General features: G+C 62.8%; 53 protein-coding genes and 3 tRNA genes (2 of these 56 cut by a window edge). 37 read left to right on the top strand and 19 right to left on the bottom strand.

Annotated elements, in window-relative coordinates; all coding sequences use genetic code 11:
• Positions 1-64, bottom strand: a tRNA-Asn gene (locus tag M729_RS0100580) (it extends 11 nt beyond the left edge of the window).
• A gap of 223 nt (positions 65-287) precedes the next feature.
• Between M729_RS0100580 and M729_RS0100575 the strand changes: the two genes are divergently transcribed.
• From M729_RS0100575 to M729_RS0100535, 9 genes are all read left to right on the top strand, one after another.
• The gene (locus M729_RS0100575; RefSeq protein WP_024503836.1) at positions 288-545 is read left to right on the top strand and encodes a hypothetical protein; all 258 of its coding nucleotides are present in this window, start codon (positions 288-290) and stop codon (positions 543-545) included.
• Positions 546-833: 288 nt separating this feature from the next.
• A tRNA-Cys gene (locus tag M729_RS0100570) sits at positions 834-907 on the top strand.
• Between the two features lie 90 nt (positions 908-997).
• Positions 998-1,666, top strand: coding sequence for a protein-L-isoaspartate O-methyltransferase (locus M729_RS0100565; RefSeq protein WP_027160438.1), 669 nt, complete (start codon positions 998-1,000; stop codon positions 1,664-1,666).
• A 181-nt stretch (positions 1,667-1,847) separates the two neighbouring features.
• Positions 1,848-3,239, top strand: a complete 1,392-nt coding sequence (locus tag M729_RS0100560) for a TolC family outer membrane protein (protein WP_013531279.1) — start codon at positions 1,848-1,850, stop codon at positions 3,237-3,239.
• A 215-nt stretch (positions 3,240-3,454) separates the two neighbouring features.
• The gene (locus M729_RS0100555; RefSeq protein ID WP_027160437.1) at positions 3,455-4,276 is read left to right on the top strand and encodes a PopZ family protein; all 822 of its coding nucleotides are present in this window, start codon (positions 3,455-3,457) and stop codon (positions 4,274-4,276) included.
• Positions 4,277-4,495: 219 nt separating this feature from the next.
• Positions 4,496-7,279, top strand: a complete 2,784-nt coding sequence (locus M729_RS0100550) for a valine--tRNA ligase (RefSeq protein ID WP_027160436.1) — start codon at positions 4,496-4,498, stop codon at positions 7,277-7,279.
• A gap of 357 nt (positions 7,280-7,636) precedes the next feature.
• Positions 7,637-8,863, top strand: a complete 1,227-nt coding sequence (locus tag M729_RS0100545) for an OmpP1/FadL family transporter (protein ID WP_027160435.1) — start codon at positions 7,637-7,639, stop codon at positions 8,861-8,863.
• Between the two features lie 304 nt (positions 8,864-9,167).
• Positions 9,168-10,892, top strand: a complete 1,725-nt coding sequence (gene ilvD, locus M729_RS0100540; protein WP_024503842.1) for a dihydroxy-acid dehydratase — start codon at positions 9,168-9,170, stop codon at positions 10,890-10,892.
• Positions 10,879-11,718 carry a tetratricopeptide repeat protein gene (locus M729_RS0100535; protein WP_013531284.1) on the top strand — a complete coding sequence of 280 codons (840 nt, stop codon included), beginning with the start codon at positions 10,879-10,881 and terminating at the stop codon, positions 11,716-11,718. The genes ilvD and M729_RS0100535 overlap by 14 nt, the downstream gene beginning before the upstream one ends.
• Positions 11,719-11,768: 50 nt before the next feature.
• Here M729_RS0100535 and M729_RS01000000134555 read toward each other — a convergent pair whose 3' ends face one another.
• The 4 genes from M729_RS01000000134555 to erpA form a co-directional block, all read right to left on the bottom strand.
• Positions 11,769-12,023 carry a hypothetical protein gene (locus tag M729_RS01000000134555; RefSeq protein WP_244506831.1) on the bottom strand — a complete coding sequence of 85 codons (255 nt, stop codon included), beginning with the start codon at positions 12,021-12,023 and terminating at the stop codon, positions 11,769-11,771.
• Positions 12,024-12,157: 134 nt separating this feature from the next.
• The gene (gene xth / locus M729_RS0100525; RefSeq protein WP_013531286.1) at positions 12,158-12,952 is read right to left on the bottom strand and encodes an exodeoxyribonuclease III; all 795 of its coding nucleotides are present in this window, start codon (positions 12,950-12,952) and stop codon (positions 12,158-12,160) included.
• 17 nt (positions 12,953-12,969) lie between these two features.
• On the bottom strand, positions 12,970-13,365 hold the full coding sequence (locus tag M729_RS0100520) for a VOC family protein (protein WP_013531287.1): 396 nt from the start codon (positions 13,363-13,365) through the stop codon (positions 12,970-12,972).
• Position 13,366: 1 nt separating this feature from the next.
• A complete protein-coding gene (gene erpA, locus M729_RS0100515) occupies positions 13,367-13,714 on the bottom strand; it encodes an iron-sulfur cluster insertion protein ErpA (RefSeq protein ID WP_013531288.1) in 348 nt (115 codons plus the stop codon).
• A gap of 90 nt (positions 13,715-13,804) precedes the next feature.
• Between erpA and M729_RS0100510 the strand changes: the two genes are divergently transcribed.
• From M729_RS0100510 to M729_RS0100445, 13 genes are all read left to right on the top strand, one after another.
• Positions 13,805-15,019, top strand: a complete 1,215-nt coding sequence (locus tag M729_RS0100510; protein ID WP_024503844.1) for a deoxyguanosinetriphosphate triphosphohydrolase — start codon at positions 13,805-13,807, stop codon at positions 15,017-15,019.
• Between the two features lie 75 nt (positions 15,020-15,094).
• Complete coding sequence (argS, locus tag M729_RS0100505) at positions 15,095-16,852, top strand: arginine--tRNA ligase (protein WP_027160434.1); 1,758 nt, start codon at positions 15,095-15,097, stop codon at positions 16,850-16,852.
• Between the two features lie 103 nt (positions 16,853-16,955).
• Entirely contained in the window at positions 16,956-20,303 is a 3,348-nt protein-coding gene (locus tag M729_RS0100500) for an SPOR domain-containing protein (protein WP_027160433.1), read from the top strand.
• Between the two features lie 131 nt (positions 20,304-20,434).
• Positions 20,435-21,454: a beta-N-acetylhexosaminidase gene (gene nagZ / locus M729_RS0100495; RefSeq protein ID WP_027160432.1), complete on the top strand. Its 1,020-nt coding sequence runs from the start codon at positions 20,435-20,437 to the stop codon at positions 21,452-21,454.
• Positions 21,455-21,515: 61 nt separating this feature from the next.
• Positions 21,516-22,316, top strand: coding sequence for a ScpA family protein (locus tag M729_RS0100490; protein WP_013531293.1), 801 nt, complete (start codon positions 21,516-21,518; stop codon positions 22,314-22,316).
• On the top strand, positions 22,313-23,080 hold the full coding sequence (gene scpB, locus M729_RS0100485) for an SMC-Scp complex subunit ScpB (protein WP_027160430.1): 768 nt from the start codon (positions 22,313-22,315) through the stop codon (positions 23,078-23,080). Before M729_RS0100490 ends, scpB begins: the two co-directional genes overlap by 4 nt.
• Positions 23,081-23,250: 170 nt before the next feature.
• On the top strand, positions 23,251-23,472 hold the full coding sequence (locus M729_RS0100480; RefSeq protein WP_013531295.1) for a twin-arginine translocase TatA/TatE family subunit: 222 nt from the start codon (positions 23,251-23,253) through the stop codon (positions 23,470-23,472).
• A 30-nt stretch (positions 23,473-23,502) separates the two neighbouring features.
• Positions 23,503-24,303 (top strand): Sec-independent protein translocase protein TatB, encoded by an 801-nt coding sequence (gene tatB, locus M729_RS0100475; protein ID WP_027160429.1) that lies wholly within the window; start codon positions 23,503-23,505, stop codon positions 24,301-24,303.
• On the top strand, positions 24,300-25,166 hold the full coding sequence (gene tatC, locus M729_RS0100470; RefSeq protein WP_013531297.1) for a twin-arginine translocase subunit TatC: 867 nt from the start codon (positions 24,300-24,302) through the stop codon (positions 25,164-25,166). Before tatB ends, tatC begins: the two co-directional genes overlap by 4 nt.
• A 345-nt stretch (positions 25,167-25,511) precedes the next feature.
• Entirely contained in the window at positions 25,512-26,816 is a 1,305-nt protein-coding gene (gene serS, locus M729_RS0100460) for a serine--tRNA ligase (RefSeq protein ID WP_013531298.1), read from the top strand.
• On the top strand, positions 26,816-27,574 hold the full coding sequence (gene surE, locus M729_RS0100455) for a 5'/3'-nucleotidase SurE (protein WP_024503850.1): 759 nt from the start codon (positions 26,816-26,818) through the stop codon (positions 27,572-27,574). Before serS ends, surE begins: the two co-directional genes overlap by 1 nt.
• Positions 27,571-28,230 (top strand): protein-L-isoaspartate(D-aspartate) O-methyltransferase, encoded by a 660-nt coding sequence (locus tag M729_RS0100450; protein WP_027160428.1) that lies wholly within the window; start codon positions 27,571-27,573, stop codon positions 28,228-28,230. The genes surE and M729_RS0100450 overlap by 4 nt, the downstream gene beginning before the upstream one ends.
• Before the next feature lie 191 nt (positions 28,231-28,421).
• Positions 28,422-29,924 (top strand): peptidoglycan DD-metalloendopeptidase family protein, encoded by a 1,503-nt coding sequence (locus tag M729_RS0100445; protein ID WP_027160427.1) that lies wholly within the window; start codon positions 28,422-28,424, stop codon positions 29,922-29,924.
• Between the two features lie 132 nt (positions 29,925-30,056).
• On the opposite strand, the gene M729_RS0100440 is transcribed toward M729_RS0100445, so the two are convergent.
• A complete protein-coding gene (locus M729_RS0100440; protein WP_027160426.1) occupies positions 30,057-30,947 on the bottom strand; it encodes an NAD-dependent epimerase/dehydratase family protein in 891 nt (296 codons plus the stop codon).
• 98 nt (positions 30,948-31,045) lie between these two features.
• On the opposite strand from M729_RS0100440, the gene M729_RS0100435 reads away from it, so the two are divergent.
• The gene (locus tag M729_RS0100435; protein ID WP_027160425.1) at positions 31,046-31,882 is read left to right on the top strand and encodes a helix-turn-helix domain-containing protein; all 837 of its coding nucleotides are present in this window, start codon (positions 31,046-31,048) and stop codon (positions 31,880-31,882) included.
• A gap of 39 nt (positions 31,883-31,921) precedes the next feature.
• On the opposite strand, the gene M729_RS0100430 is transcribed toward M729_RS0100435, so the two are convergent.
• Positions 31,922-32,797: an ATP-binding protein gene (locus M729_RS0100430; RefSeq protein WP_027160424.1), complete on the bottom strand. Its 876-nt coding sequence runs from the start codon at positions 32,795-32,797 to the stop codon at positions 31,922-31,924.
• A gap of 277 nt (positions 32,798-33,074) precedes the next feature.
• On the opposite strand from M729_RS0100430, the gene yajC reads away from it, so the two are divergent.
• From yajC to M729_RS0100400, 6 genes are all read left to right on the top strand, one after another.
• On the top strand, positions 33,075-33,413 hold the full coding sequence (gene yajC, locus M729_RS0100425) for a preprotein translocase subunit YajC (RefSeq protein ID WP_008876289.1): 339 nt from the start codon (positions 33,075-33,077) through the stop codon (positions 33,411-33,413).
• A 51-nt stretch (positions 33,414-33,464) separates the two neighbouring features.
• Positions 33,465-36,014, top strand: a complete 2,550-nt coding sequence (gene secDF / locus M729_RS0100420) for a protein translocase subunit SecDF (protein WP_027160423.1) — start codon at positions 33,465-33,467, stop codon at positions 36,012-36,014.
• On the top strand, positions 35,989-36,432 hold the full coding sequence (locus tag M729_RS0100415) for an Mth938-like domain-containing protein (protein WP_050596163.1): 444 nt from the start codon (positions 35,989-35,991) through the stop codon (positions 36,430-36,432). The genes secDF and M729_RS0100415 overlap by 26 nt, the downstream gene beginning before the upstream one ends.
• A gap of 1 nt (position 36,433) precedes the next feature.
• Positions 36,434-37,276 (top strand): phytoene/squalene synthase family protein, encoded by an 843-nt coding sequence (locus M729_RS0100410; protein WP_027160421.1) that lies wholly within the window; start codon positions 36,434-36,436, stop codon positions 37,274-37,276.
• A gap of 83 nt (positions 37,277-37,359) precedes the next feature.
• Positions 37,360-37,788 (top strand): hypothetical protein, encoded by a 429-nt coding sequence (locus tag M729_RS0100405; protein WP_027160420.1) that lies wholly within the window; start codon positions 37,360-37,362, stop codon positions 37,786-37,788.
• Entirely contained in the window at positions 37,785-38,738 is a 954-nt protein-coding gene (locus M729_RS0100400) for a sterol desaturase family protein (RefSeq protein ID WP_027160419.1), read from the top strand. Before M729_RS0100405 ends, M729_RS0100400 begins: the two co-directional genes overlap by 4 nt.
• 7 nt (positions 38,739-38,745) lie before the next feature.
• Here the strand turns inward: M729_RS0100400 and M729_RS0100395 are convergent, their stop codons facing one another.
• The 5 genes from M729_RS0100395 to M729_RS1000000136750 all read right to left on the bottom strand — a co-directional run bounded on the left by M729_RS0100395 (position 38,746) and on the right by M729_RS1000000136750 (position 41,640).
• A complete protein-coding gene (locus M729_RS0100395) occupies positions 38,746-39,078 on the bottom strand; it encodes a type II toxin-antitoxin system RelE/ParE family toxin (RefSeq protein ID WP_027160418.1) in 333 nt (110 codons plus the stop codon).
• 93 nt (positions 39,079-39,171) lie between these two features.
• Entirely contained in the window at positions 39,172-39,297 is a 126-nt protein-coding gene (locus M729_RS1000000139820; protein WP_224675324.1) for a type II toxin-antitoxin system ParD family antitoxin, read from the bottom strand.
• A 26-nt stretch (positions 39,298-39,323) separates the two neighbouring features.
• Positions 39,324-40,742 carry a methylenetetrahydrofolate--tRNA-(uracil(54)-C(5))-methyltransferase (FADH(2)-oxidizing) TrmFO gene (gene trmFO / locus M729_RS0100390; protein ID WP_024503859.1) on the bottom strand — a complete coding sequence of 473 codons (1,419 nt, stop codon included), beginning with the start codon at positions 40,740-40,742 and terminating at the stop codon, positions 39,324-39,326.
• A 567-nt stretch (positions 40,743-41,309) separates the two neighbouring features.
• Complete coding sequence (locus M729_RS1000000136755) at positions 41,310-41,450, bottom strand: DUF1127 domain-containing protein (RefSeq protein WP_013531314.1); 141 nt, start codon at positions 41,448-41,450, stop codon at positions 41,310-41,312.
• Positions 41,451-41,499: 49 nt separating this feature from the next.
• A complete protein-coding gene (locus M729_RS1000000136750; protein ID WP_013531315.1) occupies positions 41,500-41,640 on the bottom strand; it encodes a DUF1127 domain-containing protein in 141 nt (46 codons plus the stop codon).
• 236 nt (positions 41,641-41,876) lie between these two features.
• Between M729_RS1000000136750 and M729_RS0100375 the strand changes: the two genes are divergently transcribed.
• Genes M729_RS0100375 through M729_RS0100365 form a run of 3 tightly spaced genes read left to right on the top strand, consistent with a single transcriptional unit; the run spans position 41,877 to position 45,051 of the window.
• Positions 41,877-42,995 (top strand): DUF2157 domain-containing protein, encoded by a 1,119-nt coding sequence (locus M729_RS0100375; RefSeq protein ID WP_024503860.1) that lies wholly within the window; start codon positions 41,877-41,879, stop codon positions 42,993-42,995.
• Positions 42,992-43,576, top strand: coding sequence for a GDYXXLXY domain-containing protein (locus M729_RS0100370; protein WP_027160417.1), 585 nt, complete (start codon positions 42,992-42,994; stop codon positions 43,574-43,576). The genes M729_RS0100375 and M729_RS0100370 overlap by 4 nt, the downstream gene beginning before the upstream one ends.
• A gap of 26 nt (positions 43,577-43,602) precedes the next feature.
• A complete protein-coding gene (locus M729_RS0100365; RefSeq protein WP_027160416.1) occupies positions 43,603-45,051 on the top strand; it encodes an aromatic amino acid lyase in 1,449 nt (482 codons plus the stop codon).
• Between the two features lie 95 nt (positions 45,052-45,146).
• Here M729_RS0100365 and M729_RS0100360 read toward each other — a convergent pair.
• The 3 genes from M729_RS0100360 to M729_RS0100350 form a co-directional block, all read right to left on the bottom strand.
• Positions 45,147-45,232, bottom strand: a tRNA-Leu gene (locus M729_RS0100360).
• A 284-nt stretch (positions 45,233-45,516) separates the two neighbouring features.
• The gene (locus tag M729_RS0100355) at positions 45,517-46,182 is read right to left on the bottom strand and encodes an outer membrane protein (protein WP_027160415.1); all 666 of its coding nucleotides are present in this window, start codon (positions 46,180-46,182) and stop codon (positions 45,517-45,519) included.
• Positions 46,183-46,276: 94 nt separating this feature from the next.
• Positions 46,277-47,128 (bottom strand): alpha/beta fold hydrolase, encoded by an 852-nt coding sequence (locus M729_RS0100350; RefSeq protein ID WP_027160414.1) that lies wholly within the window; start codon positions 47,126-47,128, stop codon positions 46,277-46,279.
• 147 nt (positions 47,129-47,275) lie between these two features.
• Between M729_RS0100350 and ade the strand changes: the two genes are divergently transcribed.
• On the top strand, positions 47,276-49,084 hold the full coding sequence (gene ade, locus M729_RS0100345; protein ID WP_027160413.1) for an adenine deaminase: 1,809 nt from the start codon (positions 47,276-47,278) through the stop codon (positions 49,082-49,084).
• 130 nt (positions 49,085-49,214) lie between these two features.
• On the opposite strand, the gene M729_RS0100340 is transcribed toward ade, so the two are convergent.
• Both M729_RS0100340 and M729_RS0100335 read right to left on the bottom strand, forming a co-directional pair.
• Positions 49,215-50,378, bottom strand: coding sequence for an alpha/beta hydrolase (locus M729_RS0100340; RefSeq protein WP_027160412.1), 1,164 nt, complete (start codon positions 50,376-50,378; stop codon positions 49,215-49,217).
• A 137-nt stretch (positions 50,379-50,515) separates the two neighbouring features.
• Positions 50,516-51,589 (bottom strand): alpha/beta hydrolase, encoded by a 1,074-nt coding sequence (locus M729_RS0100335; protein ID WP_013531324.1) that lies wholly within the window; start codon positions 51,587-51,589, stop codon positions 50,516-50,518.
• A 467-nt stretch (positions 51,590-52,056) separates the two neighbouring features.
• Here M729_RS0100335 and ilvA point away from each other — a divergent pair, with 467 nt between their 5' ends.
• Both ilvA and M729_RS0100325 read left to right on the top strand, forming a co-directional pair.
• Entirely contained in the window at positions 52,057-53,313 is a 1,257-nt protein-coding gene (ilvA, locus tag M729_RS0100330) for a threonine ammonia-lyase IlvA (protein ID WP_024503866.1), read from the top strand.
• Positions 53,314-53,321: 8 nt separating this feature from the next.
• Positions 53,322-53,882 (top strand): DUF1697 domain-containing protein, encoded by a 561-nt coding sequence (locus M729_RS0100325; RefSeq protein WP_024503867.1) that lies wholly within the window; start codon positions 53,322-53,324, stop codon positions 53,880-53,882.
• Positions 53,883-53,890: 8 nt separating this feature from the next.
• Here M729_RS0100325 and M729_RS0100320 read toward each other — a convergent pair whose 3' ends face one another.
• Both M729_RS0100320 and gloA read right to left on the bottom strand, forming a co-directional pair.
• Positions 53,891-54,181: a DUF2218 domain-containing protein gene (locus tag M729_RS0100320; RefSeq protein WP_027160411.1), complete on the bottom strand. Its 291-nt coding sequence runs from the start codon at positions 54,179-54,181 to the stop codon at positions 53,891-53,893.
• 146 nt (positions 54,182-54,327) lie between these two features.
• On the bottom strand, positions 54,328-54,768 hold the full coding sequence (gloA, locus tag M729_RS0100315; RefSeq protein WP_013531328.1) for a lactoylglutathione lyase: 441 nt from the start codon (positions 54,766-54,768) through the stop codon (positions 54,328-54,330).
• A 238-nt stretch (positions 54,769-55,006) separates the two neighbouring features.
• On the opposite strand from gloA, the gene M729_RS0100310 reads away from it, so the two are divergent.
• Together M729_RS0100310 and M729_RS0100305 are read left to right on the top strand one after the other, a co-directional pair.
• Positions 55,007-55,582: a cold-shock protein gene (locus tag M729_RS0100310; protein ID WP_024503869.1), complete on the top strand. Its 576-nt coding sequence runs from the start codon at positions 55,007-55,009 to the stop codon at positions 55,580-55,582.
• A 24-nt stretch (positions 55,583-55,606) separates the two neighbouring features.
• Positions 55,607-55,940, top strand: the 5' portion of a protein-coding gene (locus M729_RS0100305; protein ID WP_027160409.1) for a DUF192 domain-containing protein. 227 nt of this gene lie beyond the right edge of the window; 334 of the gene's 561 nt are visible here — the first part of the coding sequence; the start codon lies at positions 55,607-55,609; the stop codon falls past the right edge of the window.

Here is a 55,940-nt window from a genome sequence, read left to right as displayed (position 1 = left end):
GCCGGATTCGAACCAGCGACCAACCGGTTAACAGCCGGTTGCTCTACCACTGAGCTACCGGGGAACGGAGGCTCTTATGTGAGTGGCGCAGCCTATAGCTGCCCTTTTCGGCTTTGCAAAGAAGCTTTTCACATTTTTCCGAGGCTTTTTCGCGCAGGCCTTTCTCGCAATCGTCGAAGGATGCCCTCATATTAGCCGTCCTGGCAGGGATATGGAACCGAAAGCGCGGCGGCGGCTTTGGTTTGAGCATGCTTGCGAACGACCAAACGGATCAATCTTTCGAGACGATGACAGCACAAGACAACCAGATGCCGGCGCGCAAAATCTCCGTTTTCGGGCGCGAGTTCAAAATGCCGCGCTCGCGCGGGCTCAGAATCACGATCGGCATCCTGCTGACCATCGGTGGCATCCTCGGTTTCCTGCCGATCCTCGGCTTCTGGATGGTTCCGCTCGGATTGCTGGTGCTGTCCTATGAATTCGCCATGGTTCGCCGTCACCGGCGTCGCTTTGTCGTCTGGTGGGAACGGCGTCGCCGGCCCGATTGACCGCCGATAGCGCAAGGTGGTGTTTCAGTGGGCGGCCTGCTCTTCCAGTGCCTCACGGATCTGCTTGAGAACAGCCGCGGCCGAGGCAAGCCTTGCCCTGTCATGCGGCGACAGGATGCGTTTCTTCTCCCATCAGGCTATGCTTAACTGTCCGCTAATAAAGCGGTCCGATGATTTGCCGGACGCCGTCCGGACTGACGCGAGGAAACCGTTCGGAATGCAAGGTGGCCGCTTGACGGCATTTTCGCCGCAACCTATTGGAACCGGGTGGAACGCCGGGAGCAATGAGGCCTCGTGGCGGAGTGGTTACGCAGAGGACTGCAAATCCTTGCACCCCGGTTCGATTCCGGGCGAGGCCTCCAATGCCCGGGCCCCCGCGCGGCAGCGCAGGGGCCTGAAGTTCCTGACACAATGGACCGCGGTTCTGGCGCGGCAAGCGGACTGGTTGGGACATGAGCGCTGATTTCTCCGAACTACGCGTCAAGATGGTCGACGGCCAGGTCCGCACCACAGATGTGACCAGCGCGCCGCTGCTCGATGCAATGCTTGTCGTCCCAAGAGAGATGTTTGTCGGCGCCGCCCAGCGCGATCTCGCCTATATCGACGAGGACATCCGCATTGCAGCCGGCGCGGACGGTTCGCGCTACCTGATGGAAGCGTCGCCGTTGGCCAAGCTTATCCAGCTGGCCGAGATCAACCCGACCGATTCGGTGCTCGATGTCGGTTGCGCAACGGGCTACGCCTCGGCCATCCTGTCGCGGCTGGCCGGGTCCGTAGTGGCGCTCGAAAACGATTCGGCGCTGGCGGAAACCGCCAGATCGACGCTTTCGTCGCTTGGCTGCGGCAATGTGACCGTCGTCCAGGGCGCGTTGCCGCAGGGGCATGCCGCCAAGGCGCCTTATGATGTTATCTTTATCGGTGGCAGTGTCGCGGAAGTGCCGGCCCCGTTGCTCGACCAGCTTGCCGAAGGCGGCCGACTCGTCGCCGTCGAAGGGCAGGGCAATTCCGGCGTGGCCCGTCTCTTTTTCAAGGCCGGGGGGGTTGTAACCGGAAGACGTGCATTTAATGCGGCAATTAAGCCACTACCGGGGTTTGAACGCATTCGTGCTTTCGAATTCTGAATGATTTGGCCTTGCAGCAGAGGCTTTGTCATGGTCGCTTGCATTTGAACGATCGCTGCTGATGCCAAACTGGGGGCACTTTGGGGGTGAGCAGCAGGGAACACGAACACGCGGCGCCGGCTGATCTATGAGAGAAGCAGGCGCGGCGCGGTTCCCATGGAAAACGAATGAGGGTTTAACCGTGCCGTCTTTACGCAAGTCACTTTTCACCGCCGTCCTCGTTTCGGCGACCATGCTGTCCCCACTGGCCGCTTCAGCCGAAACCATCTCCGGCGCGCTTGCAAAGGCCTACCAGTACAATTCTTCACTGAATTCGGCCCGTGCCGGCGTTCGCGTCACCGATGAGGGTGTCGCCATCGCCAAGTCGGGCTACCGCCCGGTTGTCACCGGCTCGGCGGATATCGATTATTCGAGCAGCCATCTCAACGGCACCAATTCAAGCGTGCGGCTGACCACCGGCAATTTTGGCGTCCAGATCGACCAGACGCTGTTCGACGGCTTTCAGACCAGGAACAATGTTGCTGCCGCCGAAGCACAGGTCCGGGCCTCGGTCGAAAGCCTGCGCAACACCGAAGAGGGCATCCTGTTCAGCGCGGCGCAAGCGTATATGAACGTGATTCGCGACCGGCAGGTCGCTGTGCTGACCGAGCAGAACCTGCAGTTCCTGACCGAGACGGCGCGCGCGGCGCGTTCGCGTTTCGAAGTTGGTGAAGGCACACGCACCGATGTCGCCCAGGCCGACGCCTCACGCGCCGCCGCCGTGGCATCGCTGAGTGCTGCCCGGGCGCAGGCGCTGGCAAGTGCGGCGCTCTATCGCCAGATCGTCGGCGACGAGCCGGGCAAGCTCAAGGGCGCTTCGCCGGTGGCAAAGCTGTTGCCGTCGAGCCTCGCCGCCGCCGTCGGGGTGGCCTCGAACGAGCATCCGGCCATCCTTGCCACGCAGCATCTGGTCGACGCCGCCGCGTTTTCGGTGAAGTCGGCCGAAGGCGCGCTGTTGCCGCAGCTGTCGGCTTCCGCCGGCGTTTCGAGCGCCTATCGCAATACCTCGCCTTTGCCAGGCGTCGGTTCGCAGGATGGCACGACCAATTCGGCCAGTGTCGGGGCAACGCTGACCATCCCGATCTATTCAGGTGGCCGCACCTCGGCGATCGTGCGCCAGAACAAGGAATCACTCAGCCAGGCCCGCATCCAGGTCGACGTCAGCCGCGACCAGGTGCGCCAGGCCGTCACCGCCGCCTGGACCGAGTACACCGCCGCGCAGCAGCAGCTGACGGCCAACAGGCAAGTGATCGAAGCCGCGAAGCTGGCACTGAACGGTGTCATCGAAGAGCGCAATGTCGGCCAGCGCACCACGCTCGACGTCCTCAATGCGCAGGCGACGGTCATCACCGCCCAGATCAACCAGGCCGGTTACGAACACGATGTGGTGGTGGCGAGCTACGCCATCCTGCAGGCGACCGGCCGTCTGTCCGTCGACCGCCTTGGCTTGCAGGTAGCGAAATACAAGCCTGAAGAGCACTACAACGCGGTCAAGGACAAGTGGTACGGACTGCGCACGCCGGACGGCCGCTGAGGCGTTCGGCCTGAACTGGCCGTGTTCCCTGCTTGAGCAGGATCTTTCGCGCTGCGGCTCTCGGGTTCAGATGGCGCTAATCTGTTGAAATCCCACAAGTCCCCAGATTGGGGATTCTCGTGCGGCGATCCGTCGGTTACGCTGTGGCCATGATTCGATCCGGCTCTGCCGGAGCGGAAAACCCAACAGGGGTCACAAGGGCGGCGGATGTGACGATGGCAACGGCAAGCAGCGCACAGCGCGAACCTTCCATGGAAGAGATACTGGCTTCCATCAGGCGGATCATCGAGGACAGCGACGGCGGCCGCAAGCAGCCGGGCGACGCCGATGATCTGAGCCAGGATCTGGAGCGCGCGTCGAGCGCCTATGCAGCCCCCGACGTGGAAGCATTTCGTGCCGACCTGCATGCCGCCCCCGAGGGCAGGAAGCCGGTCACGCTGGCGGAAGTGCAGGCACAGCTGCCGACGGCCGAGCCGGTGGTGGCGCGCATGGAAACGCCGGTGCGCCCCGATCCCAGCCCGGCAAGGCCATCGATGACACTCGCCGAGGTCAGCGCCCGCGTCGCAGCGGAGCCAATCACGGCTGAAGCGCCAATATCGCGTCCTGTCGCCGACGCTTCCATCGCCGATTGGCGTCGCGAGATCGCCGCGGTTGGCGAGCAGGCGAGGGCGGCGGTGCCAGACCGGAGCGAAGCCCGCAAGACGGCTTCCCAGCCGTCGATGGAGGCTCCAGGGGATGAACCGACCGCGAAACCGGCTACCGAGCCGTCTCGTCCGGATGCAAGCGTGGTGCGGCCGGTGGCGGCCAGCGACGCGCCGCGTCCGGCGATCGTTTCCGAGCACACCGGCCGTCAGGTCGCGGCTGCCTTTGGCGAGCTTTCCGACGCGTTTGCCAGCCGCAGCAAGAAGACATTCGACGAGATGGCCGAAGAGATGCTGCGGCCGATGCTGCAGGATTGGCTCGACAACAATCTGCCGACACTGGTCGAAAGGCTGGTGCGCGAGGAGATCGAGCGCGTGGCGCGCGGGGCGCAGTAGTTCCCCATGCCGATTGCCCAGAGGAAACGGCGCCTTCGTGGCGCCGTTTCTTTTGGTGAAGTCGTTGTCGGCAGGACGACGGATCGCTTTGCGTTGAAATGACTGAGGCCGCGCCTATCTGCTTGTGAGGGTCCGAGACAGCCCTTGCGGTTGACTTGGCCAAAACCTTCCGATTTACACCGGACCAGCAAAACTCCCGACAGCGCGGACCATTTTCCCATGCTTGAAAAGACCTACGACGCCAAAACCGTCGAGCCGAAGATCGCCAAAGTCTGGGAAGAGGCCGACGCGTTTCGCGCCGGTGCCGGGGCCGAGGAGGGGGCTGAGGCCTTCACCATCGTCATCCCGCCGCCGAACGTCACCGGCTCGCTGCATATGGGCCACGCGCTCAACAACACGCTGCAGGATATTCTTGTGCGCTTCGAGCGCATGCGCGGCAAGAACGTCTTGTGGCAGCCGGGCATGGACCATGCCGGCATTGCCACGCAGATGGTGGTCGAGCGGCAGCTGATGGAAAAGCAGATCCATCGCCGCGACCTGACCCGCGAACAGTTCATCGAGAAAGTGTGGGAGTGGAAGGCCGAATCCGGCGGTGCCATCTTCAACCAGCTGAAGCGGCTCGGCGCCTCGGCCGACTGGTCACGCGAACGCTTCACCATGGACGAAGGCCTGTCCAAGGCGGTGCTCGAAGTGTTCGTCACGCTCTACAAGGAAGGGCTGATCTACAAGGACAAGCGTCTTGTGAACTGGGACCCCAAGCTGCTCACCGCGATCTCCGATCTCGAGGTCGAGCAGCAGGAGGTCAATGGCAATCTCTGGCACTTCCGCTACCCCGTCGAAGGCAAGGTCTTCGACCCGGAAAACCCGAAAACCTTCATCACCGTGGCGACGACGCGCCCGGAGACGATGCTGGGCGATACGGCCGTCGCGGTGCATCCCGACGACGAGCGCTTCCGGCATCTGGTCGGCAAGAACATCGTCCTGCCGATCGTTGGCCGCAGGATTCCCGTGGTGGCGGATGAGTATTCCGATCCGGAAAAAGGTTCGGGCGCGGTCAAGATCACGCCGGCGCACGACTTCAATGACTTCGAGGTCGGCAAGCGCCACAAGCTGCCGGCGATCAATATCCTGACCACGGAGGCGGCGGTAAGCCTCAGGGATAATGAAGATTTTCTCGCCGGCCTCGAGGTGACGCCGGAGCGCCAGGCGGTCTGGGACGAACTCGACGGCCTCGACCGCTTCGTCGCGCGTAAGAAGATCGTCGAGCTGATGGAAGAGGGCGGCTTCCTCGAAAAGGTCGAGCCGCATCGCCACGCCGTGCCGCATGGCGATCGCGGCGGCGTGCCGATCGAGCCATTCCTGACCGAGCAATGGTATGCCAATGCGGCGGAGCTGGCCAAACCGGCAATCGCTTCAGTGCGCGAAGGTCGCACGAACTTCGTGCCGAAGAACTGGGAAAAGACCTATTTCGACTGGATGGAGAACATCCAGCCCTGGTGCATCTCGCGCCAGCTCTGGTGGGGTCATCAGATTCCGGCCTGGTACGGGCCCGACGGGCGCGTCTTCGTCGAGAAGACCGAGGAAGAGGCGCTGAGCGCCGCGATCGAATTCTATCTGGCGCTGGAAGGACCGTGGAAGGCCTGGGTCGAGGACAAGCTGGAGAACTTCAAGCCGGGCGAGATCCTGACCCGCGACGAGGACGTGCTGGACACCTGGTTCTCGTCGGCGCTGTGGCCGTTCTCGACGCTGGGTTGGCCCGATGAGACTCCCGAGCTGAAGACCTACTACCAGACCGACGTGCTGGTGACAGGCTTCGACATCATCTTCTTCTGGGTCGCCCGCATGATGATGATGGGCCTGCACTTCATGGACGAGGAGCCGTTCCACACCGTCTATGTCCATGCGCTGGTGCGCGACAAGAACGGCGCCAAGATGTCGAAGTCGAAAGGCAACGTCATCGATCCGCTCGACCTGATCGACGAATACGGCGCCGATGCGCTGCGCTTCACGCTGACGGTGATGGCGGCGCAGGGCCGCGACGTGAAGCTCGATCCGGCGCGCATCGCCGGCTATCGCAATTTCGGCACCAAGCTGTGGAACGCGACGCGTTTTGCCGAGATGAACGAGGTCGCGCGCAATGACGATTTCTGGCTCAACGACGCCAAGCTGGCGGTCAACCGCTGGATCCTCACCGAGCTGACGCGGGCGGCGCGCGAGATCACGGACGGCATCACCTCATACCGCTTCAACGAGGCGGCGGGTGCCGCCTACCGCTTCGTCTGGAACCTGTTCTGCGACTGGTACCTGGAACTGTTGAAGCCGGTGTTCATGGGCACCGACGAGGCGGCCAAGGCCGAAAGCCGAGCCTGCGTCGCCTTCGTGCTCGACGAGATCTACAAGCTGCTGCATCCGATGATGCCGTTCATGACCGAGGAACTGTGGGCGCAGACCGCTGGCGAAGGCAAGCAACGCCCCTCGCTGCTGTGCCATGCCACGTGGCCGTCACCGGACTTCGAAGACGCCGAGGCTGCAGCCGACATCAATTGGCTGGTCGACCTCGTCTCCGGCATCCGCTCCGTGCGTTCGGAGATGAACGTGCCGCCGGCAGCCATCGCACCGCTCGTCGTGGTCGGCGCCAACGATGTGACACGCGAGCGCCTCGTTCGCGAGGAGTCGGCGATCAAGCGGCTGGCGCGGGTCGGCGACATCTCGCTTGCCGATATCGCGCCCAAGGGTTCGGCGCAGATCGTGCTCAACGAGGCGACGATCTGCCTGCCGCTTGGCAGCCTGATCGACCTCGCCGCCGAGGCTGCACGGTTGCAGAAGGAACTGGCCAAGGTGACCGAGGAGATCGCACGCCTGCACAAGAAACTGTCGAACGAGAGGTTCGTGGCCAGCGCGCCGGCCGAGATCGTCGATGCCGAGCGTGAAAAGCTCGCCGAATACCGCGATGCACAGGACAAGCTGTCGGTCGCGTTGGCCAGGGTTCGCGACGCCGGTTGAGGATAGATTCGCGAGACTTTAGACCCCTCTAAAATGCTGGTTTTCCGCCTCGAAAATCAGCATTCCGTTGCGTTAATATTGACGTAAACGGAAGTTTTAGCCCCATTGTTGCCATAATGTAACAATGGGGCTCCTGGAGCCCAAAAAAGGCCTGTTTTCGAGCCTTTTTGGATGGTTCTCCCTGTTTTTGAGAGCCGCTCAGCTTTCACAGACCATTTTTCGGCCTTGCCGCACCGGGTTGCATTTCCTCGAAAATGCGGCTGGCCAGTGTGTACATGTACGCCCGCGAATTCGTTGTTGCACCGTTAACCTGAATTGGTTCTAGCTTGGTGCACTCGAATTCGGGGAGGACATTTCATGACTATTCTGCGACTGAAAGCGCTGCTGGGGGCGGGCTGCTTTTCGCTGGCTTTGATCGGGACGGCGATGAACTCGGCGCATGCCGGCGGCCTAGAGCGCGGCGGCTACGATATCGACCTGTTGTTCGATCCTGCTCCGTTCGCCACCGATGCCGAAGCGACCTATGTGATGCCGCAACGCAAGGTCAAGAATGCGGTGGACACAAGCGGTGGTAACCTGAACGTCAGCAGCACAGCCAAGGACAGCGAAAGCTATTGGGTGCCGCGCATCGGCGTGAAGGCTGAGGTGGTCAAGGGCGTCGATTGTATGTTCGACTATTCTCAGCCTTGGGGGGCGCATACCAACCCCGGTATCTGGAACGGGTCCTATTCCAACATCGAGACCGACATCAAGAGCAACAACTACGCCACGACCTGCTCCTATAAGATGGATGCCGGCAAGGGGCAGCTCCGTTTTATCGGCGGCGTCTTCTACCAGGAAGTGTATGGCTTCAAGGAAAGCTATGCGACCCCAATGCTGCCAGGTGCTATTGGTCGCGTTGACCTGTCGGCTGATGGGTGGGGCTGGCGCGCCGGCGTCGCCTATGAAATCCCCGACATCGCGTTGCGGGCCAGCCTTGTCTACAACTCGCAAGTCAAGCTCGACAATATCTCCGGCACACTTACCTTGCCGGCCTTACTAGGAGGCCCCAGGGCAATCTATGGTGCGACCTCGTCCATGCCGGAATCGGTAGAACTGAAATTGCAGTCCGGTATCGCGCCGGGCTGGCTCGCCTTCGGTTCTATCAAGTGGGTCAACTGGAGCGTGCTGCAGAGCGTTGCGATCTGCCCGCAAGGCTCAGAAGTCATTGCGGGATGCTACACGAACTCCCCGGTGCAGGCTACGTCGCTGGACCTGATGTATCGTGACGGCTGGACTGTCACGGGCGGTGTCGGCCACAAGTTCAATGAGCAGTGGAGCGCCGCAGGTCAGCTTTCCTGGGATCGCGGCACCTCGCATGGATATGGCTCCCAGACCGATACCTGGACGCTGGGTGGCGGCGTCGCCTACACGCCCAAGCCCAACATTGAACTCCGTCTGGCGGGTGCGATCGGCGTGCTTACCAGCGGCCACTCGGGTGTCCTGGACGGCGAGAACGGATATCAGGCCGGCACCGACGTCAGCTATGATTTTGGCAACGATCTGGTCACGGCCATCTCAGGTGGCCTCAAGATCAAGTTCTAAGTGACTGAAAATCATAGAAAAAGGCCGGGCAAATACCCGGCCTTTCATTTTGGGCGGGCCTTGGCCAAGCCATCAACATAAGCTCTATTGCAGATAGTCCGCACCGCCTTCGCCTCCTGCTATTGTGACGTTTTGGCAACACTTTCCGAACAACCCCTGCGCTGGAAGCCGGGCTGAGGAAATTGCCCATTTCCCGCCATAAACCCGGCGCACCTCGATCTTGTCTCGGGACACGCGCCAAAAGGCTCGGCGAGGGGGCAGGCCGCTCCGCCCCATTTGCAGGGAAGATGGGGCAAGGAAGAGTATGGACGCCAAAGTCATCTCCAAGGCTAAGCTCCCTAGCCGCTATGTGACCGTCGGTCCGGCGCGTGCGCCGCATCGTTCCTATCTCTATGCCATGGGTTTGTCGGCGGCCGAGATTGCGCAGCCGCTGGTCGGGGTCGCCTCCTGCTGGAACGAGGCGGCGCCCTGCAACATTTCGCTGATGCGCCAGGCGCAGGTGGTCAAGAAGGGCGTCGCGGCCGCCAGCGGCACGCCGCGCGAATTCTGCACCATCACCGTCACCGATGGCATCGCCATGGGTCACCAGGGCATGAAGTCGTCGTTGGTGTCGCGCGAGGTCATCGCCGATTCGGTCGAGCTCACCATGCGCGGTCATTGCTACGACGCGCTGGTTGGGCTCGCCGGCTGCGACAAGTCGCTGCCCGGCATGATGATGGCCATGGTGCGGCTCAACGTGCCGTCGATCTTCATCTATGGCGGTTCGATCCTGCCCGGCAGCTATCGCGGCCGCCAGATCACCGTGCAGGATGTTTTCGAGGCGGTCGGCCAGCACTCGGTCGGCACGATCAGCGATGACGAACTGCTTGAGATCGAGCAGGTCGCGTGTCCCTCGGCCGGTTCCTGCGGCGCCCAGTTCACCGCCAACACCATGGCGACCGTCGCCGAGGCGATCGGCCTGGCGCTGCCCTATTCCTGCGGCGCGCCGGCGCCCTATGAAATGCGCGACCGGTTCAATTTCGCCTCGGGCGAAAAGATCATGGAGCTGATCGCCAGAAATATCCGGCCGCGCGACATCGTCACGCTGAAGGCGCTGGAGAATGCGGCGACCGTGGTCTCGGCCACCGGCGGTTCGACCAACGCGGCACTGCATCTGCCGGCGATCGCGCACGAGGCCGGCATCAAGTTCGATCTATTCGACGTGGCCAAGATCTTCGAGAAGACGCCTTACATCGCCGACCTCAAGCCGGGCGGCAAATATGTCGCCAAGGACATGTTCGAGGCCGGCGGCATTCCGCTGCTGATGAAGACCCTGCTCGACCACGGCTATCTGCATGGCGACTGCATGACGGTGACTGGCCGCACTTTGGCCGAAAACATGCAGCACGTTGTCTGGAATGAGCATCAGGATGTGGTCCGCCCGGCCAACAGACCCATTACCCAAACCGGCGGTGTCGTGGGCTTGAAGGGAAACCTGGCCCCCGAAGGCGCGATCGTGAAGGTCGCCGGCATGGCGGAGTTGAAATTCTCCGGTCCGGCCCGCTGCTTCGATTCGGAAGAGGAATGTTTCGAGGCGGTGACGCATCGCAACTACAGGGAAGGCGAGGTTCTCGTCATTCGCTACGAAGGACCGCGCGGCGGCCCCGGCATGCGCGAAATGTTGTCGACGACGGCAGCACTCTACGGCCAGGGCATGGGCGGCAAGGTGGCGCTGATCACCGACGGGCGCTTCTCGGGCGCGACGCGCGGTTTCTGCATCGGCCATGTCGGCCCCGAAGCAGCCGTGGGTGGCCCGATCGGACTGCTCAGGGATGGTGACGTGATCTCGATCGACGCGGTGAACGGCACGATCGATGTGGCGTTGTCCGATAGCGAACTGGCGGCGAGGGCAAAGACATGGAAGGCGCGCGCGACCGATTATCAGTCGGGGGCGATATGGAAATATGCACAGACGGTAGGGCCGGCGCGCGATGGCGCGGTGACCCATCCGGGCGGTGCGAAAGAAACACACTGTTATGCGGACATCTGAGTTGTTGAGGTCATCTGTCTTTTCGGCACTGGTCGTGGCCGCCACGTTTGGCGCGACCTTTGGCGCCGTCGGCCAGGCCATGGCCTTCGACGACAAGGTGTTCGACGACAAGACCGGGGTGAAGCCGCAATCGAGCCCCTGGGCGGTCTTCCAGTTCGGCTTCTCCGCCTACAAGAACGGCCACAAGGAGCAGGCTGCCGAGGCCTACAAATACGCCGCCGAAAACGGCCAGATCGGCGCCACCTGGAAGCTTGCCCGCATGTATGCCGAGGGCGACGGCGTGGCGCGCGACGACTATGAGGCGTTCAAGTTCTTCTCCGAGATCGTCGACCAGGATGTCGAGCCCGGCTCGCCTGAGGAAAGCTATGTCTCCGATGCGCTGGTGGCGCTTGGCGACTATTTGCGCACGGGCATTCCCGGCAGCCCGGTCACCGAGAACGAGGTGGCGGCCCAGGAATACTACATGCGCGCGGCTGCCAACTACCGCAACCCGAACGCACAGTTCGAGATGGGGCAGATGTTCCTGAAGGGCGAGGGCGGGGTGAAGGCCAGCGTCAAGCAGGCCGGGCGCTGGTTCCAACTCGCCGCCGAGAAAGGCCATGCCGGCGCCCAGGCGACGCTGGGCCATCTGTTGTTCCAGAGCGGCAAGATCGTTCGCGGCCTGGCGATGATGACGGCAGCGCTCGAACGCGCTTCGCCCGCTGACCAGCCCTGGATCCGCGGCATGCAGGAAGAGGCATTTGCCACCGCCGGCGAGGCCGACCGCCGCACCGCGATCTCGCTGGCCGATGATATCCTCACCAAGGGCAACAACGCGGACCAGTAGTTTTGCTGGCGGCTGAACTGCCGATCTCCCCCACAAGGCGCGAGATTGGCTCAGTTCGCGATCGGCTCCGTCGGCACCATGCTGGGCGCCGGCGTCGAGATCGGCGTGACATGGGGGTGTGGCGCCAGCGTGTTTTCCGGGCAGCTATCCCCGATCTTCGTCCACGAGGTGTTGTTGAGCACCATATCGCAGCGGGCCAGATGGCTCTGCTCGGCCACCGTCAGGCAGGCGACCTGACCGATCTGGTAGGATTTTCCATTGGCCAGGCATTCCTGGTCGGCAAATGCCGTACCAGGAACGGCCATGGCAAATGCCAGGCCAATGGGACAAAGATGAAATCGTGTGCTCATGGAACCCCAGCCGCCATGCTGGTCTGCAATGAACGGCGCGAAATGTGGCGATATGAGGGTTCAGCGCAGACGGGCCCGGCGAGGTTCTCTCAAGCCGGCTGAAGCGCGAGATCGATCGCCACCGGGACATGGTCGGACGGTTTTTCCCAAGCGCGCACATGCTTTTCGATAGAGGCCGATGAGAATCGGTTGGCGGCTTCCGGCGACAAAAGCAGGTGGTCGATACGGATGCCGTTATTCTTCTGCCAGGCGCCGGCCTGATAGTCCCAGAACGTATAGGTGTCGCGCGCGTCGGTGACCGCGCGCACCGCCTCGGTGAAACCAAGATTGAGCAGCCGGCGGAAGGCTTGTCGCGTCTGCGGCTGGAACAGGGCGTCGCCCAGCCAGTTCTCCGGAAACCGCGCGTCGATCGGCTCGGGAATGACGTTGTAGTCGCCGGCGAGCACCAGAGCCTCCTCAAGTCTCAGCCGTTCTTCGGCCCAGCGCTCAAGCCGCGCCATCCAGGACAGCTTGTAAGGAAACTTCTTCTCGTCATCGATCGGATTGCCGTTCGGCAGATAGAGCGAGGCGACACGCAAGGCGCCCTTGTCGGTTGAGAAAACGCCTTCGATGAAACGCGCCTGTTCATCGGCATCGTCGCCGGGCAGGCCCCTGATCACCTCGTCGAAGCGCAGCTTCGACAACAGCGCGACGCCGTTGAAACCCTTTTGGCCATGGGTTTCGACATTGTAGCCAAGCGCCTCGATCTCGGCGCGCGGGAACTGCTCGTCGACCGTCTTGATCTCCTGCAGGCAGACGATGTCGGGTGCGCTCTCGGTCAGCCAATGGGTCAGGTTGCCGATGCGGGCGCGGACACCGTTGATGTTCCAGGTGACGATTTTCATGGCGGTCTCGATGCTGTTCAGTTGGGCTCTTGCGGCGGATGGCGTTCGACGAGGCCGATCGTATTGCCAGCCGGGTCCTTTAGGAAGGCCATCCATTCGCTTTCCCCCGCTGGACCGAACTGGCCGTCCGTGTCGCGATGGACAAGCGTTGGCGGCGCGGTGAAGGGCACGCCGGCGGCAGCAGCCGAGGCATGGAACTGATCAAGGCCCGATATGTCGAGATAGACGGTTCCGGCCGGTACGCCGTCGGTGAACAGCAGCCTGATTTCTCCGGCCATGATGAAGGCGATGCCCGGCGGATCGAAGCGTGCATGGACGGCCATGCCGAGCACGTCGCGCCAGAAAGCCAGCGTCACGTCGAGGTCACGGCCAGCCGACAGCGCGATCTGACGGACCGCACCGATGGCAGGCATTCTATATGGAGAAACTCGTGCCGCAGCCGCAGGAGGCGACGGCGTTCGGATTGCGGATCTGGAACGACTGGCCCATCAGATCGTCGACGAAATCGATCACAGATCCGCCCATATAGACCAGCGACAAATCGTCGATCAGCACGGTGGCGCCGTCCTTCTCGATGGCGACGTCGTCGTCGTTGCGCGTATCGACCAGATCGAACTTGTAGGAGAAGCCCGAGCAGCCGCCGCCTTCGACCGAAACGCGCAGCGCCGTCTTGCCGGCTTCGTTCGAGACAATCCTGGCGATCCGCTTGGCGGCGGCCTCGGTCATATCGACTTTCATGGCAGTCTTGGCATCAGCGCCCATGGGCGTCACCTTGCTTTCGGTTTCACATGATAGGTATGAAGCGCGAGGGGCCAAGTCAACCTGGCTAAGTCAAACGCGGCAGCATCAGCCATGACCAGTGAGTTGGGCGACATCGGATTCGGCTATCGGCCACGCGCCGCCTATGCCTGCGATCCGGCAAACTCGCGCGGGCGGCTGTTCGACGAGGTGGAGAGCCCGACCCGCACGCCATTCCAGCGGGACCGTGACCGCATCATCCATTCGACGGCCTTCCGGCGGCTGAAGCACAAGACGCAGGTCTTCATCGCCCATGAAGGCGACCACTATCGCACCCGGCTGACCCATTCGATCGAAGTGGCGCAGATAGCGCGCGCCCTGGCACGGGCGCTGCGCGGCGACGAGGATCTGGCCGAGGCGGTGGCGCTGGTGCATGATTTCGGCCACACGCCCTTCGGCCACACCGGCGAGGACGCGCTCAACGAGAAGATGGCCGTCTGGGGCGGCTTCGACCACAACGCACAATCGCTGCGCATCGTGACAAGGCTGGAGGCGCGCTACGCCGAGTTCGACGGGCTCAACCTGACCTGGGAAACGCTGGAAGGCCTGGTCAAGCACAATGGGCCGCTGACGGATGCCAACGGCAAGGGTCTGAAAGGGCCGGTGCCACAGGCGATCCGTGATTATTCGCAACTGCACGATCTCGAACTCGACCGGTTCGCCGGCATCGAGGCGCAATGCGCGGCGATCGCCGACGATATCGCCTACAACACGCATGACATCGACGACGGGTTGAGGGCAGGGCTCTTGACGCTGGACATGCTGGAGACGGTTTCGCTGCCGGGAACGATCCTGAAAGGCGTGCGCGAACGCTATCCTTCCCTCGATGCCGTGCGCACCGGCCACGAACTGATGCGGCGGCAGATAACGGCCATGGTCGAGGACGTGATCAGGTCGACGACCGCCAATCTCGATCGCATCAGGCCGCCGAGCGCCGATGCAGTGAGGGCAGCTGGCGAGACGATGGTGGTTTTCTCGGCCGAAATGGCTGCCCTGGAGAAGGAACTGAAGGCCTTTCTGTACAAGCACCTCTACCGGCACGCGGAGGTTATGAGGGTGCGCGCGGATGCCGAGCAGATCGTCAAGGATCTGTTCGACGCCTATTTCGCCGATCCGCGCGCCATGCCGGATGGCTGGCGCGAGGGGCTGGATCGGGCCGATGATCGCATCAAGGCGCGCAGCGTCGCCGACTTCCTGGCGGGTATGACCGACACCTACGCGCTCAAGGAACACCGGCGTTTGTTTGACCATACGCCTGAATTGGGCTAGGGCGGGCTCGATTTTGCCGGCCAACGAGCCGGATTCGCTGCAAAGCCGCCAGAGCCAGACCCCAGAGTCACACAAATGAACATCTTCGCCGATTTCACCGCGCGAATCATAAAAGCCGTCGAAGCGCTTGATCTGAAAGACAAAGACGGCATTTCGCCTGACCTGTCGCGCATTGCCGTTGAGCCGCCGCGCGACGCCAGCCATGGCGACCTGGCGACCAATGCGGCAATGGTGCTGGCCAAGCCGACCGGCCAGAACCCGCGCGCGCTGGCCGAAAGACTGGCGCAGGCGCTGCGCGACGACAAGGATGTCGCGGCAACAGAGGTGGCCGGCCCCGGTTTCGTCAATCTCAGGCTGAAGGACGGCTTCTGGCAGACACATCTGACCGCACTGCTCGGCGAGGGCCGCAACTATGGCCGCTCGATGGTTGGCGGCGGCAGGAAAACCAATGTCGAATATGTCTCGGCCAATCCGACCGGACCGATGCATGTCGGCCATTGCCGGGGTGCTGTCGTCGGCGATGCACTTGCCAATCTGATGGCCTTCGCCGGTTACGACGTGACCAAAGAATACGTCATCAACGACGCCGGCTCGCAGATCGACGTGCTCGGCCGTTCCGCATTCCTGCGTTACCGCGAAGCGCTGGGTGACGACATCGGCGAGATTCCGGGCGGGCTTTATCCGGGTGATTACCTGGTGCCAGTTGGTCAGGCGCTGGTCGCGGAATTCGGCCGCTCGCTGCTGCAGATGCCCGATGACGAGGCGCTCGCCATCGTCAAGGATCGCACCATCGATGCGATGATGGCGATGATCCGCGAGGACCTGGCGATGCTCAACGTGCATCACGACGTGTTCTTCTCCGAGCGCACGCTGCACGCCGACAATGCCAGGAAGATCCGATCCGCGATCAACGATCTGACGCTGAAGGGCCATATCTACAAGGGCAAGCTGCCGCCGCCCAAGGGCGAGAAACCCGACGATTGGGAGGACCGCGAGCAGACGCTGTTCCGCTCGACCGCGGTCGGCGACGACATGGACCGGGCGCTGGTCAAGTCGGACGGCTCATTCACCTATTTCGCCGCCGACGTTGCCTATCTCAAGGACAAGGTCGATCGCGGCTTCGTCGACCTGATCTATGTGCTCGGCGCCGACCATGGCGGCTACGTCAAGCGGCTAGAGGCCCTGGCGCGGGCGATTGCCGGCGAAGAGGTCAAGCTCACCGTGCTGCTTTGCAATCTGGTCAAGCTGTTTCGCGAGGGCGAACCGGTGCGTATGTCAAAGCGGTCGGGCGATTTCGTGACGCTGCGCGAAGTGGTGGAGGAGGTGGGCCGCGACGCGATCCGCTTCATGATGCTCTATCGCAAGAACGATGCGCCGCTGGATTTCGATTTCGCCAAGGTGACCGAGCAGTCCAAGGACAATCCGGTGTTCTATGTCCAGTACGCCTCGGCGCGCTGTCATTCGGTGTTCCGGCAGGCGAGCGAGCAACTGGGCGAAGCCAATTTCGACCGCAACAGCCTGGCGTCGGCCGCGGCATTGCTGACCGACGAGGGCGAGATCGGCCTGATCCGCAAGCTTGCCGAATACCCGCGGCTGATCGAGTCCGCCGCCCTTGCGCTTGAGCCGCATCGGCTGGCATTTTACCTCTATGATCTGGCTTCCAGCTTCCACGGGCACTGGAACCGTGGCACGGATAATCCGGACTTACGTTTTGTTAAGGTTAACGACCGACAATTGACGCATGCCAGACTAGGGCTGGTGCAGGCTGTTTCGGACGTTTTGACGTCCGGCCTGACGTTGATCGGGGCCGCCGCGCCCACTGAAATGCGTTAGGTTTGACTAAATAACCTGTCACCTTTTGCCCACATTGCGCTGGTAAGGGCCAACCCTACGCGACGTCCATGGCGTCCGAATGAGTGCGAGTTCGGGAACAATAATGGCAGACAGAACCCAGCTGAGAGTAGCCGACAACAACGACATCGCTGAGGATGATCCGTTCGCGGAACTGACCAGGATCATGGGATTCGACCCGCGCCAGCCGGTCAGGCCGCAATCGCCCGCCCAGCCGCAGGCCCCAGCCGCCGATCACGGGCTCGAAGAGGGCGATTTCGATATCGATCTCGAGAAAGAAATGATGGGCGAGTTCGGCGCTGACGACAGCGACGCCGCTCCGGTTGTTCAGGCTCATGAGCCGACTTTCGTGCATGAGCCGGCATTCGAAGCGGCTGACGCCAGCGCGATGGACGACGAGCTTTCGGTGTCGCTCGACGACGATTTCGAACTGGACATGGCTGAGATCGACGACCACGTCGCCGGCGCCAGCCATGCGGTCGCCGCTGAAGCCGTGCCGTCCGTCGAGCCCGCTTTCGCGTCCGATATTGGCGATGCCGTCGCCGGTTCGCTCGAGGACGTGTCCCCCTTGGAGGACGATCAGTCGATGGCGGACGAGCTTGCCGCCTCGCTCGACCAGGACCTTCGGATCGATGAGGAAGCCGAAGAGGCCCTGTACAGCGTTGCCGATACGCCCGCTTCTGTCGAGCCGGTTGCCTCCGATGACGAATTCGACGATGCGGTGGCAATGTCGCTTGAAGACGAGCTGATGCTCGACGACCGTTCGGCGGCGGAACAGTCATTCATGGCCGCCGATCCCGTCGAGCATGCCATGCCGGAGCAGGCGGCGGCGCTTGACGGCCAGGCAATCTCCGACGAGAGCTTTGCTGGCCTCGACGATGCCATGGCCGATGTCGACATGGATTTCGACGTTCGCGCGGATGAGCCGATCGCCTTCGACGAGCCGGAAGCGCATGAAGTGCTTGCCAATGCTGCGGACTCAACAAGCGAGATTTCCAACCCTGAAGGCCTGTCGGACGATGCCTTCGACCTGAACTTTGAAGATTCGTTCGCCGAAACGGTCGAAGAGCCGGTCGCCGAAGTTGCTGCCGCTACGGTCCAGCCGGCGGCGCCAGAAGCCAATGTCGCGCCGGCGGTGCACGCCCCGATTGCGGACGAACGGAGCCTGGAAGACGAGTTGAATGCGCTGCTGGGCGCCATGACTTCCCGCACGGCGCCGGTGGCCAGCGAGCCTGTCACGGCTCAGCCGGCTGTCGCTGCCCCGCCGCCTGTTGCCCAGCCTGCCGAGGAACCGGCCGACCTTGTCGGCGACCTCGACTGGGATCTTGACGAAACCACGCCTGAGCAGAATCGACATGTTGGCACGGCCCAAGCGGCCGACGCGGATATTGACGATCTTATGCTTGATGAACTCCAGGATCCGAACTCGGACACCATTGGCGATGTCGATTTCGACGATGATGCGTTGGACGCGGCTTTGGCCCAGGGCCTTGATCCGCGTGACGAAGCCGCTCCCCGGGACAATTCGGCGGATTCTTTCGATTGGCTTGCGGAGCGTTCCCAACCGACAGAGCCGACGCGTTCGTGGAGCCGCGTGACGCCGGTTCCGCAGCAGCCGTCATTCATCACTCAGCCTACGTTTAGCGCTCAGCCGGCCGCTTCGGTGGCATCATCCATGGCCGCAGCGCCGGCAGTCGCCGCCACGACGTCCTATGGTTCGTCCGAGCCGGTCGAAACCTTGGCTCCCGCTGCCCCAGTATCGGCGCCGCAATCGCGCCAGCCGGCGCGTTACGAAGACATGCCCGATGTCGAGACGGTCGATGTGCCCGAGCGTGTCGTGGCGCTGGCGGACGATCTCGATATCCCCGAACTGCACTTCGAGGAAGACCAGCCGGCGTCGCCTGGCTATGACGATCTCGATGCCGAGTTCTCCAGCCTTCTCTCCGAGATGAACGCGGTGGAGGTCGCTGCCGCTCCCACAGGCAACGCGGCCGGCGCGTCTTACGATGATGGCTCCTATGCCGCGGGCTTCAAGCCGGGCTATGACAGCCTCAAGCCGGGCTATGACGGGGTCAAGCCGGGCTATGACGGGGTCAAGCCGGGCTATGAGCCGGAAGCGCGAACCTATGCGGCGCGGCCGATGGAAATGTCTGCCCGCGCGGCGGCGCCCACGGGTTATGCCGACGCCTCGGGCTACGACCTCGACAACCTGCCGGGGAGCCAGCCGGCTTCCCAAGCCGATGATTTCACCGTCGATGAACTCGACTACGATCCCGAACTCGACGAGGAGATGGCTGTTCCGGGTCTCGGCGAGCGTGAGGCCGCAAGGCCGTCGCGCGGACGCGGCCTGTTCATCGCCGCGATTGTCGGCGCGGTCGCGGTCGCGGGCGGTCTCGGTGCCTTTGCGCTGTCCTTTGGTGGCAAGGGCGGCAGCGAAGCGCCCGTCATCGTCAAGGCCGACAACGCGCCGATCAAGGTCAAGCCGGAGAATCCGGGCGGTGCCGTGGTGCCGAACCAGGACAACAAGGTCTACGACGCGGTCAGGGGCGCCAAGCCCGCCGAGCCGGTCCAGGAAAAGCTGGTCACCAACACCGAAGAGCCGGTGGACGTGCAGGCGAAGGACCCGGCCCGCGCCATCGATCTTTCGCCGGACCAGAATGCAGCCGGCGCTGGAACCGATGTCGGCAACGCCGCGCCGATGGCCGGCGCTGCTTTGGCCGACAATACGGCGCCAGCTCCCAAGTCCGAGGACCGCATCGCGCAGGTGCTGCAGGATGCAGACAAGGGCACAAATGCCGATGTCGTCGCCATTGCACCGCGCAAGGTGAGGACCATGGTGGTCAAGTCGGACGGTTCGCTGGTGCCGCGTGAAGATCCGGCGGCACCCGCCGCTCCGCAAGTGGCCGCTACCGAGCCGGTCGATCCGGCGCCGCAGCATGTCGCCCCGGCGGCGCAAGCCGATGCCGACCAGACCGGTACCGTGGCGCCTGCCGCCGCCCAGGCGGACGACGAGCCGGCCCTCAAGCCGGTGGCCAAGCCAAAGGCCGAGGCCAAGGCCCAATCGGCCAACACGCCGGCAAAGGTTCCGCTAGCGCCGCAGCGTCCGTCCGACCAGCCGGTCGATGTCGTCGGCGAGGTCAAGCCCGATCAGGTTGCGTCCATCGATCCGGCATCGACCGCGGCAGGCGGTGGCTCGTGGTCGATGCAGATCGCCTCGCAGCCGACCGTCGAAAGCGCCCAGTCCAGTTATCAGGATCTGCAGCGCCGCTATGGCAGCGTGCTTGCCGGGCGTACCGCCAACATCGTCAAGGCCGAGATCGCCGGCAAAGGCACGTTCTACCGCGTGCGCGTTCCGGCCCAGTCACGCAATGACGCGATCAATTTGTGCACCAGCTACAAGGCCGCCGGCGGCAACTGCTTCGTCTCGCGCTAAAGCCGAGCCAACCGATTGAAAGCCGGCGCGGTTACCGCGCCGGCTTTTTTCATGGGGAAAGCAGATCCGGCGTTGCCCTGAATGAATCCCTGGCGATTCCCTTTGATCGCACAAAGCCCTAAACTGCCGACATGACCGAATCAAAATCCATGATCCTCGGCTGCGCCGGGAAATCGCTCACCCGCGAAGAAATCAATTTCTATCGCAACGAATGCCCGTGGGCCTTCATCCTGTTTGCGCGCAACATCGGCGAGACCGAACAGATCCGCGATCTGGTCGCCGAGATGCGAGACTGCATAGGGCGTCCGGACGCGCTGGTGTTCATCGATCAGGAAGGCGGCCGTGTGCAGCGATTGCGGCCGCCGCTGGCGCCGAATTATCCCGCCGGCGGCGCGCTGGGCGCGCTGTGGCGCGACGATCATGATGCCGGCGCCCGCGCGGCATGGCTGATGGCGCGGCTGCATGCTTTCGACCTGTTACGCTACGGCATCACAGCCGATTGCCTGCCGGTGCTCGACGTGCCGATCGAAGGCGCCAGCGATGTCATCGGCGCGCGTGCCTACGGCAAGGACCCGCGACCGGTGATCGAGCTCGGCCGCGCAGCCGCGGAAGGGCTGATATCGGGCGGCGTGCTGCCGGTCATGAAGCATATTCCGGGCCATGGACGTGCCTTTGCCGACACGCATTTTGAACTGCCAGTGGTCAATGCCTCGCTCAGTGATCTGCAACGGCATGATTTCGCCCCGTTCAAGGAGCTTAGCCATCTGCCGATAGCGATGACTGCCCATGTCGTCTACAGCGCGATCGACCCGAACAATCCGGCGACCACCTCCGGCAAGGTCATCGACGAGATCATCCGGCGCGAAATCGGCTTCGACGGACTGCTGATGAGCGACGACACATCGATGAAGGCACTTTCTGGGGATTTCCCGACAAAGGCGGCCTCGATCCTTGCGGCGGGCTGCGATCTGGTCCTTCACTGCAACGGCGTTTTCGAGGAGATGGCCGGCATCGCATCGCGCACCACGGGGCTTGAGGGCACGTCGCTGGAGCGCGCCAAGCGGGCGCTGACCTATATAAAGGACCGTGACACGGTCGAAGAAACCGAAATACGCGCCGAATTCGCCACCTACTTCGATGCGGTGGCATAGCAAGGGAAAGTGACAGGCAGTGGCGGAGACATTGGAAAGCAAGGCCGCGAAGGCCGCACCGATGGACCGTCTGTGGGCCGAAAATGACGATTCACGCGTCACCGGCGACCCGTCGCTGGTCGTCGACGTGGCCGGCTTCGAAGGTCCGCTCGATCTTCTGCTGCATCTTGCCCGCACCCAGAAAGTCGATCTGGCGCGCATTTCGATCCTGGCGCTGGTCGAGCAATATCTGACCTTTGTCGAGACGGCGAGGGCGCTCAGGCTGGAGCTTGCCGCCGACTATCTGGTGATGGCGGCATGGCTGGCCTTCCTCAAGTCCAAGCTCCTGATCCCCAAGCAGCCAGGCGACGAGGGCGAAAGCGGCGAGGAACTGGCGGCGGTGCTGCAGTTCCGACTGAAGCGGCTGGAAGCCATGCGCGACGCCTCGGCGCGTCTGGTCAACCGCAACCGGCTCGGCCGCGACGTGTTCGCGCGCGGCATGCCGGAAATGGTCATCATCGAAAAGCGCAACGCCTATTCTGCCTCGCTCTACGATCTCTTGACCGCCTATGCCCAGCAGCGCCAGAAGCAGGCGATCAACAATGTGACCATCGCCAGGCGCGGTGTCTGGTCGCTCAAGGACGCGCGCGACATCCTGACCCGCCTTGTGGGAGCCGTGAGCGACTGGACGACGATGGAGAGTTTTCTGATCGCGTACATGACCAGTCCCGAGGAACGGCGCACGGCGATCGCGAGCTCGTTCGCTGCCACGCTGGAACTGGTGCGCGAAGGCAAGATGGATGTGCGGCAGGATCAGACGTTCGCGCCGATCTACCTGCGCGGCCGAACGCAGACAATCAAGGCAGTCGAGGTGGCATCATGAGCGAACGCGCCAACGCTTCGGTTGTCCCGTTCAAGATCGGCGATGAACCCGACGAGGGCCCGCTTTCCCAGGATCCGGCCGAGCAGCAGCTACAAAACCCGGCCGAGCGACTGCATCTGGCCGAGGCTGTGCGCATGGCCGAGGCGATCGTGTTCGCCAGCGCCGAACCCGTCAGCGAAAAGCAGCTTGCGGCACGCCTGCCGGACGGCATCAACATCGCCCTGGCCATGGCCGAGCTGCAGCAGATCTATGCGCGGCGCGGCGTCAATCTGGTGCGTGTCGGCGATGCCTGGGCGTTCCGCACCGCCGGCGACCTGGCTTTCCTGATGAGCAGGGATACCGTCCAGCAAAGGAAGCTCTCCCGCGCGGCTCTCGAAGTGCTGGCGATCATTGCCTATCACCAGCCGGTGACGCGTGCCGAGATCGAGGACATCCGCGGTGTCGAAACCTCGAAAGGCACGCTCGACACGCTGCTGGAAACGGAATGGGTGCGCATGCGCGGCCGGCGAAAGACACCCGGACGCCCGGTCACCTACGGCACGACGGAGACCTTCCTCGATCATTTCGCGCTGGAAGAGATCCGCGATCTGCCCGGCATGGAGGAACTGAAGGGGGCCGGCCTGCTTTCGGGCCGCATGCCGTCGAATTTCTCCATTCCGCAGCCGCCGGCCGATCCCGATGCATTGACCGACGACGAGGATGCGCTCACCGATATCGATCTCGAGGAACTCGGCCTGCTGACGCCGCGCGTCACGGAAGATTGACTGGCATTGGCGGCCGATCTGTCGAGGATGCGCGGATTCGTAGCGGGGCCGCCGCGTCGAAAATGCGTGACATCCGCCACCCTTTCATAAACTCTGTCGCAGTTGTGTTTGAATCCCAACGCGAAAACGCATAGATCATCGCCAGGGAAAACATTCGAGAGAGATTTGCTATGGGTTCATTTTCGATTTGGCACTGGATGATCGTGCTGGTGATCGTGCTTTTGGTGTTCGGCCGCGGCAAGATTCCCGAGCTGATGGGCGACATGGCCAAGGGCATCAAGAGCTTCAAGAAGGGCATGGCCGACGACGACGTTGCCGAAGACAAGCGCACCGTCGAACATCGTGCCGACGAGACCGTTGCGGCCGCGAAGGAAAAGGCCAGCAAGAGCTGAGCCCAAAGGTTCTAGTCGGAACAGAGTGTCATGTTTGAAGTCGGCTGGACCGAAATGCTGGTCATCGCGATCGTCATGATCGTGGTCGTCGGGCCCAAGGATTTGCCCAATATGCTGCGCACCTTCGGCCGCACGACGGCGAAGCTGCGCGCCATGGCATCCGATTTCCAGAAACAGTTCAACGAGGCGCTGAAGGAAGCCGAGCTCGACGACGTCAAGAAGTCCGTCGACGAGCTCAGGGGCATGAGCCCGATGGCCGAGATCAGGAAGCAGCTCAATCCGTTCGAACAGGCCGCGGCCGACGTTCGCTCCGGCGTCGACGCGGCGATGAAGCCGAAGCCGGCAGCCGATCCGGCAACGCCAGCCGCTTCGACTCCGCAGGCGGCCGAGCCGCTGAAGAACGGTGCAACGACCATGCCCGGCGTCAACGGACCGGAAGCAGCGCCGGCAGCGCCGATTTTCCCGGCGATGACCGACGAATCGGTGGTAACGTCATCGGTGCCGGCGACACCCGTCGTGGCGCCGGAGGCGTCCACGGCGAAGAAGGCAGCCAAGCCTGCACCGTCAAGGGCGACGCCGGCTATAAAGGCTTCGGCAAATGGCGCTAAAGCTCCTGCAAAAACGGTCACCGCTAAGGCCACGCCTGCGCCCAAGGTGCCAGCGAAGCCCGCGACGGCGGCAATGCCTGAAACGCCCAGGGCCAAGACGCCCGCTGCGGCCAAGGTGATCGCGTCCAAGACCGTAGCGACCAAGACGGGGGCGAAAATCGAACCGAAACCTGCTGCGGCCAAGAAGCCGGCGGCCAAGAAGACGGCTGGAGCCGCCAAGTGAGCGTTTCGGACACCGAAAAGGACGAGATCGAGAAATCGTCGGCGCCGCTGATGGAGCATCTGATCGAGCTGCGCCGGCGGCTGATCTGGTCGCTGGGCGGTTTCTTCGTTGCCTTCCTGGTCTGTTTCTTCTTCGCCAAGAAGCTGTTCAACCTTCTGGTCGTCCCGTTCAAATGGGCGACGCAGTGGGCAGGCCTCGATCCGCACAAGGTCGAGCTGATCTACACGGCGCCGCAGGAATTCTTCTTCACGCAGGTCAAGCTCGCCATGTTCGGCGGCATGGTGATCGCCTTTCCGCTGATCGCCACGCAGATCTACAAATTCATCGCGCCCGGCCTCTACAAGAACGAGCGCAACGCCTTCCTGCCGTTCCTGATCGCGTCGCCAATCCTGTTCCTGATGGGTGCGTCGCTGGTCTATTTCTTCTTCACGCCGATGGTGATGTGGTTCTTCCTCGCCATGCAGCAGGCCGGCACCGACGATCAGGTGCAGATTTCGCTGCTGCCAAAGGTGTCGGAATATCTCAGCCTGATCATGACGCTGATCTTCTCCTTCGGCCTGGTGTTCCAACTGCCGGTGGTGACCAGCCTGATGACACGCGTCGGCATGCTGTCGTCCAAGGGGCTGGCCGAAAAGCGCAAATGGGCGATCGTCATCGCCTTCGTCGTCGCGGCGGTGCTGACGCCGCCCGATCCGATGAGCCAGATCGGCCTCGCCATTCCGACCATCCTTCTCTACGAGGTCTCCATCTGGGCTGCCCGGCTGATCGAGCGCGATCAGGAAAAGCAGCGCGTGGCACGCGAGAAGCAGGACGCGGCGGAAGAGGTCGCCGAGAAGAAGCCGGCGGACGCGTCCTCCACCTGAACGGCGCCGCCGCGTCTGGCCAGCCTCGATAGGAATTGTTTCTTGACCTGGTGAGGGCAGCTATGCTATGATTCTCGGTATGGTGCTGACTTGCGCCAGCGACCCGCCGTAGAGGCGGGTTTTTCATTTCAGGCTCTCCTCCGCCTTCAGCCGAAAGCGCGTCAAAGCGTGATCGCATGCTTGCGTTCCCCATGCCCCATCTTGCATCGATCGAGGATGCGGTTTACGCCCTCTGGCTGAAACGCATCGCACTGAAAGCGATGCGTTTCAGTTTTGTTTGAAGCATGTCGTTGTCCCAAACCGCTGCGCACTTTGGGCGACATGCTACCCCGGAGCGTTCAAACCATGCTTGACATCAAATGGATTCGCGACAACCCGAAGGCCCTTGTCGAGGCGCTGGTGAAGCGCTCGTGGTCGGCTGACGAGGCGCAGTCCACGGTCGGCGGGCTGATCGCCTCGGACGAGGCGCGGCGCGAACACGTTACCGAGCTACAGACCAAGCAGGAGCGCCGCAATGCCGCGTCGAAGGAGATCGGCAACGCCATGCGTTCGGGCGATGCCGCCCTGGCCGAGACGCTGAAAGCCGAAGTCGGCGAGATCAAGGTCTTCATCCAGAACGGCGAGGCGCGCGAACGCGAGCTCGACAAGGCGCTGAACGACGCGCTGGCGGTGCTGCCCAACGTACCGTTCGACGACGTGCCTGTCGGCAAGGACGAGCACGACAATGTCGTCAAGCACATCGTCGGCAAGGTACCGACGCGGCCGAACTGGGTGAAGGAGCACTTTGAGATCGGCGAAGCGCTCGGCATGATGGATTTCGAGCGCGCGGCAAAGCTGTCGGGCTCGCGCTTTACGGTGCTGAAAAACGGACTGGCGCGGATGGAACGCGCGCTCGGCCAGTTCATGCTGGACCTGCATACGACCGAACACGGCTACGAAGAAGTGATCCCGCCGTTGATGGTCAAGGATAATGTTTTGTTCGGCACCAACCAATTGCCGAAGTTCGAGGAAGATCTGTTCTTCACGCCGCACGGGGAGGGCAGGCTTGGCCTGATTCCCACCGCCGAGGTCCCACTCACCAACCTTGTGCGTGAGGAAATCACCGCGCATGAAAAACTGCCGCTGCGCTACACCGCGCTGACACCGTGCTTCCGTTCGGAAGCGGGCTCGGCCGGGCGCGACACGCGCGGCATGCTGCGCCAGCATCAGTTCTACAAGGTCGAGCTGGTGTCGATCACCGATCAGGAATCGTCACTTGCCGAGCATGAGCGGATGACGCAATGCGCCGAGGAAGTGCTGAAGCGGCTCGGCCTGCCGTTCCGCACCATGACGCTCTGCACCGGCGACATGGGTTTTGGCGCACGCAAGACCTATGACATCGAGGTCTGGCTGCCCGGCCAGAACGCCTATCGCGAAATCTCGTCCTGCTCGGTGTGCGGCGATTTCCAGGCACGCCGCATGGACGCCCGCTACAAGGACAAGGACGGCAAGGGCAACCGCTTCGTCCACACGCTCAACGGCTCGGGCACAGCCGTTGGCCGCGCGCTCATCGCCGTCATCGAAAACTACCAGAACGAGGATGGCAGCGTAACCATTCCTGAAGTGCTGCGGCCTTACATGGGCGGTCTGGAAAAGATCGAAGCGAAATAATGCGTATCCTCCTGACCAATGACGACGGCATTCATGCCGAGGGCCTGGCGTCGCTCGAACGCGTCGCACGTACGCTGTCCGACGATGTCTGGGTGGTGGCGCCCGAGCAGGACCAGTCCGGCTATGCGCATTCGCTGTCGATCTCGGAGCCGCTGCGGCTGCGCAAGATTGGCGAGAAGCATTTTGCCGTGCGCGGCACGCCGACCGATTGCGTCATCATGGGCGTCAAGAAGATCCTGCCTGGCGCACCCGACCTGATCCTGTCCGGCATCAATTCGGGCGCCAACATCGCCGACGATGTCACCTATTCCGGCACCGTTGCAGGCGCCATGGAGGGCGCGCTGCTCGGCATTCGCTCGATCGCGCTCAGCCAGGGCTACAGCTATGTCGGCGAAGATCGCGTCGTGCCCTACGAGACGACGGAGGCGCTGGCGCCGGCGCTGCTGAAGAAACTTGTCGCGACGCCATTGCCCGACGGCGTGCTGCTCAACGTCAATTTTCCCAACTGCACGCCCGAGGAAGTCGCAGGCACGGTGGTCACCTCGCAGGGCAAGCTTGTGCACTCCCTGTGGGTCGACGAGCGCCGTGACGGGCGCGGCCTGCCTTACTACTGGCTGCGTTTCGGCCGCGAGCCGGTCGAAGGCAAGCAAGGCACCGACCTCTACGCCTTGCGCAACCGGCTGGTGTCGGTGACGCCGCTGCAGCTCGACCTTACCGCCCATGAAATCCGTGACCAACTGAGCAAGGCGCTCGCATGAACCAGGGCCTCCCGATCGACGACCGCGAAGGTTTTGCCGCCTTTCTGCTGCGTCTGCGCGGCCGGGGGACTGTGCCGAAGGCGCTGATCGCGGCCTTCGAGGCGACGCCGCGGCGCGGCTTCCTGGCGGCCCAGTTCCATCAGATCGCCTGGTCGGACCGCATGCTGCCGATCGAATGCGGCGAGGCGATCGAAGGCGCCGACATGCAGGCGGCGGTGATCGCCGCACTTACCATCGAGCAGGGCAACCGCGTGCTCGAGATCGGCACCGGCTCGGGCTACACCTCGGCGGTGATGTCGCGGCTGGCCGCTCGGGTCATCACCACCGATCGCTACAAGACGCTCGCCGAGCAGGCGCGGCAGCGCTTCGAGGCGCTCGGCATCGGCAATGTGATCGTGCGCCACGCCGATGGTTCCGGCGGGCTGCCGAATGAAGGGCCATTTGACCGCATCGTCGCCTGGGCCGCCTTCGACAGCCTGCCGCGTTTCCTGCTCGACCAGTTGTCGAGCGGCGGTATCGTCATCGCTCCGATCGGCCCCGAAGAGGGCGAACAGGTGCTGGCCAAGCTGACCAAGGTCGGCAGCCGCTTCGAGCGTGAAGACATCGGCCTCGTTCGCCTGCAGCCGATCCTGCGCGGTGTTGCCGCTATTATCTAGCGCGGATGTCGATGTTCGGCCGCGTCGTGCGCCCGTCTTCGACCCCGGCTGGCCTGACCCGAAATCTTCGCACGGCTCGCTCTCTAATATTTTAAGAAAAATTGCGTCGGATTCCATGAGGTTAACCGTCGAGTAACATTAACGCGCTTTAATCATGCCTAGTTTGTACCGGGTATGTGCGGGTTAGTGCGATGCAACTCAGTGTTTTGAAGACAAACGGTCGCAATCTGGCGCGAGGCTGCGCCATTCTGATGGTCGCGGGTGCTGCTGCGGGGTGCAGTTCCCAGGTTTCGCGGTTCAATGGCGTCGACGACGTCTTTACATCCTCGACCAACAATCAGCGCGCCATCATCAACAAGCAGGATGCCGTACAGCAGCCCTATCCGGGCGATGTCGCCGCCGCTCCGATCGATGGCAGCCATACACAATCGGTCAGCCGCTCCAGCCTCGAGCCGGTCTCGACGCGGCCGCTGCCGCCGCCCGTTGCCCAAGCGCAGCAGGCGCCGGCATCGAAGCCGGTGCGCACCGCATTGGCCCCGGCACCGCATGTCGACAGGACCACGACCGGCACCGTCGCTCCGGCGGCGTCGCCTTTCAAGGTTTCGCAACCTGACGAACCCCGCGTGGCTGCTTCCGGCACTCCGCATGCAACCGAGATCGTCGTCAGGGACGGCGAAACGATCGGCGGCCTGGCGCAGCGGTACAAGGTGCCGTCCGACGTGATCATGAAGGTCAACGGGCTGAGCGCGACCAAGGGGCTGAAGACCGGCCAGAAGCTGGTCATCCCGGCCTATGCCTATTCCAGCAAAGGCGAGGCGAAGGTCGCGGATGCCAAGCCGGCGAAAGACGGCAAGCACAACCTGCCGGCCACTGCGCCGGACAAGATCGCCGTTCTGCCGCAGCAGCCGAAGCCTAAGGAAGGCAAGTCCGCCGCTCAGGTCGACGCGTCGGCCGCAGCAAACCAGCCAAAGGAGCCCAAGCCGCAGGTTGCCAAGACGACCGGCGCTGCTGGGACCTACACGGTCCAGTCGGGCGACACGATGTCTTCGATTGCCAGGAAGACCGGCGTCGGCGTCGTTGCTCTAAAGCAGGCCAACGGGATGAAGGACGGACTGCTCAAGATCGGCCAGACCCTGAAGGTGCCGGCCGGCGGAACCGCGACCGTCGCCGCTGCCAAGCCGGCCAAGGTCGATCCGGTGACGACGGCCACCACGCAGCCCGCGGCAAAGACCACGCCGTCTGAAACGCTGGCGTCCTACACGCCGCCGAAAAAGGATTCGAAGGTCATCCAGCAGGCCGAGGCCGACGATGCCGTCGCGCCAGACGCCACCGGCATCGGCAAGATGCGCTGGCCGGTGCGCGGCCGCGTGATTTCCGGTTTCGGCTCGGGCAAGGACGGCGTCGATATCGCCGTGCCGACGGGCACGCCAGTCAAGGCGGCCGAGAACGGCGTCGTCATCTATGCCGGCGACGGCCTCAAGGAATTCGGCAACACGGTCCTGGTGCGCCACGAGAACGGCCTGGTCACCGTCTACGGCCACGCCAGCTCGATCGAGGTGCAGCGCGGCCAGAAGGTCAAGCGCGGCCAGGAGATCGCGCTGTCGGGCATGAGCGGCACGACGGACTCGCCGAAGCTGCACTTCGAAGTGCGCAAGAATTCGGCGCCAGTCGATCCCTCCGGTTATCTCGAATAGTCGGGGCTGTTTCGAATAGAAGAAAAAAAGCAATTTGCGGGCCGTCTGACCTCCAGTCCGGCCCGCCGGCTCAGCCCGTTCCGAAAGGAGCGGGCTTTTTCAGTTCCGGTGCGACGCGCCAGTCTTCAAGCTTCAAAGATGGTCGCGCAGAGTGTCGGCGATCATGACGCCAAGGCTGCTGGCCTTGACGCCGAGAAGCGTCTCCGCGTCGGAGGAATCGACCAGCAAGGGTTTGTCGAAGAGGTAGCTCATCTCGATAAGCTCATGCATGCCCAATGCTTCCATTTCGGAGATGGAATAGGAGCGTGTTCCTGGAATTTCACGGTGAAGCATTGCCGCGGTCGCCCGGATGAGTTCCCGGGATGGGGCGTGTTGCGATGGAACATGGAACGCCCGTCCCCATTCGCCCGTGTAGCGCGAGGCAGCGACCAGTGTCCTGGCCACGTCCTTCGTGAAGGACCAGGCGTGAGTTGCGTCGAGGTTTCCGATGAAAGCCGTCGGTTTCCCTTCGATTATGGAGGGCAGCGCGACCAGTGAGAAAGAGCTGATCGCGCCATGTCCAAGATAATCGCTGGACCGCACTTCGACGGCCGGCACGTCCGCACGGACGGCCCGCTGCCACATGATCGTCCGTGCGGTTCCTTTCTTCGAAGTCGGATCCAGAGACAGGTCGGAGTGAAGCGGGCTTTCGGCATCTTTGCCATAGCCATAGAGATTTCCGAGCACCACAAGCTTCGCGCCGACCGCTTCGGCAGCCCGCACGGTGCCGTCGATGATTGGGAAGAAGTCGGTCGGCCAGCGGTGATAGGCGGCCATGGCGCACATGAAGATCGCGTCGGCGTTTCGGCTGATACGCGCCAGTTCCGCGGCATTGGTGGCGTCGGAGTGCACGGTCCGGACGTTTTGCAGCGCGTTCGAACCGACACTCCGGCTCGTCAAGACAACATCATGGCCTTCTTCGCCCAGAAGCCGCGCGGTCTCGCGACCAACCGGGCCTGCTCCCACAACAACATAGAAACTCATGGCATAACCTCTCATCCAAGTTTTATGGAGAGGCGTAGGTACATAGCCACGGCATTGAAAATCGCGCGGGAATTGCCAAGTCTTGAACAGGTTTTGCCATGAATCGAGAAAGCATGCTCTCGCAAGTCGCCCCGGCCCGATCCCCGTCCGACGTAACATTGGCCTCCCGGCATGTCGAAGCCGGGGTCCATCGTCTGCTCCGGGCGCCACACCATCGCATCATGGTGCATGCAAGTGCCGCGACGCGCTCCTACTGCCATGAGGTTGGACGATATTTCGTCAGGCGCGCCGGCCATATCGACCTGGTGCCCGCCGGTCAGGAGGGTGGGTTCGAGGCTGAGACCCCGTTCGACACGATCGAGATCGCCTTACAACCGGCCTTGATGGAAAGGGTGGCAGCCGAACTTGGCGGCAAGGCGCGCGCATTGCCGCTCGGCACACGTCACCTGCTTCGTGACCAGCGCATCGAACACCTCGCGCGAGCACTGGAGAGCGATCTCAATGCGAGTTCGCCGAGTGGGTCGTTGTTTGTCGACAGCATCGGCGCCGCGCTCGCTGTGAGGCTGCTTGGCCTCGATGAACCTGATATCGATCGCGCGAGCCGATTGTCGGATACTCAGCTCAAGCGCGTGCTGGAGCATATCGAGGTTGCGCTGCACGAACCCCTGTCGATCCATCGACTGAGCCGGGTTGCCGGCGCCAGCAGTTCGCACTTGCGGACATGGTTCAAGGCGGCGACGGGCTTCACCCTGCACCGCTACGTGCTACGGCGTCGCGTCGAACGCGCACGCGTCCTGCTGCAGCAAGGCGATCTCAGCACAAGCGAAGTGGCGGAATTGACGGGCTTCGCGCACCAGTCACATCTGGCGCATTGGATGCGGCGTGAGATCGGCCAAACGCCGCGTGATTTGCGGCGGTCGCAGCCGCCCAAATGATCTTGTCATCGGATGGCGTTGGCGACGCTATCCAACGCATCAGTCCTTCAGCGGTTTGCCGAGCCGGCCAGCCAAATCCTGGGTGAACTGCCAGGCGACGCGGCCCGAGCGGCTGCCGCGCGTCGTCGCCCATTCCAATGCTTCGGCGCGCAGCGTGTCGGGATCGATTGTCAGCCCGTGATGGCGGACATAGCCGTCGATCATGTCGAGATACTCGTCCTGCGAACATTTGTGGAAACCGAGCCACAGCCCGAAGCGGTCGGACAGCGACACCTTTTCCTCGACCGCTTCGGACGGGTTGATCGCGGTCGAGCGTTCATTGTCGATCATGTCGCGGGGCAACAGATGGCGGCGGTTCGAGGTGGCGTAGAAGATGACATTGGCTGGACGGCCCTCGACGCCGCCTTCGAGCGCTGCCTTGAGCGATTTGTAGGAGGTGTCGTCATGGTCGAAGGAGAGGTCGTCGCAAAACAGGATGAAGCGGAAGGGCGCCGCCTTCAGCAGACCCATCAGCTTCGGCAGCGTGTCGATGTCCTCGCGGTGGATCTCGATCAGCTTCAACGGCAGGTCGGACCTGGCCTTGGCGTTGATCTCAGCATGCACGGCCTTGACCAGCGACGATTTGCCCATGCCGCGCGCGCCCCACAACAACACATTGTTGGCTGGGTAACCGGCAGCGAAGCGTTCGGTGTTGTCGACAAGGATGTCGCGGACGCGGTCGACGCCACGGATCAGTCCGATGTCGACGCGGTTAACCCTGTGCACCGGTTCCAGATAGCCCGGATCGGCCTGCCAAACGAAGCAATCGGCCTCGCGGAGGTCGGTTTGGGGCACCGGCGGCGGGGCAAGGCGGCTCACCGCTTCGATCAGCTGGTCGAGTTTCTGGTTCAGGGCCTCAATGCTGCTGTCGGTCATGTCTGTCTTTTGTTTTCGCGTTTTTGATGTCTTGGGGCGTGAAGCTGCCCGATTTCGCCTGATACAAAACCGGTTGCAACCTTTTGTTCGAGCATAATTTTTTGCGGAAACCGGCTCGCGCTTTTTGCGATCCTGCTCTAACACGGCTCAACAGGCCGGAAAAGCAGCCGATTTGGCCGGCCGCGCAGTTGCATTGACAACTTTACCGACTATATTCCGGCCAAATTTCAAGGGGCCGCCAGATTGGCGGCTGTTTTCAAAATTCAGGAGTACCTCGATGTTCGTGACACCGGCATACGCCCAAGGCGTCGGCGCTTCTCCCGACATGTTCATCAGCATTTTGCCGTTTGTCCTGATTTTCGTGATCATGTATTTTCTGATCATCCGGCCGCAGCGCACGCAGCTGAAGAAGCGCGGCGAGATGCTGGCCGCGGTCCGTCGCGGCGACACGGTCGTTACCGGCGGCGGCTTCGTCGGCAAGGTGACCAAGGTGATCGACGACAACGAGCTCGAGATCGACCTTGGCGGCGGCACCAAGGTGACCGCGCTGCGTTCGACGATCGCCGATGTGCGCGTCAAGGGCGAGCCGGTGGCCAACCAGAACGCCAAGAAATAATCCAATTTTAGGCGGAGCGATCCGCGGACACGCTCTGACGGACGACGCCATATGTTGTATTTCTCGCGCTTCAAGATGATCCTGATCTGGGTGGCCGTGGCCATCACGGTGATCCTCGCCGCGCCCAACCTGTTCTCCGCCAGCACGCTGGCGCAACTGCCCAACTGGGTGCCGAAGCGGCAGATGACGCTCGGCCTCGACCTGCAGGGTGGTTCGCACATCTTGCTGGAAATGAACCAGAACGATCTGATCAAGGACCGGCTGGAGACGACGCGCGACGAAATCCGCACGCTGCTGCGCGACGCCAAGATTGGCTATACCGGCCTTGCCGGCACCGGGCGGACCCTGCAGGTTCGCATTACCGATCCCGCCCAGATCGATGCGGCCAAGAAGGCGTTGAAGACGTTGACCGATCCGGTCGCTGCCGGCCTGTTCACCGGCGGCTCGATCCAGGAAATGACGCTCGACGATTCCGAACCCGGCCTGCTCAAGTTCAACGTCACCGACGCCGGCATCAAATACCGCACATCGACCGCGCTGACGCAGTCGATCGAGGTGGTCGAACGCCGCGTCAACGAACTCGGCACGACCGAACCCATCGTGCAGCGGCAGGGCGACGACCGTATCCTTGTCCAGGTGCCGGGTCTTCAGGACCCGCAAAGGCTGAAGGAAATCCTCGGCCAGACCGCCAAGCTGACCTTCCAGATGGTCGACCAGTCGATGCCGGTGCAGGACGCGCTCAACGGCCGTCCGCCTGCCGGCTCGTCGGTGCTGTATTCGCAGGACGATCCGCCGGTTCCGTATCTGATCGAGAACCGCGTCATCGTCTCGGGCGAAAACCTCGTTGACGCACAGGCGACATACAATTCGCAGAACAACGAGCCGGTGGTGTCGTTCCGCTTCGATTCGAAAGGGGCGGCGCGCTTCGGCCAGGCCACGGCGCAAAATGTCGGCAAGCTGTTCGCCATCATCCTCGACAACCAGGTGATTTCGGCGCCGCAGATCCGCGAGCCGATCCTCGGCGGCACCGGCCAGATCTCCGGCAATTTCACCGCCCAGAGCGCCAACGATCTCGCCGTGCTGCTGCGCGCCGGCGCACTGCCGGCGACGTTGACGGTGATCGAAGAACGTACAGTGGGTCCGGGCCTTGGCCAGGATTCGATCCATGCCGGCAAGGTCGCCGGCATCATCGGTTCTATCCTCGTCGTTGCCTTCATGTTCGTCGCCTACGGCTTCCTCGGCTTCCTCGCCAACATCGCGCTGGCGGTGCACGTGGCGATGATCGTCGGCGTGCTCTCGCTGCTTGGCGCGACGCTGACCTTGCCTGGTATCGCCGGTATCGTGCTGACCATCGGCATGGCGGTCGATTCCAACGTGCTGATCTACGAGCGCATCCGCGAGGAGCGGCGCGCCGGCCGCTCGGTCATCCAGGCGATCGATACCGGTTTCACCAAGGCGCTGGCGACCATCGTCGATTCCAACATCACCTCCCTGATCGCCACCGTGGTGCTGTTCTATCTCGGTACCGGTCCGGTGAAGGGCTTTGCCATCACCTATGCCATCGGCATCCTGACGACCGTCTTCACCGCCTTCACCTTCACCCGTCTGCTGGTCTCGATCTGGCTGCGCCGGGCTCGCCCGAAGGAATTGCCGAAGGCGCCGGTGACCTTCGTTCCGCCCGGCACCAAGATCCCCTTCATGGGCATCCGTCGCTGGACGTTCACGCTGTCCAGCGCACTTTCGGTCCTGTCGGTGGTGCTGTTCATGACCGTCGGCATCAACTACGGCATCGATTTCAAGGGCGGTTCGCTGATCGAAGTGCAGGCCAAGAGCGGCAATGCCGATCTCGCCGACCTCCGCGCGCGGCTGACCGAACTCAACATCGGCGAAGTCCAGGTGCAGCAGTTCGGTACGCCGAACGACGTGCTGATCCGCGTCGGCACGCAGGATGGTGGCGAAAATGCCGAGCAGACCGTCATCGACAAGGTGCGCGGCGAGCTGCAGGATAATTACGATTTCCGCCGCGTCGAAGTGGTGGGACCGACCGTGTCCGGCGAGCTCGCCAAGCAAGGCACGATCGCCATGCTGATCGCGCTGCTCGGTATCCTGATCTATGTCTGGTTCCGCTTCGAATGGCAGTTCGCGGTCGGCGCCATCGTGGCGACGGTGCACGATGTGGTCATGACGCTCGGCTTCTTCGTCATCTCCGGGCTGGAGTTCAACCAGTCGTCACTGGCGGCGATCCTGACGATCATCGGCTATTCGCTGAACGATACGATCGTGGTCTATGACCGTGTCCGAGAGGATCTGCGAAAATACAAGCGCATGCCGCTGCCGCAACTCCTGAACAACGCCATCAACGAGACGCTGTCGAGAACGACGCTGACCTCGGTGACGACGATCCTGGCGCTGCTGGCGCTGGTTCTGTTCGGTGGCGAGGTGATCCGCTCGTTCACCATGGCCATGCTGTTCGGCGTGATCTTCGGCACCTATTCGTCGATCTTCATCGCCGCACCGCTGCTGATCCTGTTCAAGCTGCGGCCGCAGGCTTCAGCCGACGAGGAGAAGCCGGTCAATGGCGGCAAGGCGGTCGCGACCTGACGCGCCCCCCCGAAGAGGTTTAACGGTGACCAGCAAAGGCATCGTCATCCGCGAGGCGCATTTCCCGGGCCGCGCGCCGATCGAAGCCTACGGCAATGGCGGATTCCGCTTTGCCGACATGTCGCATCGCGGTTCGCTGCTCTGTCTGCCATCCGGCATCCATGGCTGGGAGCCGGTGGACCCCTTGGCGCTGACGGTGGCGGATTTTGACAGGCTGCTGTCCGAGGCCGACAAGATCGAGATCCTGCTGGTCGGCATGGGCAGGGATCTTCGGCCGTTGCCCGCTGCATTGCGGGCCGCGCTGAAGGCCGCCGGCATTGCATCCGACCCGATGTCGACGGGTGCCGCGGTGCGGACCTACAATGTCCTTCTGGCGGAAGAGCGCGCCGTGGCCGCCGCGCTCATTGCCGTCGATTGATATGCCTCGAAGCGCTGAAATCGTCATGGACGCGGTGCGTGCCGCCGACCATGATCGCTATCTGACCGCGCTCTACGCGCCGGACGGCAAGCGCGACGCGCTGTTTTCGCTCTACGCCTTCAACGCGGAGATATCAGGTATTCGCGATCGCATCCATGAGGCGCTACCGGGCGAGGTGCGGCTGCAATGGTGGCGCGATGTCATTGCCGCCGGCGGCGAGGCCGGCGCCGGCCATCCCACTGCCGAAGCCGTGAACGCTACGATAGCGACATTCGGCCTGCCGAAGCCGGCCTTCGAGAACATGCTCGATGCGCGCATCTTCGACCTCTACGACGACCCGATGCCGTCGCGCACCGATCTGGAAGGCTATTGCGGTGAGACGGCCGCAGCACTCATCCAGCTTGCGGCGATGGTGCTCGACCCCGGCGAGGCGCCGCGCTTTGCCGAACTGGCGGGCAGGGCAGGCTGCGCACAGGCGATGACCGGCCTGCTGCTGCTGTTGCCGCTGCACCGCCAGCGCGGACAATGTTTTGTCCCGGCCGACATTCTGGCGGCAGCGGGATCGTCGCCGGAAGAATTCGTCACCGGCGACGGCGGACCCGGCGCCAAACGCGCGGTGGCGGCGATGATGGCGCTGGCACGGGAACATCTTTCCGCCTTCGAGAGGGGCGCACCGGCTCTGCCGGTCTCGCTGCGTCCGGCATTCCTGCCACTTGCCCTGTCACGCGCCTATCTCGGCAAGATGGAGAATGGCTCGCCGCTCGAAGGCGTGGCGCGGCTCTCGGCCTTGCGCCGGCATTGGCTGTTGCTGCGCCGCGCGAGCAAGGGTTGGCCTGCTCTTTGACGTAAACGTCAACCGTGCTAAGAAGTCTCCGCGCCAAAACTGTCGCCATAGACGACAGGCCGGCCGGAGGAGATACCCATTCAATGAGCTTGCCTTTGCTGGTTGCGATCGTCGCCCTTGGCATCGCGCTGTCGGTTGCCGCGGTGCATTTCACTGGCGGCAGCAAGACGGCGACGCTCAGTGGCGCAGATCATGCGAAGAGCCGGTTCGCCGAGGATTTTCCCGACGAGATCGTGGCGGCAGTCCGCCTGACAGCAGATGCCGGGACCGCGTTCCTGGATATCGGGCGAGGGCGCTTCGGGATCGTTCACAGCGTAGGCGACTGCTTCTTGACCCGCATCGTCACGCCTCAAGATGTCACGATTTTGGACGCTGGAGACGGGAATACGGTCTCGCTGCGGCTCGCCGATTTCACCTGGAAGGGCGGCCGCTTCCGCTTTGCCAGCGCAACGGATGCGCAAGGCTTGCTGAAGGCGCTTGAGCCGCAGAGTTTCGGCGGGGAGGCGGCATGATGGACGACTACAATTTTCCGCAGGTCACCCAACTGGCCATCCCGTTCTTCGTTGTCGCGATCCTGATCGAGCTTTGGTTGGTGCGCACCGGCCGTGCCAAGGGTTCGTTCGAAACGCGCGACACATTGACCAGCCTTATGATGGGCACCGGCAATGTCGTTGCCGGGCTGCTGCTTGGCGTCGTGTCCTACTGGGCGTTGCTGTGGCTCTGGCAGTTCCGCGTCTTCAATCTCGGCCTGTCGATCTGGGTCTTTCTGGTGGCCTTCCTGCTCGATGATCTGCGCTACTATTTCTATCACCGCATCGCGCACCGGGTGCGCTGGGTTTGGGCCGAACACGTCAACCACCATTCCAGCCAGCACTACAATCTGTCGACAGCGCTCAGGCAAAGCTGGACCGGGCTGTTCACCTTCATGTTCGTTTTGCAGGCGCCGCTGGTGCTGCTTGGCTTTCATCCGGCGGTCATTGCCTTCACCTTCGGCTTCAACCTCGTCTGGCAGTTCTGGATCCACACCGAGACGATCGGCAAGATGTGGGGCTGGTTCGAGTTCATCTTCAACACGCCGTCACACCACCGCGTCCATCACGCCACCAATCCGCGCTATCTCGACGCCAATTATGCCGGCACGCTGATCATCTGGGACCGCATGTTCGGCACCTTCGTCGGGGAACTGGAAGAAGACCGGCCGCGCTACGGCATTGTCAGGAATCTCGGCACCTTCAATCCGCTGAAAGTGGCATTCCATGAATGGATCGGCATGTTCAGGGATGCCTTTGCGCCCGGTCTGACCTTGAGCGATCGCCTGAACTATCTGATCAAGCCTCCCGGCTGGAGCCATGACGGCTCGCGCGAAACTTCAGAGAGTCTGAAGGCGGCGTATGTCAGGCGAAATCCTGATGAGGCCGGCAAGCCTGGGTTGCCGATGGCTGGTGTCGAGCCGGCTGAATGATATCGCCTCAGGATGGTTCGTTCGACCCGCCGTCGCGCATCCGCGTCTCATAGTCGCGACCGCCATAGAAGATGTTGACGATGCGGATGACATCGTTCTCGATCAGGTGGTGATGACGGCGGAATGCTCGGAATGGGACGGGTCGTAATCCCCGAACGATATCGTCGCGCGAGCGACCGCCACGAGGCGCATTGCCGATACTCTGGCAGCGCTCTTCTATCCGATCCACGAAACCGTTGGCGATGTTTTCGCTGCCGCTGCTCTCAAGGATGTAGGCGCCAATTGCTTCAAGATCGGAGATCGCGCTTTCGCTAAGAACGACGGCGGGACGCTGGATCATCGCTCTCTCTCGCCAGTTGCGAAATCCGGCTCTTTACCCGGTCGATCGCCTCATCGAGCGGAACAGCGGGTCTTTTGTCTTCGATCGACGCCTTCACCCGCGCCCTGATGGACGCCATGCGTTCAGCGTGCTCTTCCTCCTCGCGCTGGAAGGCAGGGCGGCGCGGATGACTTCACTGGCCGAACCGAAGGAGCCGTCTTCGACTTTGTCCCGGATCATGGGGTCCAATCAGAACGCGAAGCTGTTTATTCCGCCGCTTCGGCCGTTTCCGGTTGCGCCGGAAGTCCCAGCCAGTGCCGGCAATCGGCGCGTGCGCGCGATGTGATGGCGTGCCGCTTGGCAACGGTCTTGTCCTTGCCGCGCATGCGTTTGCCCTCGGCCTTCGGAGCTTCGACGGGTGGGAACAGGCCGAAATTGACATTCATCGGCTGGAATGAACGCTTTCCCGGCTCGTCATCGGAGACAATATGACCGCCGGTGATGTGGTTGAGCAGAGCGCCGAAGGCCGTGGTCAGCGGCGGCAGGGACGGAGCAAGGCCGAGCCGCTCCGCTGCGGCGAAGCGGCCGGCGAGCAGGCCGATGGCCGCACTTTCGACATAGCCTTCGCAGCCGGTGATCTGGCCGGCGAAACGCAGGCCGGGCCGCGACTTCAGTTGCAGCGAAGCGTCGAGCAAGGTCGGCGAGTTGATGTAGGTGTTGCGGTGCAGGCCGCCGAGACGGGCGAAATCGGCGTTTTCGAGACCCGGTATAGTGCGGAAGATGCGCACCTGCTCGGCATGCTTCAACTTGGTCTGGAAACCGACCATGTTGTAGAGCGTGCCCAGCGCATTGTCCTGCCGCAACTGGACGACGGCATAGGCCTTTACCGTCGGATTGTGGGCATTGGTCAGCCCCATCGGCTTCATAGGCCCGTAGCGTAGCGTCTCGACACCGCGCTCGGCCATGATTTCGATCGGCAGGCAGCCGTCGAAATAGGGCGTGCCTTCCCATTGCTTGAATTCGGTTTTCTGGCCGTCGACCAGCGCTTGCACGAAGGCAAGGTACTGGTCCTTGTCCATCGGACAATTGATGTAGTCCTTGCCGGTGCCGCCTGGCCCGACCTTGTCGTAGCGCGACTGGAACCAGCAGGTATTCATGTCGATCGTGTCGAAATGGATGATCGGCGCAATGGCGTCGAAGAAGGCGAGCGCATCGGCGCCGGTCGCTTCCGCGATCGACTGGGCAAGCCCGGGGGCGGTCAACGGACCCGTGGCAACGATCGCCTGGTCCCAATCCGTCGGCGGCAGACCAGGCACTTCCTCGCGCCGGATGGTGATCAGCGGGTGTGCTTCGAGTTTTTTCGTCACGGCATCGGCGAATCCGTCGCGATCGACGGCCAGCGCGCCGCCGGCCGGAACCTGGTTGGCGTCGCCGGCGCTCATGATCAACGAGCCGGCCAGCCGCATTTCGGCGTGCAACAGGCCGACCGCGTTGTTGTCGGCGTCGTCGGAGCGGAAGGAATTGGAACAGACGAGCTCGGCCAGGCTATCGGTCTTGTGCGCATCGGTGCCACGAACGGGCCGCATTTCATGCAGGATGACGGGCACGCCGGCTTGCGCTGCCTGCCAGGCGGCTTCGGAACCGGCGAGGCCGCCGCCGATGATGTGGATTGGGTTTTTGCTCATGAGCGCCGGAATAATCGCTTGGTGCGGCGATTGCAATTGCCGTGCGCGGTGCGGGGCAAACAGCTGCTGATGGGAGCGCCTCCTGAAAACAACAACACCCGCCGGGGGAGGAGGTCCGGCGGGTGTCGTTTTTGGGGTCGACCTTCGGGAGGAGGTGAAGGCCGGCCATATTCGTCATCGCCGGGGAGGAGGTCGGCTTTGACGAAATTCCTTTCGCCATTTTTAAAAGGGGCGAAACCTCTGGAGCAAAATTCGTCTTGCCCCTGGGAAACAGCGCCCGCCGCGGGAGGAGGTGCGGCGGGCGCCGTTTTTGTGGCCGACCCTCGGGAGGAGGTGAAGGTCCGGCCGATTCGTCATCGCCGGGGAGGAGGTCGGCTTTGACGAAAACTCTTTCGCTGTTTGAAAAGGAGCGAAACCTTTGGGGCAAAATTCGATTTGCCGGGAAACAACGCCCGCCGCGGGAGGAGGTGCGGCGGGCGCCGTTTTGGTGGTCAACCCTTGGGAGGAGGTAAGGGGTGACCGTATTCGTCAAGGTCGGGGAGGAGGTCGACCCTGGCGAAATTCCGTCTAGATCGCCTGGCGGGCGATGATCTTGATTTCGTCGCGGACGATACCGAGATCATGCAGCTGGCGGTTCGAAAGGCGACCCAGCTCGGTAACCGTCTCGCGATAAACGCGCCAGTTACGATAGTTGCGGATCAGGTTCATTGTCGTTCTCTTTTTCAAAACTGGTTCGGACCATTCGCGGTCCGAAGAATTAGACCGCCTTGCGAGCGACGTAAGGAATGTCGCTGCGGCTGATGCCGAGGTCGGTCAGTTCACGGTTGCTCAGGCGGCTCAGCTCGGACACGGTGTCCCTGTAGCGGCGCCAGTTGCGGTAGTTGCGGATCAGGTTCATGGTAGTTCTCGTTTCGTCTTTCTTGCGGATCATTCCGTTTGTGTACGAACTATAAATAGGCGGACCCATATCGATTTAAAAGCGCTATGGCTGCATGGCAGCAATGCAAATTGTGCAATGCAGCATTAACGCGCGTTCACGGACCTGACACAAAGAAACCCGAATCGGAAAATGCCTTAGCGCCAACGGCTTGACCGGATCGGCTGCAAAAAAGACCAAACTGGGGGAGAAGCAGCATGGCGAGCTATTCGTCGCGGGTCAGGGCGGATATCGCGCGCTGGCAGCAGGCCGGCATGATCGACCCCGCGACGGCCGATTCGCTGGCGCGCGATGTCGAGGCCAACGAGCGCAAGTCGCTGAGCTTCGGCTCGATCCTGGCTATGATGGCCGCCTTGCTGTTCGGCGCTGCCATCCTGATTTTCGTCGCCGCCAATTGGGACGCGATCCCGAGGCTGGCGCGCGTGGCGGCGCTGTTTGCCGTCATCCTTGGCGGCTATGTCGGCGGCGCGGTGCTGAAGGCCCGCGACCATGCGGCAATCGGGGAAGCGCTGTGGATCGTGGCGGCCGCGGCTTTCGGCGGCTCGATCGCGCTGATCGGCCAGATGTATCATCTCTCGGGCGACGAGGCCTCGGCTCTGGTGACCTGGGGCGCCGGCACGGCGCTGGCGGCGGTTGCGCTGCGATCGAACCCGCTGACGGTGGCTTCGGTCGGCATCGCCGATGCCTGGCTGTTCCTCAAAGGCTTCGACTATTACAGCCGCAGCGATTTTCCGCACGGCTTCGTCGTGATGGCGATCGTGCTGTTTGCCGTCTCGTTCTGGACCCGCAGCCAGGCGGCGCGCCACCTGATTATCCTGTCGGTGCTGTTCTATCTTATGCTGCTGGTCACCAACCACGACACGCTGCAGGTGGCGATCCCGCTGGTCGTCGCCTCGGCGCTGCTGTTCGCGGCCTCGGTCTTCGCGCCTGGCCCGGTCGACCGGGTCGTGCAACTCGGCGGCCGCTTGCCCTTGCACGCGCTGCTCGGCTTCCTCACCGGCCTCGCAATGATCCAGTTCGAACTCGCCGACGAGAGCACCTACAACAGCGGTTTTGCCCTCGCTTCGGCGATCGCGCTGGCCGGTGTTGTCGCCGCGATCGTGCTGGCAGGACGGGGGAGCCGTGGGCTACGCTGGCTTGCCTATCTCGGCTTCGCCTTCGAACTCGCCATCATCTATGTCGTGACCCTGCAATCGATGCTCGATACGGCCGGTTTCTTCCTGGCCGCCGCGGTGCTGCTCGGCATCCTCGCGATCGTCATCATCCGCGTGGAAAAACGCATGAAGGGCCCAGACGCCAAGGGAGCCACGGCATGATCACCGGGAAAAGGCTTGTCATCTCGGCGCTGGTGGTGGCGCTCGTCCAGATAGGCTTCCTGAGCTGGATCATCGCCGGCCGGGCGGCGATCCTGCGCAACGGCAAGGAAGTGCTGCTGAAGATCGAACCCGTCGATCCGCGCGACCTCCTGCGCGGCGACTATATTATCCTGGGCTACGAGATTTCGCGCATACCGGTGAAAATGATCGCCAACATTCCGCCCGACAAATTTTCAAGCGACGATACGTCGATTGTGGTGCGCCTGAAGAAGGGCGCCGACGGCTATTGGCAGCCGACGGCCGCCTGGTTCGGCAAGGCGCCAACGATGGCAACCGCCGACGAGGCCGATATTCTAGGCCACATCGCCGAAGGCTGGGACCTTCGCGGCGAAGAGGCGACCATCGCGCCGGACTATGGCATCGAGCGCTTCTATCTGCCGGAAGGCGAGGGGATGGCGATCCAGAACGACATGCGGGTGCGGCCATTCGGCATCCGTCTTGCGCTCGCCGGCGACGGCACCGCGCAGATCAAGGCGCTGGTCGACGGCGACAAGACGCTGTTCGAGGAACCACTCTACTAGGTCCCTTATTTCCGATGGTGTGAAGCATGCCAGTTAGCCTGTCGACGCGTGACGACATCAACCTCGACACTGTCTTCCGCGTCGCCTGGAAGAAGGACACGGTGGAGATCAGCGAGAAGGCCTTGCAGCGCATCGCCGAATGCCGCGCCTCGTTTCTGAAGCTGATTGAATCCGATCCGCCACCGGTCATCTATGGCGTCACAACCGCCATGGGGGAATTGGCAAGCCGAAAGCTCGAACCTGACGAGCGTGATCGCCATGCGCGCATCAAGGCGTTTGCCGCCGCCACCTCGTTCGGCGATCCCTTGCCGGATCGCGTGGTCAGGGCGATCGTGCTTGCCCGTCTGACAAACTTCATCGAGGGCAACGCCGCCACCACGCCGCGCATCGCGCTAGCCGTGGCCGCGATGCTCGACGGTGAGCCGATGCCTGTCGTGCCGGCCTCCGGCCAGGGCGGCGCCGGTGAGATCCTGGCGCTCTATCCCTTGTTTGCAGAACTTTCGACGCGCTTCGACCTCGAGGTCAAGGAACGCGGCTCGCTCATCAACGGCTCGCCCTGCGCCGCCGCTTTGGTGGCCGACGCAGCGCTCGCGGGGCGCCGCCGCATCCGCATGGCGCAAAAAGTGTTCGCGCTGTCGATCGAAGCGTTTCGCGCGCCGCTCGAGCACTATGACGCGGCGCTCGACACGCTCTGGGGCGATGAGCATGAGACGGCTGCCCTGCAGGGATTGCGGGAGTTTCTGGTTGGCGCCGGCGATGGGCGACGCAACTATCAGGCGCCGGTCAGCTACCGCATCGTGCCGCGCGTCCTCGGCCAGGCGCATCGTGCGCTGGCGACGGCCGAGCGGGCGGCCAATGTGTCGCTGGCCTCGGTATCGGACAATCCCGTCTACATCCCGCCCGACGATGCACATCGGCTCGGCCGCTGCATCTCGACCGGCGGCTATCACAATGCGATGGCAACGCCGGCGCTGGACGATCTGGCGGCGATATGGGCCGACATCTGCCTGCTCTGCGACCGCCACGCCTCGAAGCTTCTGAACGGCAAGGTGTCGCTGCTGCCGGATCTGCTGATGACCGGACGTCACTCAGCCGACAGCGATGGCCATGGCAATGTCGGCTATGTGCCGATGGCGATCACCGGCTATCTCGAACAGGCCAAGCTGGCGGCGCAACGTACCTTCATTCCGGGCACGGAATCGGCTGGCGCGGGGCAGGACGACGTCGCTACGACGGCGTTCTTCGCATGGACCAAGGAAGCGACCGCCGGCCGCTGCGTCGATGCCGCCATGGCGATGCTGGCAATGATCGCCTCGCAGGCGCTGCACGTCACCGAACGGACGCCGCCGCCGGCACTGCGTTCCTTCGTCGATCAAATCAGAGCTATCGTGCCGCCTGTCGGCGCCGATCGCGTGCTGGGGCCGGAGCTTGCCAGGTTGGCGGAATGGTTCACTGAGAAAGTGTTCGAGGCGTAGAGATGCCGACAAGCGGTAGCCGGTGAAATTGGTGCACCTGAACGAACCTGCCGAGCTTCAGGTGGCCTGCCACCCGAAGCTCGAAGAGCGAAGGGTGGTGCGGACGACGGGAATCGAACCCGTACGATCAGAGATCGAGGGATTTTAAGTCCCTTGCGTCTACCAATTCCGCCACGTCCGCAGGCCAGCCCTTTTCAGACGCCAGACACAGGCCGTCAAGTCGTGTTGTTGAGCGTTCGCCGAACGTGCAAACAGACCGGGCGGCTTGATGATACTGGCGCGATCACGGAATTATCGGCGCGGCGGGTAGTGGTAGGATGCCTTGTGGTGGATTTGATCCGCCAAGGCCGGCGCCTCTCAGGCCCAACCCATTCCCCCCGCCCACTGGGAGCGTCGGCCACCCTTCCATGAAGAGAGCCCCTCAAGTGGTCGCCTGGGCCGGCAGCGTCGCGATTTTGGGCCTGGTCAGAACTTGTAGCTCAAATTGATCCCGACCGTATTCAGCTTCACGTTCTGATCGCGATCGTTAAAGGGTTCTGCCACCTCGTAGTGCTCGGAGCCGAAATCATAGTAGCGATACTGCGCGCCGACGACGAACTTGTCGGTCAGCGCGTAGTCGACGCCGGCACCCACGGTCCAGCCGACATTCGTGCGCGTGCTGTCGAACGCCGGACCCGCGACTTGCGATGTTTCGATGCCGGCAAAGGCGACGCCGCCAATGCCGTAGACCAGCAGGCGGTCCATGGCGTAACCCGCCTTGGCGTTGACCGACCCGAACCACTTGATGTCGGTGCCGAATGTGCTTCCCAGCGCCGATACCGTCGTGCCGCCGACCGAGGAATAGTTGAGGTCCGCCTCGGCGCCGAGCACCGCCTGGTCGAATTGCCACAGGCCGGCGACGTGGCCGCCGACAAAACCGCCGTCAATGTCGGGCGCGATGGAAAACGGCGCACCTTCTGTCACCGATACATCGGATTGGCCCCAGCCATAGCCGGCCTGCAGACCAGCGTAATAGCCCGTCCAGTCGAATCCGGGCGCGGTCATCGGCACGTCGACCGCCGGGTCGGCTGCAAAAGCCGGCACGGCCAGAACGGCAAGGAAACCGGCACTAGCGACCATCAATCGACGCATCGAACTCCCCGAAATGACGGTTCAGAAAGATCCTCGTCAGAAGGATAACCGTATTCGCCGCAATCGCAATCCCCCTGTCGCCGTACAGAATCCTCTATTTGGCATCGATGAAGTCCAGCACAGCCTGGCTATATTCATCCGGCGCTTGCAGCATGGCGAAATGACTGGCGTTGGGCAGGACGATCAGCTTCGCACCTGGGATGGCGGAGGCGATATAGTCGGTGTGTTCGCGCTTGATCGCCTCATCGTGGTCGCCGGCAACGATCGCCGTCGGCGTGGTTATCTGGGCAAGCTGTTCCTTGCTCCACGCCGGCTCGCTCTCCCACATGTGGCTCATCTGCGCCACGAAGGCGTCATACTGGTCCGGTGTTTTCGACATCTTCTTGTAGTCGCGGCCGGAGCGGTCGATGTAGGCGGCAAAGGTCTTGTTGGTCATCACGCCCGGATCAAGGCCGTCGGTGGTTACGTTGGCGGCTTGCGCGAACAGCCTTGTCAGCCGCTCCGGATGATGCAGTGCGATGTCGATACCGATGATGCCGCCATCGCTCCAGCCGACAAGCGCGGTCTTGTCGATCTTCAGGTGGTCGAGCAGCGCCAGATAGTCCGACGCCATCAAGTCGTAGCCATAGGGCCGCTCGGTGCGGGTGGAGCGGCCGTGGCCACGGCTGTCGGCGACGATCACCTTGTGCGTCTTGGAAAGCGTGGCCACCTGGCTGGCCCAGATGTCGCCGTGGCCGAGGCCGCCGTGGATGAGCAGCACCGGATCGCCCGCGCCGAAAACGGCGTAATACATCTGGATGCCATTCACCGGCGCGTATCCGCTCTGATCGGGTTTGGGCATGGCCGCTGGTTCCGGCAAGGTCTGCCAACGCTCCTCGGCCACGGCAGAAGTGGTCGACGCTGCGAACAGGATAACGATGGCGAACGCTTTCCAAAAACGAGTCATGTCTTCCCTCATATGGTTCGGTTCGCGGTCAGCATCGCCTTCCAGCCGGATTAGTCAACAAGCTCGCCCTGACGCGGTATGTCGGACCGACGGCTCTGGCGGCGCCCGCCGACATTTGCGAGACTGACGGCAACCGAGGAATCGCCAATGACGAAAGCAACGCCCGCAAAACCCAGACCGTGGACCGAGATGGCGACACATCTGGTCGATGTCGCCGTGGGGCGCAAACCCGCTGACCTGGTCGTGCGCAACGGCCGCTGGGTGAACGTTCATTCGGGCGAGATCATCGCCGGCACCGACATCGCCATTGCCGGCGGGCGCTTTGCCTATTGCGGGCCCAATGCCAGCCATGCAATCGGCCAGGGCACCAAGGTGGTCGATGCCGGCGGGCGTTATCTGGTGCCCGGCCTCTGCGACGCGCATATGCATGTCGAGAGCGGCATGGTGACGGTGACCGAGTTCTGCCGGGCCGTCATTCCGCACGGCACCACCTCGATGTTCATCGACCCGCACGAAATCGCCAATGTTCTGGGTCTGCCCGGCGTGCGGCTGATGCATGACGAAGCGGTCGCCATGCCCATCAACGTGCATGTGCAGATGCCGTCCTGCGTGCCTTCGGCGCCGGGGCTGGAACATGCCGGCGCCGAGCTGACGGTCGCCGATGTCGCGGAAGCGATGACCTGGGAGAACATTATCGGCCTGGGCGAAGTGATGAATTTCCCCGGCGTCGTCGCCAATGATCCGGTCATGTCGGGCGAGATCGCCGCGACTGTCAAGGCAGGCAAGACGGTCGGCGGCCACTATGCCTCGCGCGATCTCGGCCTGCCGTTCCACGGCTACGTCGCCGGCGGCCCCGAGGACGATCATGAGGGCACGCGCGCCGAGGACGCCATCGCCCGCGTGCGCCAGGGCATGAAGGCGATGCTGCGGCTGGGCTCGGCCTGGTACGACGTCGCCTCGCAGATCAAGGCGGTGACCGAGGGCGGCATCGACCCGCGCAACTTCATCCTGTGCACCGACGACAGCCATTCCGGCACGCTGGTCCAGGAAGGCCATATGGACCGCGTGGTGCGCCACGCCATCCAACAGGGATTGAAACCGGTGACGGCGATCCAGATGGCGACGCTCAATACCGCCCAGCATTTCAAACTGGAGCGCGAGATCGGCTCGATCGCGCCGGGCCGGCTGGCCGACCTGCTGATCGTCTCGGATCTCGCCGCAATGACCATCGACGAGGTCTATGCACGCGGCGTCAGGGTGGCCAAGGGCGGCAAGCTCGAAATCGACATTCCGGCCTATGATTACCCCCGGACGGCGAAGAACACCGTCAAGCTCGGCAAGAAGTTGAAGGGCGACGACTTCGATATCGCCGCCCCCAAGGGCGCCAACGAGGTTCGGGTGCGTGTCATCGGCGTCATCGAGAACCAGGCGCCGACGCGCGCGCTGGAGGCCGATCTGCCGGTCGAGGACGGGCTGGTCGCAATGGACCGCCGCAACGACATCTGCCAGATCGCGCTGGTCGAGCGTCACAGGGGCACGGGCGGCGTCACCAACGCCTTCGTTTCGGGCTTCGGCTATATGGGCGACTGCGCCATGGCGTCCAGCGTGGCGCATGACGCCCACCACATCATCTGCGTCGGCACCAACAAGCAGGACATGGCGCTGGCGGTAAACCGTCTGGGCGCGGTCGGTGGCGGCGTCGTGCTGTTCTCCAAGGGCAAGGAACTGGCGCTGGTCGAAATGCCGATCGCAGGCCTGATGTCGGACGAACGGGCGGAAATCGTCGCGGCCAAGGCCGAGAAGCTCACCGAGGCGATGCGCAAGATGGGCTGTTCGCTGAACAACGCCTACATGCAGCACTCGCTGCTGGCGCTGGTCGTCATTCCGGAGCTCAGGATCTCCGACGTCGGCCTGATCGATGTGACGACATTCCAGAAGGTCGATCTGTTCGTCTAGGATTGTTGCTATTCAGGCCATGCCGGCCTGCAAGTAGCGATTTTCTGCGCTTCCGGTGCTCACGTACTTAAGTACGCTCCGCTCCGGTTCTCGAATCTCAACAATCCTAGGGCCAATGCCGCCCGCTGGCTCACCCGCCGGTGGCGATGGTCAGCACCTTGAACGGCGTGGTGATGACGATCTCTGCGACCGAGCCGACGGCCTTGCCGAGGCCCTGGCCGAGATTGTTGAGCTGTGTCGGGTCGGGTTCGTCCGAGGCGAGGCCCGCCGGCGCCCGCAGCCGGTCGCCGAGCAGTTGCACCAGCATCGGGTTGTCGGCGAATTTGGCGTGGTTGAGGCGGTCGCCGCCCTTGGCCTGGGAAAGATCGACCACTGACACGCCATAGCTGGCGAGGTCTGCAGCGTTGCCGTAGTCGCCGACGCGCGGCTTGTCGCCCGAGATCAGGGACGAGAGCTTGAGAGCCCGGTCATCCGCAGAGAGCAGGATGGCGAACGGCTTGTCGGGTTTGCCGTAGCGGATCATCTGCTTCTTGAAGACGTCGACATCGATGTCGGGCGAGGCCAGGATGACATAGCCGAGCTTGCCGCCGAGATCCCGGTCGCCGGTGATGGCAAGCTGGCGCAGCGCCTCCATGGTCACCCAGGTTCCCATCGAATGGGCGATGATGTCGATGCTCTTGACCTTTGTCTTGGCCAGCATCCGGAGCGTCGCCTCGAGGTCGTCGCGCGCTGCGTTGGCGCTTTCCTTGTCGTAGATATAACCCGTGGTCTTGCCGCTCGAAGCCCAGGAGAACAGCACCGGGGTGCCGGGATATTTGGTGTCGTGGGCGATCTGCGTCAGCCGGTAGATGCCGTCGTCAAAACCGTTGTTGAAGCCGTGCACGAAAACCAGCGCACGGTCGCCGCGCATGGAAATGTCGGCGCCGACCGCTTTGGCGAACTGGGGCGCGCCCTCATAGAAAATGACGTCCTTGGCGGTAAAATCCTTGGCAGGATTGCTGTTTGCCGATCCCTTGGCCCGCTCGATGGCGCCGACCTGATGGCTTTTGGGAACGGTGACGTCGACACGGGCAAAGCTGGTGGTCAGCGAGCGATCGCCGTCGTAAACCTGTCGCGGCTCTTTTGTTGCCCTCTGGCGGGTGGTGGCGACGAAGATTTCATGCGTGGCCGCGATGTCGGATGCGGGCACCGAGACCGTCGTCCTGTTGAGCAGGTCGTGCGTTTTTCCGCCAGCGCAGCCGGTGACAGCGAGCGCCAATGCAACGACGAGGTAGCTCTTCGAACGCACGGTCACACGCAGGCTCCCGCAAAAGGGGACGTCAAACGCGTGACGTCGCTGGCTATTCCGATAAGGCCAGAGACCGGCGCGGTCCAGTTCAAAGTGAATCCATACGTCCGCGATGCCGGGCAGGCATGGCCGCGAGACCGCACCTATTGGCCAAGCAGGCTGATGCGGTCGGTGACATCACGGTCGCTGGCAAAGCCGTCATCCTCGCGCAGCCGCTGGCCGATCATCTTCACCAGCGTCGGATTGTCGGCGAACTTCGTATGGTTGAAGCTGTCCGATCCCTTGACCTTGGACAGGTCGACGACCGTCACGCCATAGGAGGCAAGATCGGCGGCATCCTTGTAGTCGCCGACACGCGGCCGCGAACCGGCGATCAGGCCGGAGAGCCGCAGCGCACGGTCGTCGTCCGATAACAGCAGGATGAACGGCTTGTCGGGCTTGCCATAGCGCCGCATCTGGCTCTTGAACACGTCGACATCGATGTCGGGCGAGGCCAGCACCACGTCGCCGAGCTTACCGCCGAGATCGCGATCGCCGGTGATGGCCATCTGGCGCAGCGTTTCCATGGTGACCCAGGTTCCGAGCGAATGTGCGACGATGTCGATGCGCCGCGCGCCGGACTGCTCCAGCATCCTGAGCGTCACTTCCAGTTGGTCGCGGGCAGCGCTGGCGCTCTCCTTGTCATAGACATAGTCGGTGGTCCTGGCGCCCGATGCCCAGGAAAACAGCACGGGCGTGCCGGGATAGCCGGAATCATGGACGATCTGGGTCAGGCGATAGACGGCGGCATCGAAGCCGGTGTTGTAGCCATGCACGAAGACCATGACGCGGCCGCCGCGCGCCGCGATGTCGGCGTTGAGCGCGCTGGAGAATTTCGGCTGCGTGTCGTAGCCGACGACCTCGGAGGCCATGAAATACTTGGCCGGGTCGTCCGACTTGCCGCGCGAGCGGCGCTCGATCTGGCCGGTCTTGTGAAGCCCCGGAACGGTGACGTTGACGCGGGCATAGTTCAGCGTCGCCGACCGTTCGCCGTCGAAAACCTTGTTGGGATCGTCGGATTTCTTGCGCGTCGTGGCGATGAAGATCGAGTGGTTGCCGGCGATCTCCGTCACCGGCGCGGACACCATGGCGCTGCCAAGCAATTCCTGTGTTTGCTGGCCGGCGCAGCCGGCGACGAACAAGGCCAGGACAACGGTAAAAATCTTCTTCAAAGGCACGCCTGAATTTCCAACTCCGGCCGAAAGGCCTGTCTATCCTCACGATACCTCCCGGACAGGCAGAGTGCGGCAGAACTAAGTCCTGTCGAGTCGAAATGTGATCGGCGCCCCGCTGCGGCCATCGCAGTGTTGCGCGAAAGCCAAAATGGCGGGAAACGGCTGCGTGATGTGCGCAATGAGCGGCGTCGCCGCCGGCCCTCCAATCCCCGCAGAGATAGCGATTTCATACCGCCCGATGCGAGGGGGCATGAGAATGCACCCGCAAGTAGCTGAAAATATTTCGCAAAATTTCCGCCCGGAAGGACGTAAATGATGGACGATGGCGCTGGGGAGCCGGATATGTGATAGGCGGGCTCGCGCCGCACCTGGTCATGGCGCTCAACAACCGAACGTTCGCGACCCGATTAATGATAGAGATCCGCGGACAGCATGCAACGCAAGGTGATTTTCCCCAGGGGTGGTTTCCGATGAACAGTTTCTCTTCCCGCGTTGCTGCCGCTGCCGCCGCGATCCGCCAGATCTTCCCTGAAACGCCGCTACAGGAAAACGACTATCTGTCGAAAAAGACCGGTGCGCGGGTGCTGTTGAAGCGCGAGGATCTGTCGCCGGTCCGCTCCTACAAGATCCGCGGCGCCTTCAATTTCTTCCGCAAGACACTGGCGGCCGGCAACGAGGCCGAACTGTTCGTCTGCGCGTCCGCCGGCAACCACGCGCAGGGCTTTGCTTTCGTCTGCCGCCATTTCGGCAGGCGAGGCGTCGTGTTCATGCCGGTGACGACGCCGCAGCAGAAGATCGACAAGACCAGGCTGTTCGGCGGCGATTTCATCGAGATCAGACTGGTCGGCGATTTCTTCGACGACTGCTATCGCGCTGCCCTGGAATTCACCGACAGTTCCGGCGCCCATATGGTGCCGCCCTTCGATCACAAGGACATCATCGAGGGCCAGGCAACCGTCGCCTACGAGATCGCGGACCAGATGCCGGGGGCCCGCATGCCCGATATCGTCATGCTGCCGGTCGGCGGTGGCGGACTTGCCGCGGGCGTCACCCACTATTTCGCCGATCAGGGCAGGGAAGCACGCTTCGTCTTCTGCGAACCGGCAGGCGCGCCGAGCCTGCGCGAGAGCCTCGCGGCGGGGAAACGGCTCAAGCTCGCCAAGGTCGACAATTTCGTCGATGGCGCCGCGGTGGCCGAGATCGGCCGCGAGCCGTTGCGTCATCTCAAGGATTTTCCGGCCGACACGGTGCGGCTGATCCCGGAAAACCGGCTCTGCGCCACCATGATCGAGATGCTCAATGTCGAAGGCGTCGTGCTGGAGCCGGCCGGCGCGCTGGCGATCGATGCGCTCAAGGATTTCTCCAAGAAGGAGATCAGGGGCAAGACGATCGTTGCCGTGGTTTCGGGCGGCAATTTCGATTTCGAGCGGCTGCCGGACGTCAAGGAACGGGCGTTGCGCTTCGAGGGTCTGAAGAAATACTTCATCATCCGTTTTCCGCAGCGGCCGGGCGCGCTGCGCGATTTCCTCGAACTGCTCGGACCCGACGACGACATCGCCCGTTTCGAATATCTGAAGAAATCGGCGCGCAATTTTGGTTCGGTGCTGATCGGCATCGAAACCAGGGACCGTCGCAATTTCGATCTGCTCAAGGCGAAATTCGAGGCCGAGGGCGTTCAGTATCAGGACATCACCGACAACGAGACACTGGCCGGGTTCATCATATGAGCGATCGAATGGTTGATCCGGGAAAAATCTTCGTCGCGCTGTTTTCCGGCATCAATGTCGGCGGCAACCGCATCGTCAAGATGGCGGAGCTGCGGTCGTTCTTCGAGGGCCTCGGCTTTTCCGACGTCGCCACCTACGTGCAGAGCGGCAATGCCGTGTTCCGGGCGAAGAAAGGCGACGCGGCGGCACTGGCGAACCTGCTCGAAGCAGCCTTCGAGACGAAATGGGGGTTCCATTCGCGCATCATGGTGCGCGATCTCTCCTGGTTCGAGAAGCTGGTGCGCGAAAATCCCTATCCGGAAATTGCCGCGGACCACACGAAGCTGCACGCCTATGTGCTGGAACGCGAGCCGACCGCCGATGAGGTGGCGCGGCTGACCGAAAAGTGCACCGGCCCCGAACGCTTCGAGATCAAGGGCGATGTGCTCTACCTCAGCGCACCGAATGGGCTGGGCAAATCGGTGTTTGCCGGGCTGATCCCGCGCACGCTGAAAGTGCCGGGCACCGCGCGCAATTGGCGCTCGGTGCAGGCGCTGCTGGAGATGGCCGCACACGCCGGTGAGAAGTAGTTGGCCGGCTAGGCGGAAGTTGGTTTCCAGTCGAAGGTCAGTTCTTCGCGGAAAGCAAAGCGCTTGATGTGATCGGCGACAACGCTTTCCAGGCGCTCGATCGATCCTGCTTCGTCAGTCGACACCGTGACATGCAGCGCTGCGGCATCGGCAGCCATGACGGTACGGCCCATTGAGAGATCGATGGTGCCATGGGTGGGATCGAACTCGACCGGGAATTTGTGTGCCCAGTGCTTGCACAACTGCTGCAGGTAGCGGCTGGCATGTTCGGTGGCGACGTCGGCATGGCTGGTCGGCATGAATTCTCCTGGGCAAGCGCCTTTTGCATGGCTGGGCGCCGGCCCAAGCCTGGCGCCTCAGCCAGACAGATAGGCGCCGCCCCTGAAAAACCAAACGGTAGCGGGCTCATCAGCCTGGCATTGTCCGCTCAAGACAGCGTGATCGGCTACCAGCTTCCGGTGTTCGCCATCGAAGCCCAAGGCTCGGCCTTGGCCTTGGCCGGGCCTTTCTGCAAAAGCTCGATCGAGATGCCGTCCGGCGACTTGACGAAAGCCATGTTGCCGTCGCGCGGCGGCCGGTTGATGATGACGCCATTGTCCATCAGATGCTGGCAGGTGGCGTAGATGTCGTCGACCTCATAAGCGAGGTGGCCGAAATTGCGCCCCCCCTTGTAGTCTTCGGGATCCCAATTGTAGGTCAGTTCGACCAGCGGTGCCTTTTCATTGATGCCGCTCTCCTCGTCTTCCGGTGCGGCGAGGAAGATCAGCGTGAAGCGGCCCTGCTCGTTTTCGTAGCGGCGCACTTCCTTGAGGCCGAGCTTATTGCAGTAGAAGTCGAGCGAGGCATCGACGTCGGCGACGCGGATCATGGTGTGCAGATAGCGCATGTGATTTCCTCGATAAATTGCGTTGCGGCGCAACATAGGGTCGGCCCTGTCAAAGGGCAATCGTGCGGCGGTGCGCAATGCCGGCAAAGAACAAATCCGGTATTGCCCCAATGAACCGTGAAAAAAGGCACGGCAGGTCTTGCACACACCGGAAGCCGCAGTGTTAATCTGTTGGCAAGAATCAGTTGCGGTGTTCTTGAAAAGAGGGGGCATTCTTATGGGGGAAAAGGCCTCTTTCATGGGGCGGGACGGAACCCTTGGCGACGCCTTGCAGCGTGACGAAGGCGGCGACGCTTCTGATCTGCTCGAAGTAGCCGGCGCCATCAAGTGGTTCGATGTGGCCAAGGGTTATGGTTTCATCCTCCCGGATGACGGCATCTCGGGCGACATCCTCCTTCATGTGACATGTCTTCGAAGAGACGGCTTTCAGACGGCGCTGGAAGGCGCACGCGTGGTCTGCCTCGTCAAGCATGGCGAGCGCGGATTGCAGGCCTTCCGTGTGCTCTCCATGGATGTCACCACCGCGGTCCATCCGGCCGAGATGCAGGAGCAGCGCACCCATGTCGCGGTGACGCCGGAGAGCGGTCTCGAACGCGCCTTGGTGAAATGGTTCAACCGCACCAAGGGGTTTGGTTTTCTCACCCGCGGCGAGGGTACCGAGGACATCTTCGTCCATATGGAGACCTTGCGCCGTTACGGTGTCACCGAGCTTCGGCCCGGACAGGTCGTGCTGGTTCGTTTCGGGCGCGGCGACAAAGGCCTTATGGCCGCCGAAATTCACCCCGATATGGGGACCTTGCCGGTCTCGCACTAGGGCGTTTCCGGCCGAGGATCTCGAATGGCTTACAGGAACTGGCTGACCGCGGGCGCGATGTGCGCGATTGCCTTCATCGCCGCCGCCGGTGGTTACTTCTATTCCGAAAAGCCGACCTCGGCGGACAGCCGGGCGATGATCCTTCCGGCCGATCCGGCGCCATTGGTCGTGGTGACGAAAGGCGGTGACCGCTCTTTCTCCATCGAAGTCGCCGACACCGCCGCGGAGCGCGAGGCTGGCTTGATGTATCGCCAGGACATGGCGGACAACCACGGCATGCTGTTCGTCTTCGAGGTCCAGCAGCAGGTTGGCTTCTGGATGCACAACACCCCGATGCCGCTTGATCTGATTTTTGTCG

Origin of the sequence: Mesorhizobium sp. WSM1293, assembly GCF_000513875.1 — a bacterium.
Lineage (GTDB): Bacteria > Pseudomonadota > Alphaproteobacteria > Rhizobiales > Rhizobiaceae > Mesorhizobium > Mesorhizobium ciceri.
This window is presented reverse-complemented; position numbering and strand designations above follow the sequence as displayed.

What these genes read in the sequence shown, in the direction of transcription:
- M729_RS0100350 (WP_027160414.1), bottom strand. Translation starts at nt 47,128, where the DNA reads ATGACTCGTTTTTGGAAAGCGTTCGCCATCGTTATCCTGTTCGCAGCG.
- M729_RS0100375 (WP_024503860.1), top strand. Translation starts at nt 41,877, where the DNA reads ATGGCGAGCTATTCGTCGCGGGTCAGGGCGGATATCGCGCGCTGGCAG.
- M729_RS0100500 (WP_027160433.1), top strand. Translation starts at nt 16,956, where the DNA reads ATGGCAGACAGAACCCAGCTGAGAGTAGCCGACAACAACGACATCGCT.
- xth (WP_013531286.1), bottom strand. Translation starts at nt 12,952, where the DNA reads ATGAAAATCGTCACCTGGAACATCAACGGTGTCCGCGCCCGCATCGGC.
- M729_RS0100430 (WP_027160424.1), bottom strand. Translation starts at nt 32,797, where the DNA reads ATGACCGACAGCAGCATTGAGGCCCTGAACCAGAAACTCGACCAGCTG.
- erpA (WP_013531288.1), bottom strand. Translation starts at nt 13,714, where the DNA reads ATGGGCGCTGATGCCAAGACTGCCATGAAAGTCGATATGACCGAGGCC.
- gloA (WP_013531328.1), bottom strand. Translation starts at nt 54,768, where the DNA reads ATGCGCTATCTGCACACCATGATCCGCGTCGCCGACGTCGATGCCTCG.
- M729_RS1000000139820 (WP_224675324.1), bottom strand. Translation starts at nt 39,297, where the DNA reads ATGATCCGGGACAAAGTCGAAGACGGCTCCTTCGGTTCGGCCAGTGAA.
- M729_RS0100365 (WP_027160416.1), top strand. Translation starts at nt 43,603, where the DNA reads ATGCCAGTTAGCCTGTCGACGCGTGACGACATCAACCTCGACACTGTC.
- M729_RS0100510 (WP_024503844.1), top strand. Translation starts at nt 13,805, where the DNA reads ATGACCAGTGAGTTGGGCGACATCGGATTCGGCTATCGGCCACGCGCC.
- M729_RS0100445 (WP_027160427.1), top strand. Translation starts at nt 28,422, where the DNA reads ATGCAACTCAGTGTTTTGAAGACAAACGGTCGCAATCTGGCGCGAGGC.
- surE (WP_024503850.1), top strand. Translation starts at nt 26,816, where the DNA reads ATGCGTATCCTCCTGACCAATGACGACGGCATTCATGCCGAGGGCCTG.
- nagZ (WP_027160432.1), top strand. Translation starts at nt 20,435, where the DNA reads ATGACCGAATCAAAATCCATGATCCTCGGCTGCGCCGGGAAATCGCTC.
- M729_RS0100450 (WP_027160428.1), top strand. Translation starts at nt 27,571, where the DNA reads ATGAACCAGGGCCTCCCGATCGACGACCGCGAAGGTTTTGCCGCCTTT.
- M729_RS0100410 (WP_027160421.1), top strand. Translation starts at nt 36,434, where the DNA reads ATGCCTCGAAGCGCTGAAATCGTCATGGACGCGGTGCGTGCCGCCGAC.
- ilvA (WP_024503866.1), top strand. Translation starts at nt 52,057, where the DNA reads ATGAACAGTTTCTCTTCCCGCGTTGCTGCCGCTGCCGCCGCGATCCGC.
- argS (WP_027160434.1), top strand. Translation starts at nt 15,095, where the DNA reads ATGAACATCTTCGCCGATTTCACCGCGCGAATCATAAAAGCCGTCGAA.
- trmFO (WP_024503859.1), bottom strand. Translation starts at nt 40,742, where the DNA reads ATGAGCAAAAACCCAATCCACATCATCGGCGGCGGCCTCGCCGGTTCC.
- M729_RS0100395 (WP_027160418.1), bottom strand. Translation starts at nt 39,078, where the DNA reads ATGATCCAGCGTCCCGCCGTCGTTCTTAGCGAAAGCGCGATCTCCGAT.
- M729_RS0100415 (WP_050596163.1), top strand. Translation starts at nt 35,989, where the DNA reads ATGGCGGCAAGGCGGTCGCGACCTGACGCGCCCCCCCGAAGAGGTTTA.
- serS (WP_013531298.1), top strand. Translation starts at nt 25,512, where the DNA reads ATGCTTGACATCAAATGGATTCGCGACAACCCGAAGGCCCTTGTCGAG.
- M729_RS0100565 (WP_027160438.1), top strand. Translation starts at nt 998, where the DNA reads ATGAGCGCTGATTTCTCCGAACTACGCGTCAAGATGGTCGACGGCCAG.
- M729_RS1000000136755 (WP_013531314.1), bottom strand. Translation starts at nt 41,450, where the DNA reads ATGAACCTGATCCGCAACTATCGTAACTGGCGCGTTTATCGCGAGACG.
- M729_RS0100490 (WP_013531293.1), top strand. Translation starts at nt 21,516, where the DNA reads ATGGACCGTCTGTGGGCCGAAAATGACGATTCACGCGTCACCGGCGAC.
- M729_RS0100325 (WP_024503867.1), top strand. Translation starts at nt 53,322, where the DNA reads ATGGTTGATCCGGGAAAAATCTTCGTCGCGCTGTTTTCCGGCATCAAT.
- M729_RS0100545 (WP_027160435.1), top strand. Translation starts at nt 7,637, where the DNA reads ATGACTATTCTGCGACTGAAAGCGCTGCTGGGGGCGGGCTGCTTTTCG.
- M729_RS0100320 (WP_027160411.1), bottom strand. Translation starts at nt 54,181, where the DNA reads ATGCCGACCAGCCATGCCGACGTCGCCACCGAACATGCCAGCCGCTAC.
- M729_RS0100440 (WP_027160426.1), bottom strand. Translation starts at nt 30,947, where the DNA reads ATGAGTTTCTATGTTGTTGTGGGAGCAGGCCCGGTTGGTCGCGAGACC.
- tatB (WP_027160429.1), top strand. Translation starts at nt 23,503, where the DNA reads ATGTTTGAAGTCGGCTGGACCGAAATGCTGGTCATCGCGATCGTCATG.
- yajC (WP_008876289.1), top strand. Translation starts at nt 33,075, where the DNA reads ATGTTCGTGACACCGGCATACGCCCAAGGCGTCGGCGCTTCTCCCGAC.
- M729_RS0100520 (WP_013531287.1), bottom strand. Translation starts at nt 13,365, where the DNA reads ATGCCTGCCATCGGTGCGGTCCGTCAGATCGCGCTGTCGGCTGGCCGT.
- M729_RS0100400 (WP_027160419.1), top strand. Translation starts at nt 37,785, where the DNA reads ATGATGGACGACTACAATTTTCCGCAGGTCACCCAACTGGCCATCCCG.
- M729_RS1000000136750 (WP_013531315.1), bottom strand. Translation starts at nt 41,640, where the DNA reads ATGAACCTGATCCGCAACTACCGCAACTGGCGCCGCTACAGGGACACC.
- M729_RS0100370 (WP_027160417.1), top strand. Translation starts at nt 42,992, where the DNA reads ATGATCACCGGGAAAAGGCTTGTCATCTCGGCGCTGGTGGTGGCGCTC.
- M729_RS0100575 (WP_024503836.1), top strand. Translation starts at nt 288, where the DNA reads ATGACAGCACAAGACAACCAGATGCCGGCGCGCAAAATCTCCGTTTTC.
- M729_RS0100355 (WP_027160415.1), bottom strand. Translation starts at nt 46,182, where the DNA reads ATGCGTCGATTGATGGTCGCTAGTGCCGGTTTCCTTGCCGTTCTGGCC.
- M729_RS0100310 (WP_024503869.1), top strand. Translation starts at nt 55,007, where the DNA reads ATGGGGCGGGACGGAACCCTTGGCGACGCCTTGCAGCGTGACGAAGGC.
- ade (WP_027160413.1), top strand. Translation starts at nt 47,276, where the DNA reads ATGACGAAAGCAACGCCCGCAAAACCCAGACCGTGGACCGAGATGGCG.
- secDF (WP_027160423.1), top strand. Translation starts at nt 33,465, where the DNA reads ATGTTGTATTTCTCGCGCTTCAAGATGATCCTGATCTGGGTGGCCGTG.
- scpB (WP_027160430.1), top strand. Translation starts at nt 22,313, where the DNA reads ATGAGCGAACGCGCCAACGCTTCGGTTGTCCCGTTCAAGATCGGCGAT.
- M729_RS0100535 (WP_013531284.1), top strand. Translation starts at nt 10,879, where the DNA reads ATGCGGACATCTGAGTTGTTGAGGTCATCTGTCTTTTCGGCACTGGTC.
- M729_RS0100555 (WP_027160437.1), top strand. Translation starts at nt 3,455, where the DNA reads ATGGCAACGGCAAGCAGCGCACAGCGCGAACCTTCCATGGAAGAGATA.
- M729_RS0100480 (WP_013531295.1), top strand. Translation starts at nt 23,251, where the DNA reads ATGGGTTCATTTTCGATTTGGCACTGGATGATCGTGCTGGTGATCGTG.
- M729_RS01000000134555 (WP_244506831.1), bottom strand. Translation starts at nt 12,023, where the DNA reads ATGGCCGTTCCTGGTACGGCATTTGCCGACCAGGAATGCCTGGCCAAT.
- M729_RS0100435 (WP_027160425.1), top strand. Translation starts at nt 31,046, where the DNA reads ATGAATCGAGAAAGCATGCTCTCGCAAGTCGCCCCGGCCCGATCCCCG.
- M729_RS0100550 (WP_027160436.1), top strand. Translation starts at nt 4,496, where the DNA reads ATGCTTGAAAAGACCTACGACGCCAAAACCGTCGAGCCGAAGATCGCC.
- M729_RS0100405 (WP_027160420.1), top strand. Translation starts at nt 37,360, where the DNA reads ATGAGCTTGCCTTTGCTGGTTGCGATCGTCGCCCTTGGCATCGCGCTG.
- ilvD (WP_024503842.1), top strand. Translation starts at nt 9,168, where the DNA reads ATGGACGCCAAAGTCATCTCCAAGGCTAAGCTCCCTAGCCGCTATGTG.